Raw genomic sequence first — 57,671 nt, 5'->3', positions numbered from 1 at the left:
TTCTGGTGTACCCACTAGAGCAGTAGTGTTACCTGCCGCACCAGTAGCTGCGGCGATCGGTGTCCATAGACGCTTATCATAAATCTCATTTTTGGCGGCAAAATCTAGCAGACGTTGCGATCCTACCGCCTGTGGTCTAGCTGGGGTAGCTAATTTTGCGCCTCCTCGTAACTCTTGAATTCGCGCTAAAATACTATGTGCTTTTTCCCAAGCCTGTTGTTCTGTAGCACCAAGAATCGGTCGCAGAGAGACACTGAAGCGAATGGAGCGATCGAGTGGTAAGGCAGCACGCACCTCTGCAATTCGTTCTTTAACTGCGGCAATTGGCTCACCCCACAAGGCATAAACGTTACTGTGTTTGGCTCCTACCTGTACAGCTGGGCCAGATGCACCACCAAAGTAAAGCGGGATGTAGGGCTTTTGCAGCGGCTTGATCGCAGAGAAAGCATCCTTGATGCGGTAGAATTCACCTTCGTAATCAAAGGGAGTGTCGCTTGTCCAGACACGACGAACAATTTCTAAATATTCATCGGTGCGACGGTAACGGCTGTCATGATCTAGCCAATCGCCATCTCTTTGCTGGTCAGCATCACTGCCACCGGTAATAATATGTATTGCGATCCGACCGTTGGTAAAATGGTCAAGGGTAGCTGCTTTGCGAGCTGCCAGAGTTGGTGCCACAAAACCCGGACGATGAGCAATTAAAAAGCCCAATCGCTCGGTTGCTGAAGCAGCAAAACTAGCAACAGTCAAACCATCAGGGCTACTAGAACTATAGCCAATCAATACTTTGTCAAAGCCTCCTTCTTCATGGGCTTTGGCAAATTCACGAACATAAGCTGGATCGATGATGTCATCGCCCAGACCACCTGATGCACTATTTAATTCCGAAGTCCGTTTTGTCCGAATCAATCCAATAAATTCAATTGGCATAATTAATTCTCCTAAAAATGTTGGGGAGCAGGGGAGAAATCAATTCAAAATTCAAAATTCAAAATTCAAAATTCAAACATTGTAGAACTTCTGCCTCCTGCCTTGTCTTTCCCAATGCCCAATCCCTATTCCCTAATACCTAATCCAATAAATCTGGTTGGTCGTGGGTAATTTCATCCCATAAATACTGGAATCCACCCCAGCCTGCTTGGTGAGTACCACCGCGTTGTTGGATCTTTAAGGCGATGTCGTGGTCAATCAGGATGGGTTTTCCTACAGCTTCTGCTAGCAATTGCGCCTTAGCAGTATCCTCTAACCTGATATACCACCAAGCGGCTTCATCCACACTGTGTCCCACGGTCAATATTCCGTGGTTGCGTAAAATCGCCGCTTTGCTCGTTCCTAGTGCCTGGGCAATGCGTTTTCCTTCGCTTGTTTCTAAGACAATGCCTGTAAAATCATCAAATAGAGCATGATCTTGGTAAAAAGCACAGGAATCTTGGGTAATCGGATCGAGCAACCGACCCAAAGATGACCAAGTTTTGCCATAGAAAGAATGAGCATGAGCCGCTGCGATGACATCGGGGCGGGCTTCGTGGATTTGAGAGTGAATGGCAAATGCTGCTTGACTAACTTTGCCTTCACCTTGGACTACCTGACCTTCACTATTCACCAATATCAGGTCTGATACGCGAATGCGACTGAAGTGTATCCCAAAGGGATTTACCCAAAAATGATCGGTAAGTTCGGGATCTCGGGCAGTGATATGTCCTGCCAATCCTTGAGCAAAACCCAAACGCGCAAATACCCGAAAAGCTGCTGCCAAGCGTTCTTGGCGATGGCGGCGCTCTGATTCAATGGAAACGAAAGTCGGTGGCTGAAAGGGATTGCTGGGGCGGACGAGAGAAGTTTGCACCATAATTTTCAACTCCTACGTATGGATTGGGTAGACCTACAGCGTTGCCTCACTGCTGCTGAAAGCCTCAAGGTTTGTCGATAGAGATCGCTTCACCATTAAACTAGCGATAACAATAAAGAATTATGGCTCGGTGGGCGATGCCTACGGCGGTAAACTACGCAGTTTTTATCGCTGCAAAGACGTATTGTTTAATCATGTCCAGTGGACAATGCTACAAATAACTTTTGGCTAATAACCGTAAATACGTTACTAATTTACTGATACCAGCTTTTCAACTACCTATTGACAACAAATTTATTAACTAGAGTAGTGTAGCAAACTCCTGTAAACCAATCGAATTACAGTAGTTTAAGCTACAACGAAATTACCACAGTTCATTTAAATAAGCAAGCTAAATATAGAGTTCTACTAGAAAATATACTTGAGGAGACTGTTGTGATTTGTTAAGCTATGGAGCGATCGCTTGGTTTTTTCGGTTCTCACATATCTCCTTTATATTCTTCTAACAATTGCGGAATGTGATCGTAACCATCTACACCGATAACCGCAATAATTTTCGGGCGATGTTGTTGTAAGAACTTTTGGAAAGCTTCTGCCCCGATTTGTCCTTGTAAAATTGTCAGTAACCCTGCTGCTTGACGCCACTCATTAGAAGCAATTTGCTCTAAAAGATACATTCCCAAGCAACCTGTATAAACAGTTTTTTCAGAATTTTGCAGGTGATAATAAGCTTCTGCTAAATAAGCTAAATTCCGCCCTTGGAGATACAAATCACCAGAAACTTGCGCTGTTTTAAAGCCATCTTCCAGATATTTAATTGCAGTTTGGTGTTCTCCGATTACTAAATAGGCAATTCCTAAGCTGCTGACACATAAGGCTTTACTTTGCAGATCGCCTAATTTTTCTGATAATTTTAAACCTTGTTCCAAATAATTAATTGCGGCTTCATAGGTTTCGGGTTCTAAGTTTTCCAATTCCTGAGCTTGCATGACTTCGCTGTAACCCAAATTTACCAGCGCGTTTGCTTCTCCTGTGCGATCGCCTGCTTGCCGACTCAGTATTAATGCTCGTTGACTGTAATTAATTGCTTCAGCATAATTTTGCTGTTGCACGTAGGTACGGCTGAGATGGTTGAGATTGGCAATTTCACAGGTGCGATCGCCTGCATTTCTGGCTATCTCTAGCGCTTGCTGATGAAAATCAATGGAGCGCTGGTATTGTCCCAAAGCACGCTGAGAATAACCTAAAAGTGTCAAAATCCGCGCTTTTTCTTGGGTTCCCTCGCCTCGTCGCAGTGGTTCATCTAAATAATCTAGGGCATCTCGTAAATAAGTGCCAGTAAAAGAGGCAAAAATCCCGCCGTAAAAAGGAAAATACGGACGCTGGGCAAAGGTTCGTAAAATCTGGAGCATGATTTGAGAACAGGCATCGCTGTATATTGTCCCAATGCTCCTAAAACCACTTGCTAATTGACTCCAAATCACCGCAAAGGTCAAAAAAGTGGAAATGGACAACTTTGGCCCAGCCTTAATATCGTAAGCTTGTTGGTCAAACCAGCTAATTAGTCCCCGTTGCAAGAACTGTAAAATTAATGCCATTTCCACCCAATCTCTGAGGGTAATACCACGCTGTCGTTCGGCAAACTCAATTGCGGATTCTTCTCTAGCTAAAGTGCGAAGCAGTGCTTGGGGTAACTCACTATTGAGTTGTTTGGCCCAACTTGCCCAAGGGCCGCGTTCTCCCGGTACACCGCCAAACCCCAGAGATTCTTTTTGCTCGTACATCCAACTGAGCAAGTTGTCTTGCAATCGCTGCCAAGAAGCTAAACCACGGGTAATCCCTTCGGAAAATTGTTGTAAATCAGCATCTGCCTGGGCAAATTGCAGCAATGCCTTGGACAACTGCTGTAACTGTTGTAAATTTAGCGGATACTTCTGATTGGGGTCAGTAACTCGGATAAATGTTGCTAGACGCTCGGCAGCAGGGGTTGTGGTGATTTCTGTAACTGCGGAGGCGATCGCTTCTGTTGCTTTGTTTTGCTCTTGCCAGTGTTGCCATTGACTTTGAATGGTCTTAATGGCTCTCAAAGAGCGAGTCGCTTTGGCTTTCTTGAGTTCGTCTTTTTCGTTATCTACTTGGCTTTGGAGGGAATTCAGGCGATCGCTCAAAGCTAGCTCAAAGACTTCCCCTGTACCGGAAGAGATTCCTTTAAGCAGCATTTGATACACCTGTTCTACAGAGCTAATTTTGCCCTTGAGGGTGGTTTCGACAATTTCATCGATTAAGGCAAGATAGCGATCGCTTAATGGCAGAGAGTCTGGCACTTTGGCTACTAGGAGAATGTCACGTCAATTCTAATTCTAGTCTTGGCTGCACAGGTAGGGGAAAGAATTAGCCACTTTTGGGCAGTCATGGTTATAACAAATGCAAAATTTAGAAAAATTTATTTAGCGATTTGTTATCATTCCTTGAGTGATTCGCTTTTTAACTACGCGATAAAAAAATAATGGAATGCCTACAATATAACGGTCTGCTAGACGAGTAGGTTCAGTAATTAAGCGTGTTAACCACTCCAGACCATTATCAGTCAGCCAACGCGGGCCGCGATATATAGAGTCAGTATAAAAATCTAGACAAGCACCTAAAGGTAAAAATACAGTAGTTTCAATTTTATTGAAGTTATCTAAAATCCAGCGTTCCTGTAATGGCATACCAAAACCAATATATAAAATATCTGGTTGGAATTTATTAATTTTTTCTATTACCAAATCATTCTCTTTTCCTGATTTATCAAAATAACCATGATGTCCTTGTACGCGTAAATTAGGCGCAATCAATCCTAACTTAGTAATTGCCTTATCTACTACGCCAGGTTTTCCAGCTAACAAAAATAAAGAAAGGTTTTCTTGCTCGCACTTGAATGCTAAATCTTCTATGTAATCTGGTGCTGTCATTCGATGTGCAGATTGCATTGAATAACCATTGAATCTAGCTCCTACCATTACACCAAATCCGTCACAAAATACTAAATCAGCTTTATTCAAAAAATCTCGATACCAAGACTTTTCATAAGCGAAATTCATTGCTCTGATATTCACATGTCCTACAACTGTCTTTTTTTTATTTTTTGCTGCTTCTATTAAATAATCAACTAATTCTTGTACTTGAACTTTATGAAATCTTGTATCAAGCAATTTAACTTCCGGAAAAGTTTTCATTTCTGCATTCCCTCACTTATTAGCCAGTATACCAAGTTTAGAAGAATCAGAACAATAAAATAATAATACCTTTATCGCTACCTTAAATTTTCATAATTTTAAATTAAATTCCTTCCTTGATAACATCTATTATCCTTGCATACAGAATAAATTACGTCGTTTTTGAATTTGGTGTTTAATACATAGGGTAAGTAACTTAAACCTACTTTCATCAAGATGGTTATCAATTGATAACTGCTGTATAAATACCTCTTAAAGATGTAAGATATTTGTTGATGTCCAAGTCTTTAACTCTGACTCGTGCATTATTTCCCAAAGATATTCTCAGATTTTCGTCTGCAATTAAAGATTGCATTGCCTCTGACAATTGTTGAATATCCCCCGGATCAATTAATAAACCATTCTGATTTTGAGTAACTATTTCGGGTATTCCTCCCACTCCAGTAGTGATAACTGCCAAACCCCAACTCATTGCTTCTAATAGTGCCATAGGCAAACCTTCGTTGTAGGAAGGTAACACAAAGACATCAGCTTTAGTGAAAAGATCGTCGCGTTTTTCTCGATCTACCCAATCAAGAATAGTGATGTAGTCAGTAAGATTTAGAGTTGGGAGCAAACTACGAGCTTGTTCTACATCTCCATCCCCGGCTATAACTAACTTAGCTTGGCTTTGTTGAGCAACAGGCATAGAAGCAAATGCTTTAATTAAATCAAAAGTGCCTTTGCGCTCACCAATGCGCCCTAAAAATAAGAAAAATATTTGTTTGGAATCTATTCGCTGTGGTATTTGTGCGGGAATTTTTACCGGGTTAGGCAGAACAATAACTTGTTCTGATTTCAAGCCAAGATTCTCAATGTAGAATTTTTTCCAGCTATCTGATAAAACGATGAAACGCGTACATTTACAAAACGACCAACTTAGCCACTGCTTAAGCCATTGGGGTAGTTTTGAGTAAAACAAATGAAAATCAGCACTATGAGTATGAATAATTACTGGCTTTTGAAATAGCCAACCAATCAGAGTAGTGATTGAATGACGAAAAGCGCTACCTCTATCTGAAACATGGATGTGAATTAGGTCAGCTCTTTGGTTTAATAAGTTCCAAAATAACTCACCTATTGCCTGCAAAAAAACTAATATTTTATAGACAGTAGAACCATTTGGTAAAGTTGTAATGTGTTTAATTTGAATATCGGAAGTAGTTTCTTCAAGAATGAGCTTTTCCACAGAAACTATTCCACCTTGGCGCTCCAAGCTTTCGCCCAACATAGTAATTTTTATGGGACTCATAATTGCTATTAATATATTTTGAAAATTGAGTACACAGCTATTTATATAAACTATTGAATGAATTTATTCTAGTTTATATCCAAGGGCGTACTCCCAAAGCATTTTGAGAATTAATCCTAATAACTCTATCTGTTTGAGCGCAGAGCCACAAATTTATTCAATGTATACTTTTATGATTTTACAGGATGATCTCCATAACAAAAATCTGTCAGAGAAATTGTTATGAGGATGTTTAAAACATTGTTGTTAATAACAGCATTCTAGCACTCTCTCATAACTCAAAGCTAAGTAACAATTTTTTGTTTAAGCTAAATCATATATTTACAGGTCAGAAAAACCAATGAATTTATTTGAGCTTTTAGTAGGAGAAGACAATCATCCAGCCCTAGTTACACCTGATGGGCGATCGCTAACCTATAAGCAATTGCGCGAGAATGTTATTGCACTGGTATCTCAACTCAACAGCTTTGGATTGAAACGGGGAGAACGCATTGCCATAGCCATGACTAACGGTTCACCAATGGCAATTACCTTTTTGGCTGCTGCCTTATGTGGCACTGCTGCACCCTTAAATCCCAAATACAAACAAGAAGAATTTGCCTTTTACTACCAAGATACCCAAGCAAAAGCACTGATTACGTTGTCTGAGGGGTCAGAAGCAGCCATTGCTAGTGTCACACCTGATATGATGGTGATTAATGCCAAGATAAATACTGACGGCACATTAAGCTTTGAATCAGTCAAAACAGGTTCAGAACCAGCAGAATCCGCGAATCCCACAGCCCCCAACGCTGATGATATAGCGATGATTCTCCACACTAGCGGCACTACCAGTCGTCCCAAGCGTGTGCCGATTCGTCATCGCAACTTAATTGCTTCAGCCGGCAATCTGATTAGTGCTTACTCACTCACAGCAGCTGATACTACAATATGCCTAATGCCCTTGTTCCATGTTCACGGATTGGTGGGCTGTTTGCTGGCAACTCTGGCTTCGGGTGGTACATTAGTTTGTCCCAATGGTTTCAATGCCTTGGAGTTTTGGAAACTGGTAGATACCTACAAACCCACCTGGTACTCCGCAGCGCCAACTATGCACCAGACAATTTTGGCGCGCGCTAGCCGTAATACAGAAATTGTCAAAGCTAACCGTTTTCGTTTCATTCGCTCTAGTAGCGCTTCTTTGCCGCCGATTATCATTGAACAGTTAGAGGCAACTCTGAATGCTCCTGTGGTGGAATCTTACAGCATGACTGAAGCATCTCACTTAATGACCACCAATCCCCTACCGCCAAAAGTCAGAAAACCAGGTACTGTAGGTTATGGCTTTGGCGTAGAAGTCGGCATTATGGACTCTGAAGGCAACCTGTTATCTAAGGGAAGCTTGGGCGAGGTAGTGGTAAAAGCACCCAACGTTATAGATGGCTACGAAAACAATCCAGAAGCTAACGCCACTGCTTTTGTAAACGGTTGGTTCCGCACAGGCGATCAAGGTACAGTTGATGCAGATGGCTACCTCTGCTTGACTGGACGGATTAAAGAATTGATTAACCGGGGTGGGGAAAAAATTTCTCCTTTAGAAGTGGATGATGTCTTGCTACGCCATCCCGCCGTCGCCGAAGCCTTAGCCTTTGCCGTCCCCCACAAATCTTTAGGAGAAGATATCCACGCAGCTGTTGTTCTAAAAGCAGAAGCTAGCGAAAAAGAACTTTTAGCTCACTGTGCAACTATGCTGGCAGACTTCAAAGTTCCCAGGCAAATTCACATTTTAGAGCAACTACCTCGTGGTGCTACCGGTAAACTGCAACGGTTAGCGATGGCGAAATTGCTGAATATAGAGGAATAGGGAGATAACGGTAGTTTACTAAACGATCTGGCACACCCACAGCGAACACGCTCTCAATAGACCGATCGTCAAAATCACAAACGTCTATGCAATCTACAAAAACAGAGATTGAACAGTCAGATCCTTCTGAGTGATACTGAAGTTACGCTGTTCTGGTGTGGCAACGAATGAAACGATCGCCTTTACAGCAAATGATGTAAATTGAAATGTCAACTTTTTATTTACACTGCAAAACTACAGTGTACAGCGATTTTACTTACAAAAAACTTTGGTATTATACGTATTTATTACATAATCTCAAGTTTTGCAACAGGCGATACTTACGGTGAGCTACGCTAACGCACTTCATACAGCGATCGCAATTTGAGGATATCTTCCCATTCGAGATCGGTAAATGGTTGGGTAACTAGTTCTATACCAAAGTATTGTCTTGCCGTCTCTGTCAATGTCTCCACAATCTTTGCAATCCAGTTATCCTCGTCCTGTGTATTGCAAAGTGAGGTATTCCACGGAGCCGGTTGTTCAAAGATTTGCTGAAATAAACCTTTGTCTGTAGACAAAATCATCGAGCCGTGTTGAAGAATGGTATTTTTCCCCTTGCGTTGGGCACTACCAATAAATTTACTTCCATCGGCAGTAACTAAGTCAGCTGCTGTTGCTGTGTTGAAACAACTGGGATTATGAATGTAACCCCGTCCAGCAGAACCATAACTTAACTCAATACCCAAGGTTTGCCAGCCTTGGATTAAAAAGTTACAGATTTTTTCATAAGTACCCCAGCTTTTTCCAGTACTAGCTGAGGTAGTCACAGAGTAGGTCAAGTTTCCTTGGTGGAGAACAGCTCTACCTCCTGTTGGACGACGAACTAGATCGAGTGGCTGTCCCTGATAAATCAGATTATGCCATTGGGCAGGCCATTGTTTTTGCAGATGTCCCAAAGAAAGAGCATAAGGACACCAGGTATAAAAACGCAAGGTAGCCGGGTGCTGTCCCTTTTCACATTGGTTGAACAACCAAGCATCGATCGCCATTTGTACTCCTCCTGATGTCTGAAGCATTGGGATAAAACGCCAGGTAGATGGTGGCTCGGTTGCTAATTCTCTCATAGGTTTCGGACTTTGGTAAAGATATTGACATCTTAATACCAGTATTTAATAATACTTTTGTTTCAGATTATCAGGAAAAATCTGTTTATGAATTTCATCAAAATGTTTATTAAAGGCAAAACTGTATTCAATTTTAGATTTTTAATCTTCCAGGATTTATGCAAACAATAGCCATCTCTACTTGAGTTTTATCCCCATTAACCTCGACAAATTTTTCAAATTTTTCCCAGTCAGTAATTTTGTGACCATTACAAGAGTGGTTGATTTGGTAAGGCTTTATAATCTCCCGTGCTGACTTTTCGTTGAAGCCAAAGGTTGAAAGCGGGGGTAAAGCAGTGCGACGCCGATAGCGAGTCTGCGAGCGTCATAGCCCGTCGTAGACATCGCTAACCCGCATTGACAGTTAGATTACAATCTTAGGTATAGTTTCTCTGACTGGAGTTGTTCATCGGGTGATTCAATCCGATTCAATGACAAAGCATACCAGACAAGTATTACTTAGTGCGCTCAAGGTGATTGTCTTATGCCTGACACTGTTCCTACTATGCACAAGCAATAGTTGGGCGCAAATCACTGCTGACAGCAAAATTTCTCCTCTGATTGAGAAGCTGATAGATAACGATGCCCACATCAGAAGCCTTGCAGCAGATGCATTAGTTAATATCGGTTCCCCAGCAGTGCCGTCTCTGATTGAGGCTTTGAAAAATCAGGATATTAATCTTCGCTGGCACGCCGCTTCGGTTTTAGGAGATTTGGGTGCAGAAGCAGCACCAGCAGTCCCAGCCTTAAGTGCGGCATTACAGGATGAAGATGGACAAGTCCGCCTGTACGCCACCTTAGCTTTAGGAAATATTGGTACAGCAGCCAAAGCAGCAGTTCCATCGTTGATGGCGGCATTACAAGACAAGGAGCAATTCGTTCGTATTTATGTTCCTTCTGCACTCAGAAAAATTGGTGTAGAAGCAAAAGTAGCTGTCCCAGTATTAACTGCTGCCTTAAAAGATAAGAACCCCACTGTACGTTACAATTCTGCCTACGCTCTGGGTGCAATGGGTACAGATGCAGTATCTTCTGTCCCGAATTTAATTGCCCTGTTGAATGATAACCAGTTTTACGTGCGTTTAGGTGCTATCAAAGGTTTAGGAGGAATCGCGGCAGGCTTTCAGGACAAAGCCAATGCTTTACCTACCTCGAAGTTGCAGAAAGTCATCTCAGACTTTGAGCAGGTATTGGCAACTATACAAAAATACAAAGATAAATTCACAGAAACGGACATTAGGCTGATACGTCGCCCTCTCAATGCCCTGAAAGCAGAAAAAGAAACTCGCCTCTTTGATAGAGTTCTGGAATCGCTATTTAAGCATAAATTACTTTTGGGAATTGCCGCTTACCTTATCTTATTGCCTTGTATTTGGTTAATTCTCTTGCGGGTAGCCCCTTTATGGTTGTTGAAAATTAACAACGCCCTCAAACCCTACACAGATTTTTCTCTCCCATTTATCAGCGTTAATGTACCTCTGCGATATGTGCTATTTGTTGGCTGGTTTCATTACCATCCCAGAGTATTAGATGCGTGGGTAGCTAAATATATCAAAGCAGCCCGCGAACAATTTCCCAAAAAGGATACAGTTAGCAGTCGCGCCTGTTACATTCCTATTCCCGTTGTTCTGGATGGTACAACAGTTCCCCAACTGATGAATGAGAATTTGCGCTCAACTTTCGAGAAACAACGTACCTGTCTAGTAATTGGTGGGGAAGGAGGTGTAGGTAAAACCAGTTTAGCGTGTCGAATCGCTGGATGGGCAATGGCTGAAGATGAAGACCAACAACTCTGCAAACATTTGATGTTACCTGTGCTTTTGGAAGAAGAATTTCGGGTAACTGAAGGTAAGTCACCGCTTTTAGAAGCCATCAGAGGACAGTTGCAAGCTTTAATTGATGAGCCAGAGCCGATTTGTCAAGAATTACTGTTACGTTTGTTAAGAAAGAAACGCATTTTAGTAATTGTAGACCGATTCTCAGAAATGAATGCGACTACACGAGAAGCAATTGAGCCAGAGTCGCCAGAGTTTCCGGTGAATGCATTAGCGATTACTTCCCGAATTGAGGAAAAGCTGGGGCGGGTTAATAAGACGATAATTAAACCTTTGCGGATTGAGGCGAATAAACTATCGTCCTTTATGGAAGCTTATCTCATGCAGCGAGGTAAACGCGATCGCTTTACTGACCAGGAATTTTTTGACGCTTGTAACCGTCTTTCTCTGATGGTCGGTCAAAATAATATCACTGTCTTGCTGGCTAAACTTTATGCTGAACAGTTAATCGCCAGCAAAGATGTTACATCTAATATTTCTGCGTTGCCAGAGAATATTCCTAATTTGATGCTGGGTTATATCAATGAACTCAATCGTGATGTTACAGACAATCAATTTGATGACCGCACTGTTCATCAAATTGCCAAAACCATCGCCTGGGAATGCTTGCAGAAAAGTTATCAACCAGGAACCGCCAAGCGTGCCGATGCCATTGCTGCATTAGCAGCTTTGGGTATTGATGACCCCGAAGCACACCTCAATTATCTGGAAAAACGTTTGCACCTGATTCAAACTATCGGTTCTGCCAAAGACAGAATCCGTTTCTGTCTCGATCCTTTAGCTGAGTATCTTGCAGGTTGGTATTTAATAGAATTGTATGGCAATAACGATGGGAAATGGCGATCGCATTTTTTCAAAAAGGCAGACGATTTAGTTAAAACAGGCGCACCAGATGCAATCAAAGGCTTGTTGTTGGCAGTGCGAGATTGCTACTTATCTGAGGTTCAAGGTAGCAAAGAAACAGACTTTGTACCCCAAAAGTCGGGTAAACTGGCTGGGTTTACACCTTCAGTAAATGCGCCAGCTACTACTGTACAAACACTAATACCATGAATGATATAGCGGTTGTCAATTGCACGAAATACAGACCTAACCCCCAGCCCTTTCCCTACTAGCGTTGGGGAGTAAGATTCAAAGCCTCTCTCCTTTTAGGAGAGAGGAATGGAAGTGAGGTCAAAGTGTATTGCATCCATTCGATAAACGCTATATGCATTGCATATTTTCAATGATTATACTCACTCGATCGGCGCTCTTAGGAAACAGCAGCGAACGCCGTTCGAGCGTGCTATTCAATGAATACGACTAAATGAAAATTAGTGATTGTTCTGATTTTAAGAATGGAAGGGACAACCACCACTGGTTAATTTCTGAAGAAAGACATTATTATCAAAATAATGCTCTAAAGACTCAATCTTCAAATCATCAGTGACGCGAGCAATACTAACTCCGACGATTTCTATTGTTTCACCTGTGGGTACATAGTCCTTATAGGAACCATTAAATGTTCCCCAATGTCGCCACTTAAAGGTAACATTAGGCGGCCCCGAAAGAACTTCTGTTAATTCCCAAAGGAAGCCATTGGGAAAGGCTGTATGAAAAACTTGAAATGAAGATTCAAAGGTTTCTGTTTCAGAGTCATATTGCTCAGTTTTACCCAAAAAGAGGTTATAAGTACCTTCATCTGCAACATCCTGAGCAGTGAATTGTTGTCCGCCATTGGTACTCATTTTAAACTTATCGGTAACAATCGAAAGCCACTGTTGAGGATTAGATTTATTAGAAGCTTCCATCTCAAAAGTGCGGACTAAGTTTTGAGCGATCGCTTCTAGTGAACCTTCTGGATGCTGAAATTTACTCTCTTGATGAAGAAATTCATTGGTGTATGAATAATCCGGGCGTTTTCCTTCTCGCCACTGTACTTCTTCATCACGAGCAATGACTATATCTCTATCTTGTACCCAGAGTGGCAATTCTGTTGTCTTTTCGCTACTCATACAAGCTGACTGATTATAAACATCGTTTCTCAGAATAAAGTTTTATGCTTATCAAGTAAATCTAAAAATCGAAAAAAGTAAACAATATTCATAATCAACTCAATAAACTTGACTTATAGTACAAATCAGAATAATAGTAACTACATACATCTGAACACTTAAGCTATCCTATTTAACGTAAGTTTGACAAATATCTTTTTACATCAATTTAAGTTGCTCGATCATCACTACAAGGCAACAAATTGCTGTCCTTAAATCAAATCTAATTGCATTAAATTTCCTTCAGAAAAACCGAGGCTGGAGTAAACTGGTTTACCCAATGGCGAGGCGTTAAGAACCACCCGCGTGCAAGCGATCGCTTTTAAATATTCAATTGCTCTATTAGTTAAAGATTTGGCAATTCCTTGTCTGCGGTAAGATTGTTCGACATAAACGCCCCAAATATATCCAAATTTGCGGTATTCATCTTTGAAAACATTCGGATATAAACCTGCAAAAAGTTGACAACTTACAGAACCCACAACTGTATTATCAACCTCTGCAATAAAAACCTTGTAAAACAAATCTCGACGCGCATCTTCTAGAAATTGGAGGGTAATATTCTGCCACTCCACAAGTAGATTACTCTCATCAACACCAATATCTAGCCACATTTGATAAAAGTGTTGTGCAATCACTGAATCTTCTTTGCTGGTGGCTTCTCTGATAGTTATATGTTTTTCTGTCAGCATAATTTCCAACAATTTTTTAGAAATCACAAATAACTCCTCCCCAAAGTTGGCTACCGTGTACACAGAAGTCGAATTACCCCCCTTAATCCCCCCTTGGCAAGGGGGGAAACAAGAAAATCTATCTAGTTCCCTCCCCTTTGCAAGGGCAGGGTTAGGGTGGGGTAAAACCCTGATTAATAAGCTATTTCAGACTTGTGTGTACACCGTAGCTAAAGTTGGAGAAGAGTTTGTTAGCATCAGCCAAAAACTGGCAGTTTCACAGATTCCGATCTTAGACTTTCTGTGCAGTTACTTCCTCTGGCTTTTCTTGAGTTTGCAAAGATGCATACAACCTATTCAACGCATTTACATAAGCTTGCGCGGATGCCACGATGATATCTGTATTGGCTGCATGACCAGAAAACACTTTAGACTCATAACGTAAACGAATCGTCACTTCGCCAATGGCATCAATACCGGCTGTTACTGACTGCACAGAAAACTCAATCAACTGGTTGGGTACATTCACCACACGGTTGATAGCTTTGTAAACTGCATCCACTGGCCCAGTACCGATCGCAGCATCGGTTAATTCTTCACCGTCTGGGGTGCGCAGAGTAACTGTAGCAGTAGGACGGGCGTTGCTACCGCAGGAAACTTGCACCAACTCTACCCGGAACAAATCGGGTGCTTGTTGGATTTCATCGTTAACGATCGCTTCCAAATCCCAATCGGAAATTTCTTTCTTTTTATCTGCTACTTCTTTGAATCTGACGAAGGCTTTGTTTAATTCAGTATCTGACAGTTCAAAGCCCAATTCTTTCAACCGAGTCCGAAAAGCATTTCTCCCTGAATGTTTGCCCAAAACGATTTGATTGTCTGTTAAGCCAATCAATTGGGCATCCATAATTTCGTAAGTTAGCTTGTTCTTTAATACACCATCTTGGTGAATTCCAGACTCATGGGCAAAGGCATTCGCCCCCACGATCGCTTTATTTGGTTGTACCAACATTCCCGTCAAATTGGAAACTAAGCGTGAGGTTTTGTAAATTTGTCGGGTGTCGATATTTGTCAGCGATTCTTGAGAATCTTCTGGTCTGCCGAGATAAGGGTTAAAATATTGCCGCCGCACGTGCAACGCCATGACTAATTCTTCGAGTGATGCATTGCCGGCGCGTTCGCCAATGCCATTGATCGTACATTCTAGTTGCCGTGCGCCATTTTTCACGGCTTCTAAAAAGTTAGCAACTGCCAAGCCTAAATCATTATGACCGTGAACGGAAATAATCGCTTGGTCGATGTTGGGGACATTTTCGATAATGCCTTTAATTATGGCTCCAAATTCGCTAGGGGTTGTGTAACCTACGGTATCGGGAATGTTAACTGTTGTTGCACCAGCTGCGATCGCTCGCTCTAACACTTGGTACAAAAATTCTGGATCGGAACGAGCCGCATCCATTGGCGAAAATTCCACATCTGTCATGAAAGATTTGGCATAAGCGACCATTTCTTCGGCGATCGCTAACACTTCTGCCCGTGACTTTCGCAATTGATACTCTAAATGAATATCAGAAGTCGAAATGAATGTGTGAATTCTGGCATTAACTGCTGGTTTTAATGCTTCCGCAGCCGCTTCAATATCAGCTTTAATCGCTCTTGCCAAACTACAAATGACCGGGCCATTTTCTGTCCCGACAATTTGAGCAATTTTCTTGACTGCTTCAAAATCTCCCGGACTAGCAAAGGCAAAGCCTGCTTCAATTACATCTACACCTAGACGCGCTAATTGCTTGGCAATAACTAGCTTTTCGTCTATATTCAAAGTCGCTCCCGGACACTGCTCTCCATCTCGCAATGTTGTATCAAAAATGATGATTCGATCTGTTTTGTTTCTCATTTGCCGTTTGTTGTTTAGTGTTTAGTGTTTACTTGTGGCTTAATATATCTTCAACCCTAGTTTTTCTTTTACTCTTATTTTTGTAAATAATTGTTAAAGCTACTAACCTTCAGTTTTTTCTATTTGATCTCTGATATCATTTAAATCTATATATCTATCTGTAGCATTGCGTAGTTCTCTAGCAATCATTCCTTCTGTTGATACTACCGTAATATGTGTATTTTTTGAGCGTAATAGTTCGATTGCTCTTTCAAAATCTCCATCACCACTGAATAATACTACTCGGTCATACTGGTCTACTGTATTAAACATATCTACAACAATTTCAATATCTAAATTCGCTTTTTGCGAGTAACGACCTGACGTATCATCATAATATTCTTTCAGAATTTTAGTTCGTACTGTATATCCTAGACTAATTAGAGCGTCTCTGAAACCTCGCTGGTCTTGTGGATCTTTTAAGCCAGTGTACCAGAAGGCATTAATTAATGTTGTTTCTGATTGCTCATGTTTGAAGTATTCTAAGACTCGTCGCGGGTCAAAAAACCAGCCATTTTTTTGTTGAGCATAGAACATATTGTTTCCATCTACAAAAATAGATAGACGATTCATTGGAGAACCCATACAAATTTACACCTAATAATATATATGAATTTAGATGGAACAATAGATTATAGCAATTTTCAAATGCCTTGTTTGCTAATATCTATAACGTAGTTCTTTATCTATAGCTTTTATCCTACCTCTTTCAAGACATAAAAACGCTTGCAATATTGGAGTTGAGATCCAGGATGTTAACCTGATTCACCCAGCACAGCAAGAGCCACGCGGCGATCAAAATCCACCCAGAAAATTGACCCAATAACAGCATTCATCGCTGCATAACCCTAAAGTTTACTCCTAAAGAGGTATCACATCGGCTTAAGGTAAGATATAAATTAAACCCTATATTTCGCTAAAGCTGTCAGTATCAGGACACGCTTTGTGGAGATTACTAACATTGCGCCAGAGACAGAAGACAGCCTTGGACTGCTTATGGTAAGGCACCCAGTTAGTAACGTACTTGTTGGTTAGGTTAGGGTAAAATCTTGCCAGAACCAAATGCACTGGTAGAGTATATCCGACTCCGATCTATGAGACAATCACTACTTGTAACTCATTCACCAGAAAAAGAATAAATTAAGTAGTGGTTGAGTAAGAATTTTTTGGGGGCTGGCTCTGCCAATAAAATTTTGTTGATGAATAGAAGATACTTTACAAATGTATAAGATTATCATTTAAGTCTTATTTCAATGTGCTTACACTAAAACGCGGTCTGAATAAATAAAAGTGTTGGACTAAAATCAATCAGTAACACGATATGGCAGAAGAACCTACATCTACCTTAACTAAAAACTATGTCTCTACTGCCAATAGACTGTCAAGTAAACCAACAAAAGTGACTTCAACAGCATCTGCTCGCCACTCTCGCTGGATGGTTCGCTTAGGTCATTTACTGGCAGGTACTTGGGCAATTGGGGGCGCACTATTGAGCGCTTCTGGTGGGGAATCGGTTCAATTGATGGAAAATCAGGTGCTTTCTGGCTTTTTTCAACTGCGCGGGTCGATCGCGCCTCCAGAAGACATCGTAATTTTAGCAATAGACGACCAGTCAATATCGGTTCCCGAACAGTACTATAAAACAGATCCGAAACAGTATGCCTACTTAGAAACACTGAAATCTTATCCTTATAAACGGGCTGCATACTCCCAGGTAATTACAAAATTAATCGAAGCAGGTGCCCGCGCTGTAGCATTAGACGTAGTTTTTGATACGGCAAGCAGCTATGGAGTTGCAGACGATCGCCAATTTCAGGCAGTACTGCAAAAATATGGCAATAAAGTTACCTTAGCAGCCGTTTACGAAAACTCCCAGACGCACCAAGGGTCTTTTACGCAACTGACAGACCCACAACAAATGTTTCGTACAAAGTCAGTATCCATTGGTTCAGTTAATTTTCCTTTAGAAGTAGATGGAAAAGTTCATCGATTAGCGAGTGAGTATCCCAAATTATTAGGTGAAGATAATTTATTTACCAAAAAGCGACTCTCTTTTGATGAAGCCGCGCTGAAGGCAGCGCAAGTAAATTATCCCCGACCAAAAGGCGATCGCATTTATTTTTGGGGGCCTGCGGGTACATTTGAGCAAAAACCTTTTTGGCACGTACTCGATCCGCAAAACTGGAACAGCTATTTGCAGCAAGGAAAGGTGTTCAAAGACAAAATCGTGCTGATTGGTGCAACAGATCGGTTACATAATGATTATTATCCAGTTGCTGGTAGTAATAGTACTGAACCGATGTCAGGCGTGGAAATTCACGCCAATGCGATCGCAACTTTGATGACAGGAAAAGCGATCGCCCCAGGAATTAAGAGTCCACCATTGCAGGGTTTGTTTGTGCTAATGCTAGTTGGCAGTTCAGCCTTGATGATTAGCAGACGCAAACGTAGCATCCATAGATTTTTCTATAGCCTCGCCCTGTCTGGCGCTTGGGGAGGAATTAGCTATGGGTTATTTGTCTATGGTCAGTTAATTTTTCCCACTAGCGTACCAGCGATCGCGATCGCCATGACCGGAATTTCCTATTTGGCAACCTCAGTCATCAGAGAAAGCATCAGAAAACGCCAATTAGTAGACATTTTTCAGAAGTATAAAACTTCACCCGTTGTCCAAGAGATTATCAGCCAACAAGATGACTTCCAACACCTAATCCAGCAACGAGATTTAGCCTTATCAGGGAAAGTCTTGGCTAGACGCTACAAAATTGTCAAAGTTCTCGGTTCCGGTGGATTTAGTGAAACCTACATTGCCGAAGATACCCAACGTCCTGGTAATCCGCGATGTGTTGTCAAACAACTAAAACCAGCCAATACCAAACCAGAAGGATTGCAACTTGCCAGACGTTTATTTCACTCAGAAGCACAAACGCTAGAAAAATTGGGAAGGCACGCTCAAATTCCTCAACTTTTGGCCTATTTTGAAGAAGATGAAGAATTTTATTTAGTCCAAGAACAGATAATTGGTCATCCTTTAAATCAAGAACTTCCAGCAGGTAGAGCAATTGATGAAATTGCCGCGATCAAAATTATCAGGGACTTATTGCAAACATTAACATTTGTCCATGAAAACCACGTGATTCATCGGGATATTAAACCCAGCAATATCATCCGGCGACACTCAGACGGAAAACTGGTGTTGATTGACTTTGGAGCCGTTAAAGAAGTCGGCATCAAACAGCTCGATCCTCAAGAGTCCACCCCTTTCACCATTGGTATTGGTACTCAGGGTTACGCACCAAGCGAACAATGTTTTGGGCGTCCACAGTACAGTAGTGATATCTATGCAGTTGGCATGGTTGGGATTAAAGCCTTGACTGGTGTAGCACCCCGTGAGCTAGATAGAGACGCTAAGGGGGAAATCAAATGGAGAGATGCCTACGGCGGTAAACTACGCACTCAGGTCAGCCACTCCCTAGCTCAGATTCTCAGTAAAATGGTGGTGGCTGACTTCAAAGAGCGATATCAGTCTGCATCAGAGGCTCTTAAGGATCTTGAAGCTATTAAAGCTCTTGACAATTTGGTAAATTTCCAACAGAGAGACTATATTCCAGAAGATGACTTATTAATGAATACTTTAGACGATTTAGACATACCCACAAAATCTTACTCAGAAGGACAAGAAACTTCCAAATAAAAAAATCTCCAATCACTCTGGAAACTGTTCTTAAGTAGGCAAAGCCAAATCTGATAGTTGTATTGGATACAAAAATTTGAATATTTTATACCAGTTTGAAAAAATAATGCGACAAATAGACTATTTGTAGAGACGCGATTCATCGCGTCTTTACTCAAAGATGTGTTGCAATAATTAATTGAACTGGTATTAATTTTTGGAGTTGTCAAAGTATAATCGGGCAGGAAAATAGGGAGATGAGAAGAAGGATTTCCCCCTTCTCATTTGTGGCTTTTTCACTCAGTCCTGCACATGATTTAATTTAACGACAGAAATTCTTCTCCTGTCGTGGGATGAATGCCTATTGTTTCATCCAAATCTTCCTTGGTAATGCCTTTGCGAATTGCCACACCTAAACTTTGAATGATATCTGCTGCATGTTCGCCCACCATGTGAGCGCCCAAAACTTGCCCAGAATCACTATTTAGCACTAACTTTATAGTGGTTGGCTCATCCTGTTCGATCATCTGATACAACAGTGGTTGGAACTCGGTGCAGTAGCATTCTACAGATTCACCAAATTTTTCTCGTGCTTTCGCCTCCGTCATCCCCACACTAGCCGCTTCTGGACGGCAAAAAACAGCAGTGGGCACATAATCATAATTTAGTTTTTGCGCCTTGTTCCCAAAAACTGTATCGGCAAAGACAATACCTTCTGCCTTAGCCACTGGAGTCAATTGCACGCGGCTGGTGCAGTCACCCACAGCAAAAATGTTTTCTTGGCTGGTGCGGCTGTATTCATCTACTTTGATTGCACCATGTTCACCAAGTTCAACATGGGCATTTTCCAAACCAAGATTCTTGGTATTTGGAGCATAACCTGTGGCAACTAAGATGGTATCTGCTGTAATTATTTCTTGGCTCTCGCCAGTAATAGTTAACAACAAACCCTCTTCTGAGTATTTGATTTCTTGAACAGTGCTATTGGTGAAAAACTTAATTCCGCGTTTAATCAACCCCTGTTGTACAGCAGAGCAAATGCGATCGTCAAACCCTGATAAAATCATCTCGTCTTTTTCAATCACCGTCACCTCACAACCGAAAGCGTGCATCATACTGCAAAATTCTACGCCAATGTAGCCACCGCCAATAATTGCTAAACGTTTTGGCAGATAGGGTAGCTGAAACATCTCGCGGGATGTGATGGCGTATTCTATACCTGGGATTTTGGGCTTAAGGGGTTGTCCTCCCACAGCAATTAAAATTTTGTCGGCTGTAACTTTGCGTCCATCAATATTGATAGTATGGGCATCGATGAAAGTGACACGTTGAGAAATTAATTCAATTCCAGCTTTTTGCAATTGCTGAAAATAGGATTGGTTAACGCTGTCAATATGCTGATGTACTGACTTAATAAATAATGTCCAGTCAAAGTATGTTTGACAGTCACTCCACCCATAACTTTGTGCGATTTGATTTTTGAGGGCGAAGTCAGCAGCGTAGACAATCAGCTTTTTTGGAACGCAGCCGCGATTTACACAGGTGCCACCAATAGCTTCTTGTTCGGCAATGGCGACACGTACACCATAACTAGCGGCTTTTTTAGCTGCTGCCAATCCCCCAGGCCCAGCACCAATGACAAACAAATCGTAATCAAATGTCATAAAAATCTGTTCCTTTTTCACTTTTTGGAATGCAGAGCTATTTCATACCTTATAGTTATTCACACAAAACTTCATCTACTGTCTTTGGGTGGACAATTTGGGATGAAACCAGGCTAATATTTAGCAGATTGCCGCATTAATAGTATTAGATCGAAAAGAATAGCGATCGCCCAATGATTACTAAGTTATATTACACTTTATTGACAAACAAAGCATATTGTTATCTAAAAAATTAGAAGTGCGATCGCTGGCGACAAGGTGTAACCCATTGCCTAATTTGGGCAGCGGCCATGCTAGAAAACAAGTGGAAATGCGATATTTGCAGATAATTATGGAGAATCTAGTAAAGTTTGCATCTCTTCTGCATCCCTTGTCATTCCCAATTGCTCAAAACCATTAATAGCCTGAGTTGACAATTGGCACGCTTTCTGGACACTTCCCCACTTTCTCTCGTGCTTGTAAAAAATTGCGATCGCCTATACTCAGCTGGAAGCGATCGCACTTCTGGGCAGCAACTGCACTGAAGAAAAAATTCAGCCGATTAAGCCATTGATGCCAGACATGAATTAGCCTTGCACGGTCAAATTCAAAAATCTCTGCTTCTTCACCTGGCAAGGCTACAACGATAAGAGCATGGTTAATTTTGCAGTTAAAGAGGCGATCGCTATAATACCGATTTATTGCACCACCATAAGCAGCTAGTTGTAAAGGTTTGTCATAAAGCTTATCAAATCTCAGTTTTGGTTCCTCGGCTGTAGTCCATTCAATTAAATGGGGAACACCTTGGTAACGAGCAACTAAATCAACTTTCCCGGCGTAAAGTTCTTGATAGTTAGGCACAACTTGCTCAACTAGTTGAACATCGCTAAGTTGGTTTAGCACAGATTGAATGCTATCCCAGTAAGGCTGAATCAGGCTGCTGTCAGGTTTGGACGAGTAAACTTGCAGGTGTTCTTTAATCAACTGGTGCAAGGCATTTCCTCGGCGACGGCTGTTAGCAGCGATTCGATTTGCTTCTGCATCGCCAACTTTATTACGCCAATAGGAAAGGGCGGCTAGAGACTTTGGGGGCTGTGTTGCTTTTAAAACTGTGGTAACAGCAGGAAGAAGAACGCCACCATTGCCTTGATAGTAGCATCGTCCGCTGATGTAAGTAGATTTCATAAGTTGTGAGTGGTGAATTACTACATCAACTTTTGCGTTAGCCTAGTACACAAGTAATACACATGCTGTGAGTCTTTGCGAGTATATCGAGTACACAGATGTGTACCGTGGTTGTGATGGGCTGATAGTTATGAATCAACAACATTTCAATGCAGTGTTTAATCGCTTAACCGAAAGGCGGCGAGAGGTACTGCTGAAACTTCTGGCTAATGAAACAGATGAAGCGATCGCCGAATCTTTGCATATTCAAAAATCAACTGTCAGAAAACATCGTGAGGAAATTTGTAAGTTATTTGGTTTAAATAATGAATTTCCAGACGAACGCCGTTCAAAGCTTCCAGAATTAATCGCTCTATTTGCTAAGTACAAGCCTGAGTTATTAAATCAAAATACTTCCGAGTTACCACAAACTGAAAATTTCAGTGAAGATAAAACGATATCTGAAAATCCTGATTTTGTTGGGCGTGAGGAAGCGATCGCACACCTCAATATGCTGATTGACTGTAATGCAAAAGCCATTGGTATTTATGGTAAAGGTGGTATAGGCAAAACAAAACTGGCTTATCATTACTTCGAGACTCAGAAGCTAGAGTATTTGGAACTTCAAGTAGGAATGCAACCTCAGTACATCACTTCTGTAAAAAGTTGGGTCAATGATCAGCTACGTCATCACTTTAAAGAAGAACCACAACAGGATTTCATAGGAACACTGGAGCAACTAAAGCGTAAGCTTCAGAACAAACCAGTGGGTATAGTGATTGATAATCTTGAAACTGCATTAGATGAGAATGGTAAGTTTAAACAAGGCCACATTGACTATTTAGAGCTATTCATTAGAGTTTTAAATGCTCCTAATATCAAATCAATCACATTAATTACCAGTCGTCAGAGGCTCAATGAAGCTAAGTTGAGCTTTGTTGAAGCTTACCAATTACCAGAACTAGATGAGAGTGCATGGCAAAAATTTTTTAGCATATTTGATATTAATGTTAATACTCCAGCTATGAGCGCAATCCACAAATCTTATGGTGGTAATGCATTATGTATGAAAGTTCTCCGAGAACCTATACAAACAAAATATAATGGTGACTTAGAGACTTATTGGCAAGACAATAAAAAATCTTTATTAAAGGGCAGCATAAAAGATTTAGTTGCAAGTCAATTTGACCGTATACAAGATAATAATATTGATGCTTATAATCTTCTTTGCCGTTTAGGATTATTTAGCTATCAGAAAATACCTCATATTCCCATTCTTGGTATATTATGTCTACTTTGGGATGTAGGAGAAGAAGAAAAGCTATCTAGTATTGATTCTTTGGAACAAAGCCATCTAGTAGAGTTCCGAAAGGGAAGGATAGATAATATACCTGAGTATTGGCAAGATAATCATGATTTACATGTTCTTGTTGCACAAGGATGGATGTTTGATTTACAAAAGCTGCAAAACGAAGTTAAATTATTAGTGTTTCGACCAGCAGGATACTCTCTACATAAAGTTATATGGGAAGAAGCTAAATCAAGGCTTAATTTAAGTAAACAATCAATAGATTATTTACTCTTTTCCTTGAAAGAGCAAGTTGATAGATTCCTCAAATCATCTAAAAAACTACAAGATTTTTTAAATTTTATATATCAAAAACAGCAAGCGCTTTTTTGCAATTTTAATTATAAAAAAGCTTGTATTCGTTCTGCTTATATTGAATTAGTTGTAGACATATTTGGGCATTTATCTAATGAAATTGATCCCAGGTTTGAGCTAGAAAATGGAGGAGTGTGTCATTTTTTGGATATGCATTTATCTATCGAGCTAGATATTACTTTTGAAATTGCTCAGGACATCAATGGTATTCTTACATTCTTATATTGTTTTGATCCAAGTTCTGTATTTTGGGAAATAAGCAATACTAGTGATTTAAGTGATATAGACTTTTTTTTAGAAATTTTACCTGGGATTAAGCGTGTTCTCAATCATAAACTACAAATAAATCCAGAGTTATATCAAGCATTACAGCAAATTCAATCTCTTGTACCTGAAAACGTTGGAAAGATAAGTATTTGCCGTAGCTTATTGCATATAGTTCAACCTGAGTTAATACCAATTAATCGAAAAATTCCAATCGTATTACTGAAAGAAATCAAAGATATTTGTGGATATCAGTTGTGTAAAATTATAGAAAAATTTGAGAAATGGTTTGAAATTAATGGCCAAGAATGGCTTGAAAAAATTGCAGAGTTAATGTCAAATATTCCCCGGATCAATATTAGCGCTGATTGGCAATTCAGCCTTCAAGAAAAGCAACAACTCAAGGAATACTATAATGCTAATAGATTATTAGTTGACTGCCTCAACAGTGCTTCTGAGAAAATGCGATCGCACATCGAAGACACCCTACTCTTACCCATCGCTGAAATAGAAAAACGACCATTCAAAAATTAAATCGCCTTCTTCTTTGCGTGAGGTAAAAATCAAAAATAAAGGCGGGTGCGGGGTTTGAACCCGCTAATCCCCACAATGGTGGAGACGTAACCGATAACCCTAAATTCTTCGGCCCCGAAAGGCAAGTTGCGAACAAGGATAACCCGCCATGAAATATGAAGGATAAAGTATTTCATCCTTTACCCTTCAGCAATCTCTACAATTCACCCGTAGCTAGCATCTGAACGATCCGAGGCGTACCTGGGTCGAACCCTGCCAAATCCCAAGACAGCGAATCTTCAGGATCTACCAAAGTGATTTGGTAAGGTGTCAAGGTGACATACACCGCCTTGACGTTGGGATTTACCTTTTTGCGGTACTCCTTCAGCGCTTGACTTGGATGCTTATACCCAGCCCAGCTTTCCGAGTCAGTCCAAAAGCAGACTACATCTGCTTTAAACTTATTCTTAATCATCCAGTCATAAGCTACAGATGCATCCGTTCCACCGAAGTTTTGATTGCTAGCTTTGCGAACCGCAGAACTAAAACTATCTTTGGCAGTAATATCTAATTCCCGGAATTCGGTAGCAAAACCGCGAATCATGTAGTTTTTCTCTGCTTTTGCTGTCACCAGTGCCATTGTGGTGGCAATTTCACAGCAAGTTAGCCCCATATCTGCAACCATGCTACCCATAGAACCAGAAACGTCTACGGCGTGCATGAATACTTTACCTGTGGGTTGCACAACATCAAAAGACAGTTCAACCGCCTTTTCTAATATGTCTACAATCCGAGGAACTGGATTCCAAGTTTTCTTACTGCGTCCTAATGTCCCAGCAGATTGATATGTTTTGAGTGCTTTCAAAACATCAATTGGATGGATGCGACCTTTACGCAGATGTTCTTTGTTGTTAAGAACTGCTTCCACTCGCAGTAAGTTGGTAGTTTCGTCAGTTCGCAATACACCTAGTTCAGTTAAAGAACCCAGGTTACGCAGCATTGCACCTATTGGCATTTCCTGAAATAGCAGTTGCCAAGCAAGCTTATCCATTTTGCCCACAGGTGCAGCCATTTCGTGGGTTAAGCGTCCTTGGGAAATAGCTTCATGAGTTTGGGTAGGATTCCGCTTCAGCCACTCATACCACCAAATCTGCGCTAACGCTTCTGAGGGGATATCTGCTGGCAATTCTTCCCAGCCTCTAACTACCCACTCAAATAGTTGACGGTGATTTTCTGTAGGCGGTTTGACATGGAACAGCCGCAATACATCCCGGTGGGAGAAGCCTTGACGTTGTTGATATTTCAACAGTTGATAAGCTAAACCCTTAACATCTTCCCTTGAGAGCCAAGTTTTACCAGCTTCCCGCACTACTTTGCCAAATCCCCGCAGAGATTTGGTGTAGTTCAACCATTCGTAGAAGTGGCTACCAGTGCGGACAACTTGCGGGAAAATTTCACCAAACGCCTGTTTTGCTGCTGGTGCTTCACCCATCGATAGCAACACTAAAGCCAAGATAGGCGCGCTGTTATTGATGGCGCGTCCATCGCTAGCATACAAAATTTCTTCTGCTACACGACCAGGATTTTCGGCAACAGCAAGTCTTACAACTGTTACAAAATCTTCAGTTAATTCCTGTTTGCCAGCGTAGTAAGTGCTTTTTGCTGTGCCAACTAAAAGACAACGGCGCAACATCTTCCAAATACCAGCATCAAACATCCAGCCGCCGGAACGTCCCTGAACCATTTCTGCTTCTCGTCCGGGGATAGGTTGATTTTGGGGTGTAGTTGTCTTCTTTTTAGTGAAAAAATTGTAATTCATCGCTTCATCTCCCGGCCCTTGCGGGCAAAAATGAAAAGTGGCAGAGCAGGATTTGAACCTGCGACATCCGGCTTATCAGGCGATAACCCTAAATTCGTCGGCCTTTTCAGGCAAGGTGTGAACAAGGATGTTTTTCGGCGCTCTACCAACTGAGCTATCTGCCACATGAAAATTTTGGATTTTGGATTTTAAATTTATCAAAATTATTTGGTGTAGCGGAGCAGGATTTGAACCTGCGACCTCTCGAACCCTAATCGATAACCCTAATTCGTCGGCCTTTGCAGGCAAGGGGTGAACAAGGATGTTTAGCGCTCTACCTCTGAGCTACCCGCCACATGAAAATTCAAAATTCAAAATTCAGGACTAGATTTGGTGTAGTGGAGCGGGAATTGAACCCGCGACCTCCCGCTTGGCAGGCGATAACCCTCAATTCGTCGGCCTTTTCAGGCAAGGTGTGAATAAGGATATTTAGGCGCTCTATCCACTGAGCTACCCACCACATGAAAATTCAAAATTCAAAATTCAAAATTCAGCATTAAATTTGCTGTAACGAAGTAGGATTTTTACCTACACCTCCAGAAGTTTGATCGGGGGTGTTTTAGTTATATGCGATAACCCTCGATACGTCGGCCCTTCCGGGCAAGGTGGGCGCTCTGCCATTTGAGCTATTCGCTACTGGTGAAAGCTAACTCCCTCATGAAAGTTGACTTGTATTATTAATGTAGTATATGTATTATCTGTTGTCAAGGGTCTGACAAGCTAATTTAGAATTATTGCTTTGGAAAGAAAAGCTGATATGTATTACGATCGCCATACATCTCAACCCCCTTCTTTTTTCTGGTAAAAACTTTTGCGCGTAGTTTACCGCCGTAGGCATCGCAGACCAATCTTATATGAGCAAAAAGTTAATAAGCCTATAACACTTACTGAATAAAGCTTTTGCCGAAAATTTTGCCGCGACTTTGCCAAACGATACAAAAAAGTGTCTCAATTTTTGCCAATATAATAATATTATTTCCCAAAATTCACTTGGCAAAAATCGGCATGAGTGAGAAACCCATAGAAGGTAACGGCAAGGCTTTTCTCGTTCTACTTTTGCCCATCTCGTTTTTGATTATTTTCCTAGTTACTACCTGGAGAATTTTACTGGCGGTAATTGTGCTAGTAATTGCCTTCAAGCTTTGGCAGGAATATCAATGGCAACAGTGGACTTATCGAGTTAACCCAATTTTTCATCAATTGGTTCGTGAAAATCAGGGCAGACTGACGCCAATGGACTTGGCAATCAGGGGCAATTTTCCTGGAACAACGGCAAAACGCTACTTGGATAGTAAAGCCTCGGAATTTGGAGCTAGTATAGTCAACTCTGAAGATGCAGGGGAGTCTTATTACTTTATAACTGCCAGCATTCTCGGCAATATTCTTGACAATAGTGAGCCTGTTAAAGAATTTCCAGCTCAACCAGTTACTAAAACAGCGCGATCGCTATTAGCACCACCAACCCCGCAGGAGGAAGAACCAGAAACCGAATCACTTCCACAGCCAACAGATGAGGAAGTTAAACGATCGCTGGAAAAACAGTTAATTTTTGGCTCTCTAATTCAATCTGAACTTGCGAAACGGCTCAATGTCTATTCCAGCACGGTTTATAAACGGCGAAACGATCCAGAGTTTCCTGAGTGGAGCCGCAGCAAAGACCCTGATGGTATTGCCTGGTCATTTTCGGAAAAAACTAAAGAGTTTTTCCCAGTGGAGGAAGAAGGGTAAAACAATTCGTAATTCGTAATTCGTAATTCGTAATTAGAATTTTGGAATTTTTGTTTGTAAACCCACAGCATCATTGATGGAATTTAATCCGCTTTGTTCTAGCTTGGAAAGTAAACCAGCTAGAATTCGGCGTACCATCATTGGCCCTTCGTAAATCCAGCCTGTATAAACCTGAATCAAGCTAGCACCAGCAGTAATTTTTTCCCAAGCATCTTCAGCAGAAAAAATACCACCAACACCAATAATTGGGATTTGTCCTTGAGTTTGCTGCCAAATAAAACGAATTACCTCAGTGGAGCGATCGCGCAATGGTTCACCGCTAATTCCGCCTGCTTCATCCTGGGGTGATTTGCCCGTTTGGTCGATCGCCTGGGTTTTGAGTCCATCACGGCGGATGGTGGTGTTAGTGGCGATAATTCCCGCCAGTTGGTAGGTTTTAGCAAGAGTTATGATGTCAGCGATCGCAACCCAATCTAAATCTGGCGCAATCTTGACAAAAATTGGTTTATGTGTGGTATTTTCTTGTTGTAATAAATCTAAGATGGCACTGAGCATAGAAGCATCTTGGAGCGATCGTAACCCTGGTGTATTGGGAGAAGAGACATTAACAACAAAATAGTCTCCCAAATTCTTGAGTAAACGAAAACTATCGAGATAATCCTGTGCGGCTGCTTCTAAGGGAGTTATCTTAGATTTACCCAAATTTATCCCTATGGGTATCGATCGGGTAAGCTCATGCTTTTCTTGTGCCAAACGTGCCGCCATTGCTACTGCACCACTGTTATTAAAGCCCATTCGATTGAGAGCAGCTTTATCCAACGGTAGGCGAAACAAACGAGGGTGCGGATTTCCTGGTTGTGCGTGAAAAGTTACAGTTCCTAGTTCTGCAAAGCCAAAACCCAGGTTAGGCCAAATGCCCGCAGCGACTCCATCCTTATCGAAGCCAGCCGCTAACCCTACGGGATTTGGGAAGTTTAGCCCAAACAAATTTTGTTCTAGACGCGAATCGTACAAACAAAAAGATTTTTGTAAGCGTTGGTTTGCCCAACTAGCAGGGGTTTTTGATAGCCAGCTAAAACTGCGAATTGTCTGCTGGTGTAACCACTCCGAATCGGTTTTTACCACATTGAACAAAAGCGGACGAATAGCAAGTTGATAAATATCCATTTCAATCTTTACACTACGCGAATTCGATAGATTGCTGCGCTTCCTCTCTAGCTTGTCGGAGTTCCTCTCTAGCTTGCTGGAGTTCTTCTCTAGCTTGTCGGAGTTCCTCTTTATACTGCCGCGCTTCCTCTTTACTTTGTCGGAGTTCTTCTTTAGATCGCCGCATTTTTTCAGCAGTTTTCCTGACTTCTTCAGCAAGGGATCGGGTTTCTTCAGCAGAATTTCTCATTTCTTCAGCAAGCTGTCGCTGCTCCTCTTGTGATAACCTGACATCTTCAGCAGACTCTCGCTCCTTCTCTTGCAAGAGCCTGCTATCTTCAGCAGACTCTCGTTTTTCCTCTGAGACTTGTCGCTGCTCTTCTTGAGCATCGGACGCAGATTCACCCATTTCCTTCGCACTCCATAATGTAACTTTCAGCTACCTGTTAGCTATAACTTTCAGCAAACACCTGTGGCGATATTAGTCAAGGTGCTTTTCTGGGCATCTTATATATTACAAGTTATGTTAACCAAGAAATCAGATGGGGCAGCCACAAAAACCTATAGCCGCCGAACAGCAAATCCTCTCTTTGGGGCGCGTCCTCCAGAGCCTTAGAGAAGAAGATGATGTTGACGTTCTGATTGAAACTACTATTTCTTATCTCAAAGAAGAGTTTGACTACAAACTGATTTGGATTGCTCTTTACGATCGCCTAAATCACATATTATTCGGAAAAGGGGGCATCACACCCGATCGCGACATGAGCTTTTTACGCCAAAGAGTTGTTCTCAGTCCTGGGGATTTATTAGAGCAAGTAGTAATTGAACAGCATCCTTTAGGCGTAGCTGATTTACAAACTGAAATCCGCGCCGCCGAATGGCGAAAAGTTGCCGAAAAATTCCACATCCAAGGAACGATTATTTTACCGGTTCGCTACAAAGACCGTTGCTTGGGCTTGGTATTACTGGGTTCAGAACGCTGGGGCTACCTACTGACAGGAGAAACAAAAGCACGTTTGATGATGGTTTTAGGTGAACTGGGGGCAGTGCTTTATCAAAATGAGATGCATAAGCACCAAAAGCAAACCAGGCGAACTGACGAGCCATTATTAGAATTGCTAGAAAATTTACGCAGCCTCAGTAACCTGAATCAAAGACTTGAAGCAGCGGTGCAAGCAACTCATAAATTTGTCTCCCCCAGCCGGACAAATGTTTACTGGTTTGAGCGCGAAGGGCGCTACTTTTGGTGTCGAATGAGCAATCAGCTGGTCAAAATGGATCGCAATTCTAGCACTCAGCAAGCAGCGGGAATGACTGTACAGGACTTGAGCGATTTTTATTATGCTTTGGCAGTTAACCAAATAGTCTCCATTGGTGATGCCCGCAGTTCTTTAAAAAGCCATTTTACAGCAAAATTGTTGCAACGCTTGCAGGTGCGATCGCTTCTGGCAGCTCCGATTTTCTGGCAAAAGAACTTAGTCGGTTTTCTGGCGGTGGAAAGCAACGAACCTCGCATCTGGACAGACACAGACAAAAATTTTGTCCAGGGTGTTGCTGGTTTAATTTCTCTAGTTGTACCTACCGAAAGCATGGAAGGTACAATTAAACAGATTCAAGAAGATGCTCAACTGACTAGCCAAGTTGCTCAAGGTATCTATAGCGAACATGACCTTCAGGTAACTTTACACAGTTGTGCTAAAAGAGTTTTAGCTCGATTAGGTGCTACCCGCTTTTTGCTGTTGCAGTACGACGCCGAGCAGAAGAATTATCAATTTACTTACCAAAGTCAGCCCCAAAATCGTCGACCGTTGACATTTACTCTTCATACTCTCAAAGAATTAGATGGGCAGCTTTTGCAAGGTTTAACACAGGCGGTGGAAATTGAGAACTTAGATGAAGATTTACGCTTTTTTAACTGGCGACCCTTGTTATTAGAGAATAATGTGCGATCGCTGCTTGTTTGTAAATGTACTCACGAGCATATACCAGCAGCACTTTTGGTAATTACTCATGAAAGCCATCGTTCTTGGACAACTCTAGAAAAAGAATTGCTGTGGGCTGTCAGTCAACAGATTGGTGTAATTGTTCGTCAGTGGCAATTACATAACCGCACTACCCAGCAGCAAAAAACTTCCCAGGCTTTTGAGCAATGCTTACGCATCCTGACACAATCCCAGAACAGCATTGAGGTCGAAAAAAAGCATTTAGAACCTACAGCACTCGAACAAATAGCCTCAATTTTGGGCTGTCCCCTAGCGCTAATGCTATCTTGGGCACCTGGTGAAAGTCGCGCAGAAATTATTCCTGGAGTGATTGACAATAGCCAATTTGGGATTTTTTCTGATGTATCTATTTCTATCCAGGCTGAAGCCTTAATTCAGTGGGCGCTTGCTACAGAAAATTATCTGACTTTGAAGGTGGATAATTTACCTCCAGAAACCCGGAAATGGTTGAATGTTCCAGAAAAAAGTCAAATTTTGGTAATGGCATTACGTACAACTGCTGATTATGAAACTACAGGTGTAGTATTGCTAGTAGACTATCAAGAGCGTCGCTGGTCAGAACAAAACCTTAGTGCAACAGCAACTCTGATTTCTCAATTAGCTTGGTGGCGTCGCGAAAAGCAAATTACCCGGCTTTTAGAATCCACAACCGAAGAATTACGACAACTCAACTGGTATAAACATCGTCGTCTAGAGGAAATTCAAAGAATAACGGCCCATTCCCTGAAACAAATACACGATTTGGGCATTCCTGCTAATGAACTGACTCAGATGCGCTACCAGCTATTGCTGCGGCAGTTAGACCATACAGCCACCTCCATGAGTGGAATGCTAAAACTTGAGAACTGGCAGCTACATATTAGTTGGGAAACTATGCCCATAGCCAGTTTACTAAAGCGATCGCTCGAACGGATTGAAAATTTACTTAAACAACAAAAGCTGTGGATTGGCGTACATGGTTTGGGACAACCAATTGACGAGCAAGAAGCACCCAAGAATTCTTCATTAGTTAGAGGCGTTCCTCCCTCCAGCGCTCAATCTGCAATGGCGATCGCTGGTGATATTGTCAAAATTGAATTAGTGATCCATGAATTATTGGTTACTGCCTGTAACCGTTCTCAAACCGGTAGCAGAATTGATATTTGGTGTCGCCGTTTAGATGCGTCAAAACCCTTAGATATAAAATATTCTTCTTCTACAACTGGAGGGGCTGAACATCAGACATCTTTAGAATTATCAATCACATATAACGGTGCGATCGAACCACAGCTACTCACCGAACTAGATGATAATACACCGAAAGATGTGCTTGTTCCTTCCAACCTCGACCAACCACCAGCTTTACATCTGGCGATCTGCCAAAACCTCATGCAAGAACTAGGAGGAGAGTTGAATTTCTATCAGTTACCAGATAATCGGGTAGTCAGTCGCTTGTTGTTGCCGTTAGCTATTCATGATTCTTAGTGCAGCTTTACCTAAAATCGCGGCGAATTGAGTGTTGAAATTTAAACGCAGATGCGCTTCTCTACGAGACGCTACGCGAACGCATTCCCGCAGGGGAGTTTAATAAAACCTCATTTGTACGAGAACTGCCATAACTCTTTGGTGCAGTCTCATAGCTATGGCGCTCTTTAGACTATGCACCTTAACCGAACCTTATTGCTACCAATCCGACTTCGATAATTGGTACAGGCGATCGTTGCTTGATTTTACAGTGAATTGCTTGCTCATCAAAGGATGCTCTGGCACTAACATCATTTATGTGAACTTATGTGAACTCCTCCCTACTGAATTTGTGAACTTCTCCCTACGGAATCCTTACGTAAATTCCAATTAAAAAACGCTCTTTTTTACTCTACCTTTACAAGAAACTAGTGGATGCACGATTAGTATAAATATGTAACCAATTGAACGCACATCAAGTCTAATAACTAAATTACTTATACGGTTATTACTTATATAAAAGTGTGCAAATGGTAAATAAAAATTAGTCCTTAAATAGAAGATTTCTTCTACATAAGACAAACATGGCTTGAAAAGTTCTCAAGCTGAACATCCTGCTTGCCTATAATTTGTTCTTACTCATTAGTAAGGCAGTAGACAAGCATGACAAATTTGCAATCTTAACATCGGAAAATAAAAACATAAATTGTATGAAAAAATACACCAAAGTTGTAAAGCATTTTTTGGCATTGGCTACTCCAGCGATCGCTACTTCGATATTGGCAACCTTACCGAGCCAAGCTGCTACCCTTGCATATTCTGAGTCAAAATTCAACATCAATAACTTTAGTACTAGCCCTTCAGATGTTAGGACTTTGACTGATAATGTAACCACAGCAATTAGCACAGGTGGTCAAGTAACTGCTGATGCTAACGCTGAGGCTAAGTTTAATATCGATGCAAACAACTCTGCCTCCAATTTGTCCTTCAGCCAAGCTCAAGGTCAGGGTGATGGCTATACAGGATCGGCGGAAAGCTTTGCTGGGATTATCGGTTATGATTTCATAGTTGACAAAGAGTTTTCTTTTGATTTCAGTGGCTTATTTAACCTGAAAACATCCATTGATGATGCCGTGACTGAACGTGCAAATGCTAGTGGAGAGTTTTTATATCAGTTATACGACAGCGATACTGGTAATCTTTTAGACTCTTTCAAGATTTCTGGAAATTTATCAACTATAGGTAACAATGATGCTTTTGTATTTGAACCGAGTAGTAACATAACTCTTGATTCAAATCAGACTACTATTGATAAATCTTTTGGCGGAACACAGGAATATGCTTTGACTAGCTTTAAGGGTAAATATTCCCGTACTTTCGATAAGTTAACTCGTTTAACCTTAATAGAATCTAAAAGTAATCAGGTGAGCGTCTATACTGTCCCAGAACCCTCAACAATTCTAGGTTCGCTGTTTACTTGCACTATGTTTGGTGCTATTTCGATACGCAAGCGTAAAAGAGCTTCTTCGGTTGCGTTGTTAATTAATAAGGATTGATTTAAGGTCTGTAAAACTTTCTTTTGTCACTGCTCAAACAATACGGTTCAGTTAAGCCCAAAAACCTAATGTGAGACGCGATAATCGCGTCTTCAAAAACCAATAATTCTTAACTGAATCAATCGTATTGGACTATATCCGAAAGCGCCCAGAATGCGATCGCTCTTAGTATTTGTTGAATTATATTTCTAGCTTAGAGCATGTTGGTCAACTCTAGTATCCTTCCCGGAAATTACCTCAACTGTGCGGAATCCCAGCACTGCCAAAAGATTATTTTCGGGGAGCTTGACGGGAGCAGGTTGATCGCCGTGACCTGGAGCCGGGAGGGGATAGGCAGTCGCCGCAGCAGTGTGGAAGCGAATATTGCCCTCGCTATGCTCAATCACTTGATGGATGTGCCCCGTTAACACTGTTACCGATGCAAAGCGAGATAGCTGTGAAAGCAACTTAGCCGAATCAGCAGTTGCCCATCCCCATTTGGGATAAAGGTCATATAGAGGAATATGACTGAAAACAACTAGAGGTGTATCCTGTTTCTGGTTTGCCAAATCTTTGGAGAGCAAGTCCAATTGCGCCTCACCTAGTTTGCCCGTACCGGTTATCCCAAAGTCCAGCACATTGGTCAAGGAGACAAAGTGTATTCCCCCCCGATCCCAAACCTGTAAGCCTTCTTTGACATCTTTGCGGTTAAAAGCTTCCTCGTAGGCTTTGCCGCGATCGCCAATCGTATCGTGTTCCCCTGGTAAGGTAAATAGTGGGACTTTCAATTGGGAAAGCAGTTGTTTCGCCAGATCGAATTCTTCTGGTTTAGACAAATGGGAGATATCTCCGGTGTGAATGACAAAGGCTGGTGGAGTAGGTAAGGCATTAATCGCATCGATCGCTTTCTGAAGTGTATCGGTCACGTGTTCATTTGCAGGTTTTTTGAAACCGATGTGCGTATCGCTAATTTGAACGAAGGAAAACGGTGAAGCCGTGGATGATTTTTGAGCATTTGGTTCTCCCACCTGACAGGCAGTTAATAAGCCATTTCCACCAACAGCCCAGACAATACCGAGTCCTGTCCAGCCTACGTGTTCAATAAATTTTCTGCGTTGCATTGGTATTCCTCTGGTTAATTTTTCTTATTTGTTACCGTCAGCGTCCCTTTCATAAAGGGATGAACTGAGCAAATATAGGGATAGGTTCCGGGTTTAGTGGCGGTGTAGTTCCAGGTTTGATTGGTATCCAGTGCTTTAGAGTTGAAAGTACCATCCGTAGCCGTAGCCGTGTGGGGTTCTTCATCGACATTGATAAATTGAACCGTTTTACCAACAGCTAGAGCCAAATTCGCTGGCTCAAATTTGAAATTACGAATTTTGACCGTAGTATCGGCAGTTTGTTGGCTAGTTTGGGGTTGCTCCTTGGGTTGAGCTTTCATCGCCATTGGTTGGTTAGTCATTGCCTTATGGTTTGGACTACAGGATGACAACGACAACAGAATGACCAAGAAGGCACTGGCGATCGCTATGAAAAAATAAGAAATGTATTTCATGAGCGTTCTTTTATCCGCTTTGGTTGATGGTGTTTAGCAAATAGTCCGGTCAGCGAGAGTCCGGTAGCCACTAAGCCAATCAGGCCTAGCCCATTCAAAACTGGCAGAATGGCATCGAGTTTGAAGATTTGGAAGGTGTGAACAGTAATTAAAAATGCAGCAAGCTCTTCTTGATGCAACCATGTGTCGGCGATGGCAATGCTAATACCAGTCAGAGCAGTAAAGAGTAATGGCAAACAAAAGAGTGTAGCAATTAGCCGATGGTACTTGCGAAATGTGTTTTTCATCATAATTAATTGAGTAACGCCAGTTTTTTAGTCTGCTGTAAATCCTTGCAATTGATTTTCAAGGTTATGGCGATAGCCTCGATCGCTTAACGCTTGCTCAGGTAGTCGATTCGCTTTGACAGCAGCTTGAATAATGTCTTGAGCCGCGATCGTTCCAGAAGCGATCGCTGACATCAATGCACCATTGCTGGGAATGCCTTGGTCTTTTAAGTAGCCTTGATACGCAAGAGTTGCCAGATTAAACGAATTAAGCTGGTTTGTAGAAGGTTGCTTTGCCATGTAGGGATTGAAGCTGGTTGGTGCGGTTTGGGTCTGCGCGGCAGCAGGCAAAATGGCGGCAAACAGCAGCAGTGTTGTTAACAGCACAGAAATAGAGCGTCGCATAGAATTACCTCTAAGATTGGTTGTTTGGCTACAGCGGTTTTACTGACCTTCAATGCTGGGATGCAGCACAATCTTTCAGGCAAATTGGTCGAATCCAAACTGCCAAAGAAGGGCGTTGCAAATTGACGATATAAATTTCGTCGGGACATTGCAGTGCAACGGCCAGTGTTAAAAGCTGTAGGAGTGGGTAGGTAAGCAATTAGCGCGATCTCAGGAATTTAGTTGCAACTTCTGCCTGAAAAGAATGCTAACTGGGTTACTTACTTGTCTCTACCTTTAAGACGACTGGCAACTAATTTTGGATTTAAACTTTTTAAATGTCCTTGCTAGACTGCTGTTTGCGGTTCGTTCGGTTTGGGGTGCAAGTTAATCAGAACGAAATAACCGACTTCTAAAAAATTTCGACGCTAGACTCATCCAATTAGCTTCATCAATCGTTTTAGAGATCAGAGTAGGTTTGCTCTATGCTCAAAAGAAGTTATGAAATCAGGATTGGCACTCACGCTGCAAGATACATTAGGCATTTTTGCAGAGAAATTAGCCTCGGTCTATTCACCTGAATCTATGGATCTAAGTTCTCGCGATCGCCATTCATCAGAACCGTCATCGAAGAGCGATGCCGCACTTTTGGATGACCTGAAGGCACATCTGCCAACGGCGTTAAGGTGTCTCTACCAGCGCTACGGCAGCGTGGTGTATGGAGTGGCGCTGAAAGTTTTGCAAAGCCAGCCGGAAGCCGAAGACCTAACCCAGGAAATTTTTCTGTCATTATGGCAGCGTCCGGTTGACCCAGTTCACCACGGTCATTTGATGCGCTACCTGATTGTCATGACTCGATCGCGGGCGATCGACAAACTGCGATCGCGCAGTCGCACCCTTAATTTAGTACAACGTTGGGGGCAGAACGTTACTGCTGCACCCCCCGCGCCTACTCCGGTTGAGCAGGCTGTTTTCAATGAGCGATCGCAGCAAGTGCGGCAGGCATTGACCCAGCTTTCAGACCGGCAACGACAGGTGATTGAACTGGCGTATGATGCCGGACTGAGCCAATCAGAAATTGCCCAACAACTGCATAAACCCCTGGGAAGCGTGAAAAGCTGGACTCGCCAGGGACTCCTGAAACTGAAGCAAATTTTACAACACTCCATTGACTAAGGTTATGACTGAACCCCTTACTCCTCAAGCAATCGAAACCTTGGCAGCAGGCTATGTTGTGGGCGACCTCGATCGCGCCGAACTAGAAGTTTTCGAGCAACTGCTGGCAGAAAATCCAGCATTAGTGGCAGAAGTGAAGCGGCTTCAGGCAACCTTAGACCAGGTTGTTTACAGCTTAAACAGCGTTGAACCGCCTCCTCATCTCCAATCTGCCATTCTGGCTGCCGCTACCACGACTTTCCAATCCTCCCAGCCCAAACCATCTCGGCTTTTCTGGTACAACGTCATGGGTAGTGTCGCGGTACTCCTAATTCTGTATTTAGGAATGGATAACTATCGCTTGCGACAGGATTTCCGTATGGCTAGTGACATCAATACCCTACTGCAACAGTCCCAGACACAACTTTTCTCTCTTAAGGCTGTGAATGCGTCGGATACCGCTACGGGTAGCTTTGTGGTGAATCTAGGACAAAGACAGGGGATTCTAGCCGTGCAAAATCTGCCAGCTCCCCCCACAGGAAAAGTATATCGACTTTGGGCGATCGCTGATGGCGAAAAAATTCCCTGTGGCACTCTGAAAATTAATCCCCAGGGAAAGGTGCTAGATAAATTCTGGATGCCTGCCGACTTTTATGACACAGGTATCTCTGGATTATTCGTGACTTTGGAATTGTCTGAAACTAGTCGTTATCCAACCGGAACTATAGTGATGCAGAGTAACTCATTGACCAATATCTAACCTCAGTAACTCATGCTCTATCCCTCAAAATCAAAAATCTGCGTTAAGGTCAAGCCATTCGCACCTATTGGTCTGGAGTGGTAATTAATCCCATAGGATTACCTAATCCAGCACTGATAATTGCAGAGGTAGGAGCAAGAGTTGGTTATTTACCAGAGCAATAGCTATTAATTTCATTGACTATTGAACTTTCTTCGCTACTACTCTTTTGCAGAGATACCAAAAAGCCCTTTGCTGCTGGTAGATTCTTTTTATCTATGGCTGTTGCTGCATTATTCAATTGCTTGCTGATGTTCTGATAAAGTGTGATAAAGCGTCCTTGAAAACCTTGCAATTTTTCATCTTTAATTTCCAGTGCTTTCATCTCTTTGGCAAGTGGATCTATCTTACCAGAAAGTTCAGTTAGAGCTTTGGAACCTTTTGCGGGATTGGGATTTTTAGCGAATTCTTGACCTAGAGTAGATCCCTGATTAGCAACTTTTATGATTTTGTTACATTGAGCAACTTTACTTTCGCCACAACCTGCAAATAATAAAGCGATCGCAGTAGTGGCTGAAAGTATAAAACTTTGCTTAAATACATGCTGCATAGATTCTATGATCTCCAACTATGTTTCGTGAAAGTTGGGCAGTAGAAATCGAGGATGGCGAAAATACTTTTTCTAAAAAGAATCTTTATTTTTGTTTTTAACTCTCTTTCTGCCCTGTTACTTTATACTTCATTTTTTCGATAATGCGTATGTAATTACACGTAAATCAGCATAAATATGGGGAATTCCCCATTTAAGTAAGTCGGTGCAATAAAACCAAACTGTGTCAACAAAAGTAAATCTGTCCATTTAAAATACGTCTGAGTACACACCTAAAATTTTGTTTAGCTCCCAGTAGAACAATAGTATCGCTCTCCTATTTTCCAAAGCTGGAGCGCAACTATTAGAAAGATAATGCCTGCGATTGGCGATACATAACAAAACCATAAAGGCACTAAAAAAGCATCTTCTTTTTCAAGTACTGCAAGCAAAGGAAAATAACTGACGCAAGCAAGCGGTATCAAGAAAGTAAAGAATCGCTGAAACCACTTGCTATAAATTGCAAGAGGATACTGAGCCGTTTCGACTCCTCCATAAGTGAGGATATTCATAATTTCGAGAGATTCAATAGTCCAGAAGGTGATGGTTGCTTGCATAATAACAATGCCAACAAAAAGCGCAACCCCACCAATAAATGAAGTGCCTAAAAGCCATAAACTTTTAAAAGTTAAAGGGATGTGGAGAGATGAAAGTGACCACCACATAACAACAATCCCTTGAAAAAGTCTTCCGATTCGTTTTAAAGTAAACTCTTTACCTAACAGTTGAAGTGCTGTGGTGCGTGGACGAACAAGTAAACGGTCAAAGTCTCCACTTTTAATTATTGTTGTAAATGAGTCAAATCCTTTTCCAAGGGCATCAGCACAAGCGAAAGAAATATTAACTACTCCATAAAAGAGAGCAACTTCATTTAAAGTCCACGTACCAATACTATTGAAACGACTAAAAAGTGCCCAGATTCCAAAAAATTCAACAGCAGTGCCTAAAAACTGTCCTATAACTTGCAGCCAGAAAGAAACTTTGTACTGCATTTGCGACTTGAAAGATACAGAAATATATCGGAGGTAAAGCAAAAAATCATTCATAGTCGCGTTGCAATTCTTATCTAAAATAAACTATTTAACCTATTTTAATGCTTAAAAAATTACTAATTACTAATTACGAATTACGAATTATTGACTTATCCTCCCTGAATTACAAGCTTTCTGATGCCATATCTCACAAGAACACGCCCAAGGAGAATAATGACAAGTATCCAAAAAGCTTGATGCAGTAATATATAAAACAGGGAATTTGGTTGAAGATTTCCAGTAAAAAGACGAAAAGGTTTGTCTATTAGTCCTGAAAAAGGAAGTGCATTTAAAAAAGGCTTGCTCCACTCAGGAAAAAGTGGCAACGGAACAATCATGCCAGAGAAGATAGTAACAAGAGTAGGTAGAATACTATTAATTCCTTCGCCCGAAATTGTCCACATCATTGATACAGTCAGAAGCATAGTTAATGCAGATGAAAGTAAAATTGCGCCAATAAAAGAGAGAAAAAAGGCAACAAAAGAAGCAAAGGAGGGTGGAAAAGAAAGCGACCATTCATCAAGCCCAAAAATGCGAAAAATAAAAATTGTGACTCCAAGAAGCGGAATGCTACGAAGTATCAGGGGCGTTGTGCGAAGTGCCAAAGCGCGAGTAAACCAAAAATTATAAAGGTCTGTGGGTCGGAGAAGATCGTATCCTACAGCACCAGTTCGGATGAGTTCTTGAATATCTCTATCACCTCCCCAAGGGACAATTGCCATCAAAAACGCCTGTCCCAGCCACACATATCCTACAGCTTGTTGAAAAGTCATAGGTTGAGCAGAGGTTGTATGAGTAAAGAATGCCTGTAAAACCATTACTTTTACCAACCCCCAGAAAAGCTGAGTTCCAATGCCAGCCAAAGCAGCAGCACGGTATTGCAACAGCAGTGTAAATCTAGCAACAAACAGTGACCAATATGCTTTCATGGGACAATTCCTGCTGAAATTGCATAAAGTTCCGCAATTATCTCTTCAATAGGTGGATTTTCTACAAAAAGATCCTCTACTTCATGTTGTGAGGTAACTTGGCTAATCAAAGATGCAGCAGAAAGCTTTGTGGGATCGAAGGCGAGAGTTACAGTGCGACCTTCTTTAGAGATAATACTGACTCCTTCTTCTTCAAAAAAGAAATCATCCTTTGCTAAGTCGATTCTTAAGTACCGACGCGAGGAAACTTGAGAACGCAATGCTGCTAAAGTTCCATTACAAAGGATTTCACCTCCACCAATAATAATTATGCGATCGCACAATGCCTCGATATCATCCATATCATGAGTAGTCAGGATGGTGGTTACTTGATGAGTTTTATTTAGCGCTTTGATAAATTTTCTGACTGCAAGCTTGGAAACTGCATCAAGCCCAATAGTAGGTTCATCAAGAAAAAGAATTTCCGGTCTGTGAAGCATTGCGGCTGCAAAGTCACATCGCATCCTTTGACCAAGGCTTAACTGCCTCACCGGAGTCGAGAGAAAGTTTCCAAGACCAAGCAAATCAATCATTTCTTCGCGTGTCTGACGATATTCTGATTGGGGAACGCGATAAATATCCCGCAGCAAATCGAAAGACTCAATTACTGGCAAATCCCACCAGAGTTGTGTTCTTTGACCAAACACTACACCGATACGATTAACGTGCTTGATTCGATCTTTCCAAGGAGTTCGTCCGCCAATTAGGCATTTTCCACTAGAAGGTACGAGAATACCGCTTAAAATTTTAATCGTGGTCGATTTACCAGCTCCATTTGGGCCAATATATCCTACAAGTTCTCCCCGTTCCAGGGAAAACGAAACTCCTTTGAGGGCATAAACTTCTTTAGTTTTTCGCTGCACAAGTCCTCGTATTGAACCGAAAAGCCCAGAGGAACGTTCAGACACAAAGAAAGTCTTCCTGAGATTTTCGACCAGAATGTGAGACATATTTTGTTAGTCTGTTATTGCCAAGAAAGGCAGGGTACAGGGGGCAGGAGGCAGAAGGCAATAAAATGTAAAATGGGCTTGGCTGGATTAGGAATTGTCTTGGTAGTAGCTGGGGTGAGTAATGTCGGAGCGATCGCCAGAGTAATGAAAGATTTCGAGATATATCATTTAATAATAGTAAATTGCCAATGCAATCCCCATGCCAAGAATCATTCTAGAAGTATCAGAGGAATTATCTCAACAATTAGCACAAGTAGGCGATCGCTTACCGGAACTACTTGCATTGAGTCTCCAACAACCAGCTGTACCAGCACAAGTTTACCGATATATCTTAGATTTTTTGGCTAGCAACCCCACTCCCGAACAAATTGCTGAATTTAAACCTACTCCCGAAATGCAAGAACGATTGCGTACCTTGCTAACACGCAGTAACGCAGGTGAACTCACACCCACGGAGTTGAAAGAACTAGATGAATACGAACGTATTGAACACTTAGTTGTGATGATTAAAGCAGGTAACTTATCTTATTTGACCAGCTGACTGTGAGTGCAATCTATATTCCGATTGTTCTTCGCCGACTCGTAGAAGAACGCGCAAACTACAGATGCGAATATTGCCAGTTACCCGCAGGAGTTGCTTTTTTTTCCCATGAAATAGATCATGTTATTGCCCAAAAGCACGGCGGTGTAACAAATGCTGATAACTTAGCTTTCACCTGCTGGAGATGTAATCGTCATAAAGGTACTGACTTAGGATCTTTTGATCCAGAAACAGGGGCTTTTAGTTTTTTGTTTAACCCACGCACTCAGAAATGGGCTGAACACTTCACCTTTTCAGAACTGGATCTGGTGGGATTAACGCCTACAGGACGTACAACGATTAGATTGCTACAAATAAATAGCAACGAACGACTAGCTGAACGGCAAAGATTGCGCTGAACTGTTCAGACCTGACGCAGGCATTCACTTACACAGCTAAAATGATTTCAAGGAAACTCTTCAGCAGAACCACAACGCTGAAAATTAGTCTGTAAGTATTATCTGGTGCGATCGCAGGAGGCAAAAAATGGGCTTGGCTGGATTAAGAATTGTGTTGGTAGAACCAGCTGGGCCGATTAATATCGGCGCGATCGCCAGAGTCATGAAAAATTTCGGGCTATATAATTTAGTATTAGTGAACCCCCAATGCGATCCCCTATCGACGGAAGCTTTGATGATGGCTGTTCACGCCCAGGAAATTATAGAATCTGCGGTAATAGTGGCGACCTTACCAGAAGCATTGCATGGATGTGTACGGGCGATCGCTACTACTGGTCGCGTTCGCAGTTTAGAAACACCTTTAGAAAATCCCCGCACTGCACTACCCTGGTTACTGGAGGAGCCAGAAAAACCCACAGCCCTGATTTTTGGCAGAGAAGACCGGGGATTAAGCAATCAAGAATTAAATTATGCACAGAGGTTTGTTGGCATTCCCACAAGTCAAGATTATGTCGCCCTAAATTTGGCTACTGCTGTCGCAATTTGTTGTTATGAATTGTCACAATCTGCCCAAAAACTTGACACTCAAACCTTACCTCAAACTGAACTCGCACCCTTGGATGTTGTGGAAGGATACTACCAGCAATTAGAATCAGTATTACTGAAAATTGGTTATGTATATCCCCATACGGCAGCTAGTCGGATGGGAAAATTTCGCCAATTATATAATCGCGCTCACTTGAAAACTGGGGAGGTGGCCATGCTGCGAGGAATTTTGCAGCAGGTAGAATGGGCCCTGAAAAACCAGAAGAATAGTGAAAACTTGTAATTATTCGTTTAATATATACGCAATCATCTCCCCAAAATAATTAATATGGCTTAAACTAAACACAAAAATGCTACTTAGTGGCAAAGTGGAATTTGAGTATTAATATTGCTTAAAAATTAAGTTTGGGGTCAAGAGTCTGCAAGAAAACAGTCAAGTGGGTCACAAGGAGTAACGGTGTCAGAATCAAGTGGCGAACTAACAGCTTTCTCGCGGCGTCAACCCTTAAATCGCCGCCCGCAGCCACAAAAAGTTCAAAAAGTGGTAAAGAAAAGAGTTAAAGCTAACAGTCAGCAGCAAACTACAAATGGACAAGAAGGGGCACTAACACGCCCAAAAAATCAAATCAGTCCTCCCCCAATTGGCGCTACACGTAGGGTAAAATCGGGGTTAGTTATGCCAACGGCAGTAAAACCAATACCTAGTGTTAAGGGAAAAATTCCTCCCTTTCGACCGGGTGCTGTGATGGTTAAAACAGTGCGGATGGAAAAGCCAAAAACAGGCAGACGCTCATCGCGAAAAACCCAGTTAAAGCCAATGGCCAAAACCGTATTGTATGTTTTGCGGTTATTGATTGTGGGTGTTGGGATGGGTGCAATTGTGGGCACTGTATTGTCAGTATTAGACCCAGCCAATCGCATCAGCACAAATTCGGCGTCGCAATCTAATAATAATGTTAGTAATGTGGCGCGATCGCAACCACAACCTACCCACACTCCCCCAGCCGCAGCTTCGAGTCTATACCTATCTCAAGAAATTACCTCTTTGAAAAATGCCGTGCAAAATTTGGCGGGCACCAACCCAAATCTTACACCGGGAATTTTCTTAGTAGATTTAGATACTGGTAATTATGTAGATATCAATGCCTCTACGAGTTTTCCGGCGGCTAGCACGATTAAAGTGCCGATTTTGATTGCCTTTTTCCAGGATGTGGACGCGGGGAAGATTCGCCTAGATGAAATGCTGACCATGCAACAAGATATGGTCGCTGGCGGTTCAGGAAATCTGCAATACAAACCACCAGGAACTCAGTACGCCGCTTTGGAAGTAGTCACTAAAATGATTACAATCAGCGACAACACGGCGACAAATATGCTGATTGCCCGACTGGGAGGAATAGACGCTTTAAACCAGCGTTTCCGTAGCTGGGGATTGACAACCACAACAATTCGTAATCAACTCCCAGATTTGCAAGGGACAAACACTACTAGCCCCAAAGAACTAGGGAATTTGATGGCAATTGTGAGTCAAGGAAATTTAGTCAGTATGCCATCACGCGATCTCATGCTTGATATCTTGCGTCGCACCCAAAAAGACACTCTGCTGCCAGCAGGTTTGGGAACAGGTGCCAGAGCATACCACAAAACGGGTGATATCGGTACAATGTTGGCAGATACAGGTTTAATTGTGGTTCCAACTGGCAAGCGCTACATAGCCTCTGTAATGGTACAACGTCCTGCAAACGATCCTCGCGCCGAAAAATTGATTAGCTCAATTTCTCGTGCAGCCTACCAAGAGTTTAGCCAGAATGCTGTCACGCCAAACACCACTACAAACATACCCACAAATGGTTATCAGCCCCAGGTTGCGAATCCTGCTTTACCTAACGCTACAACAGGCACTGCGCCCATGAGCATTTATCAGCCTCCTGTTGCCACTCCTGTACCTAACGGCATGGGAAGTACAATACCCACAAACGGTTATCAGCCCCAAGTTGCGAATCCTCAATATTATCCTCAAAGATAATTTGTAATTCGTAATACTTTTCAAACAAATGAAACTATTAAGATTTGATGATATTATGATTAGGGTCTAAATTACCATTCAAATCTTAAGAGTTCCAATTCCTAATAGCTAGTTTTCAACATTAAACGCAATTTATTTTGAATATTTATAGTCAATTAAATTGTTCTAACAATGTCTCAACACTAGCATTACGATCCAAAAAAGAAAATAAATGCCAGTAGCGCAGTTTTCCTTCTTTATCTAATACAAACTGTGCTGGTAAAGGCGCTCCCAGTGCCTGCCCTGCTTGATATGTACGAAATACTCGACAACTAGGATCGCTCAAAAGTGGCATTTTTAAGCCTAAATCTTTGACAACTATTTGACTTTGCCTTTCATCGGTACTAGTAATCATTAAAACTTCTATACCGCGATTTTTGAATTGCTCGTAGTTTTTATTCAAGGCTTTGATGTGAGGAAAACAAAGAGGGCAATATTGCTTTTCGGTAAAAATGCGAGTAAAAGCAAGTAAAACTGGTTGTTTGCCTTTATAATCAGACAACTTTACTAAAGTTCCGTTGGTAATATCTGGCAATTGAAAATCAGGTGTTCCTACTCCCAATCTGAGTTGATTACTAGCTGGAACTGGTAAAAAATTACGGAAGAATCGCTCATTTAATAAGCCACTAAAGTCAGTTGAAGTCAACATATTTTTAACCTTGGTTATTTAAATACTATTTTAGAAAAAACCACAGATATTTACGGAGGTTGACATTGTTTAATGTGTATCTCTGTTGATCTGTGGTTTTCATTGATTTTGCTTTCAACTCCAAAAAGCTGGATTAGAGTTTTTTAGCTAGCGAAATTTAGACAGCAGAGAAGTAGACTTTAGACTTCACTGGGTCAGGATTCATGGTCTTGTCACCAGGTTGCCAACCAGCTGGGCAAACTTCGTCAGGGTGAGACTGAACATACTGAATTGCTTGTAATGTCCGCAGGGTTTCATCAACGCTACGACCAAAAGCTAGATTGTTAATCGTGGCGTGCTGTATAATACCATCTTTATCGATGATGAACAGACCACGCAAGGCAATGCCTGCTGCTGGGTCAAGAACGTTGTAAGCGGCGCTGATCTCTTTCTTGATGTCGGAGACTAGAGGATAATTCAGGTCGCCAACGCCACCAGACTTACGATCTGTTTGAATCCAAGCGAGGTGAGAAAATTCACTGTCAACCGAAGCCCCAAGGACTTCAGTATTGATTTTCTTGAATTCTTCGTAGCGATCGCTAAATGCTGTAATTTCAGTAGGACAAACAAAGGTAAAGTCTAGTGGGTAGAAAAACAGGATGACATACTTACCGCGATAATCGGAAAGTTTGATTGTCTTAAATTCCTGATCTACCACAGCCGTTGCTGTGAAATCGGGAGCTTGTTGACCAACGCGGAGGCTTCCTTCGGTTCCATAAGTAAGGGACATTAACCTAATTCTCCTTTATCGGTTTAGTAGCGTTGGAATTTGGGTCAAGTAAAATTTACCCATCCACGCTCTCACAGTTTAATTACGATCTGTTACGACTATATCATACTCATAACGATTTTGAGTAGCAAATGTCTGATTTAGATACAAGAGAATGGTTGCTTACCAACGGCTTAGGAAGTTTTGCCAGCGGTACAGTTTCTGATGTCCGCACGCGTACTTATCATGGTTGGCTGTTTGCCGCCACAAACCCACCTTCTGGAAGGACTCTGCTGTTTTCGCACCTAGAAGCTAGCTTGGAAATATTAGGGCGCGTTGTGGCACTGGGGACAAATGTTTGGGGTAACGGTCAGATTGAGCGAACAGGCTATGAACAGCTACGCTGTTTTGATATTAACCCAGTTCCTAAATGGACTTGGGGTCAAGATAACTGGCAATTAACCAGACAATTGGTGATGCCCTATGGTTTGGTGGGGACTGAAGGCTGGGGATTGGGGATTGGGGACGAAGGGACACAGGGGCAGGGGAGCAGGGGAGCAGGGGAGCAGGGGCAGGGAAGAATAATTTATAACCAATGCCCAATGCCCACTCCCCAGTCCCCAGTCCCCAGTCCCCAGTCCCCAGTCCCCAATCCCCAATTTTGCCATCGAATTTTAATCCAGTATCGCTATGAGGGAACTGAAACAGCGATTTTACGGTTGCGACTGTTGATAGCAGAACGTGACTTTCATCACCAGCAGACTGCTAGTCAAGAATTACAGTTTTCACAATTGCTAGGGGAACAGCAAGTCTGTTTACAAGCAATCAATTCTGGGCGTTTCGGCATACCTTGGCACTTGCGCTGGACACAAGGAAATTATCAACCAGATGCAGTTTGGTATTGGGATTATAGATTGTCTGAGGAGACAAAACGGGGATTAGGCGATAAGGAAGACCTCCACAGTCCTGGTTACTTGATAGTCACACTTCAACCAGGAGATACGGTAACTTTAGAAGCACGAGTAGGTTTTCCCGACTCAGTACCAGATGTTCTCACCGTCAAAACCTTCGCAGAAGCTGTGGAGGCAGAGCAAGAAAGGCTCTCACAGATTTTTGGATGGAGAGAGGGAGGTAGAGGGGCAGCACTTCGGCTACGCTCAGTGACCGAGGGGCAGGGGAGCAGGGGAGACAAGGAGGACAAGGAGGAATTATTGAAAATCTCTCCCTTGTCTCCCCCTTCTTTTTTGTCTCCTTTGTCTCTTCTCCATGCCCAATGCCCAATGACGCCAGTTGCTTCAAGTCGGCAAAGCCGCCCAACGCACTGGCTCCCCAATGCCCAATTCCCAATCTGGCAACAACTACTCAAAGCAAGCGATCGCTTTATCGTCTATCGAGCCTCAATTGCCGGCCCTACGGTTATTGCTGGTTATCACTGGTTTAATGACTGGGGACGCGATACATTAATCGCTTTACCGGGGTTGGCATTAGTTCCACAGCGTTTTGACCTCGCAAAAGGAGTGTTGCGAACTTTGGGGCATTATTGTCGCCACGGTTTGATTGCGAATGCATTTCCCGATCTCAATGGCGAACCAATTTATAACAGTATTGATGCGGCATTGTGGTGGATTGAAACTTTAGGACTTTATTTAGAAGCTACCCAAGACTGGGATTTTTTGGCAGAGCAATTCCCTGTAGTACAGCAAATCTATAAAGCGTTTGTCGGTGGTACACATTTCAATATCCAGGTCGATGCTACCGACGGACTAGTTAGTTGGGATGCTCGTGGTGTAGCTCTCACTTGGATGGATGTGGTAATTGGGACACACCCCGTCACACCCCGTTATGGGAAGCCAGTGGAAATCAATGCACTGTGGTATTCTGCTTTATGTTGGCTGAGTCAATGGGCAGAGCGCTTGAGCCAAATGGAATATGGCTCACCAGTGCGTCTCACTAAGCAAGCACAGCGTTATGCTAACCAAGCACAACATATGAAAACCTCACTGCAAAAATTCTGGAATCCTCAGCTAGGTTATCTGTACGATACTATTGAACCAGACGATCGCCGGAATTTTCAAATTCGTCCCAATGCCGTTTTGGCACTGTCGTTACACCATTGTGGGTTTTCCGAACAGCAAGGGTGTCAGATATTAGATTTGGCAACTACCAGCTTGCTCACTCCTTATGGTCTTCGCAGTCTCGATCCAGGAGATCCAGAATATAAAGGAAAATATGAGGGCAATCAACAGCAACGCGATCGCGCTTATCATCAAGGCACTGTTTGGACTTGGCTAATTGGGCCGTATATTCGGGCTTGGCAACGTTTTTATCCACAACAATCGTTGCCTTTTGATTGGCAACCCTTGCTCGATCACTTTTTCTTTGATGCTTGTCTTGGTTCTATTTCTGAGATTTTTGATGGCGATTCACCTCACACACCCAGAGGAGCGATCGCTCAAGCTTGGTCAGTTGCCGAAGTAATCCGCTACATAAAATAGTTGTAGGATAGAGATGGTCTTGGATAATTATTCTTGATTAATATACATTCACAAATTAATATTGCTAGTTGGAACCTACAAAACCCTTAATATACAAGCTTTTTAGTAATTTATTTAATTATTTAAAAGTGACTAGAGATTTTCGTTTATTTCACCAATTTAGGCTGCAAAACCAAAGATATTTATTTTCTCTTGTGAGAAAATATCCTACAAGAAAACTTCGTGGATGAGATGTAGTATTATTGAGAGTAGGAATGTAGTTAAGGCTTAATATACATACTCTAGAGGATGTATGATTAATAGCACAATTCCTATTGATAACAGCTAAATTTACATTTCCTGATTATGAAAAACATCATATATTAAGGCTAAATAAGCCTAAAGAAGTATAGATATAAATCGAGAAATCAATTAATAAAATAAAGTACGAAAAATGAAGTTTACGTAGGGATTTTTGTAAATAAAGTGACTCAACCTAATAACAACACTAACCTCCAAGAGGCAACAGATTTAGGGGCTTCCATTGCTCTAGCTACTACTACAGATAAATGGCAAGTATTGTCGTACAAGGCTCCAATCCTACCTATACATGCGGCTCTACTTCGTACTGGTAAAATATTCTTTTTCTGTGGCTCAGGTAACGATCCCAATCGGTTAAATACTCCCTATGACAGTGTGGTCTGGGATATAAACAAGGGAAGCTTTTCCCGTCAAGCGCCTCCATTGGATAGTAACAATCAACCTATGGATCTTTTTTGCGCTGGTCACTCCTTCCGGCCTGATGGTCAGTTATTAGTTGCAGGTGGAACTTTGCGCTATGACCCATTTTATGGTTCACCTTATGCTCTGATGTTCGATCCCATTGCTGAGAAATGGGTCAAGATATTATCAATGAATAATGGTCGCTGGTATCCTACTGTGTTAACACTAGGCAGCGGTCGAGTCTTAGCAGTGTCTGGGCCGGATAAAGATGGCAAGCTCAATAGACAACCAGAAATTTATTCTGCTTTCTTTCCAAATGGTTGGAACGCTTTTCCAACAACTAGTGCCTTACCGGCATACGCACATCTGTTTCTACTAAGTAGTGGTAAAATTTTTTATTCAGGTGCTCAGATGGGTGTTACTGGAGTGACACCAAGGATATTAACCCTGCCAGAGACATTTACACAATCCATTACAGAAAAAGTGGTGACAGGGCTGCAAGACATAGCTTTTGGCGATCAAGCTGCCAGTGTGCTTTTACCACCTGCACAAGATCAAAAGGTGATGATTCTTGGTGGAGGTAGTGGTAAGACAGCAACCAAGAGGGTAAATATTGTCGATTTAAAAGCTAGTAATCCAACTTACGTAGCAGCAAAGCCTTTAAACTATGCCAGGATGCATCACAGTGCAGTTTTGTTGCCCGATCGCACAGTGTTTGTTTGCAATGGTAGCAAAATGAATGAGGACACAACACAAGCAATGCTGCCAGCAGAAATCTACAATCCAGCGACAAATACCTGGACAGTAGTAGCTAAACAAACTGTTCCCCGCGTATATCACTCGGTAGCCTTGCTGCTACCAGATGGTAGGGTCGCAGCAGCTGGAGGGAACCCTCAACGGACGGTCAATGAACTGCGATTAGAAATCTACAGTCCTGCGTATATGTCGCGATCGCGTCCAGTTATTCGGAGCGCTCCTCAAACAGTGACCTACGGGCAGCAATTTACGATTCAGACACCCCAAGCTGCGAATATTAAGTGGGTTAGTTTTATTAGACCAATGGCAACTACCCATTCTTGCGATACAGAACAAAGGTTAGTCGATGCACCCATTATTTCTAGAAACGCTACTTCTGTTAAGGTCACGGTCATAAACAATCGAAATATCGCACCACCGGGCTGGTACATGCTTTTTATTAGTGACAACAATGGAACACCCTCAGTAGCAACCTGGACGCAAATATATTAGCCTTATCTGTTTATGTTCGCACTGCTACCTAATAAAAATCATTAATTCTAGGAAGGAAAATATGAATTACAAGCTATCACGTCGACGGTTTGGACAATTGGCACTTGCTGGAACTGTAGTATCTGGACTGAGTTATCTAACCAAGAAAGCCTTGGCAGAAACACCAAGTGTAAATATTGTCGGTATAGGTTCTAGCCCGATCGTTACTATTGACCAAACGGCTATTACAGAGGTAAACACTACTGAATTAGTAGAGAACACTGCCCTAAACAGTGTAAGCACAGATATTAAGCCTGTAGGACTAGTTTTGCAATCCTTAATGACAGGAAAGGCTCAGGTACTTACGGATAAAAGTACACCTCTATTAGAGCCTAATGAGATATTGAGTGGTTTTACCTCTTTAAGCGATGGCACACTTGTTGTAGCCATTACTCCGGTTGCGATTAGTCGGAGACAGGCGACATTTACTCGTATTACATTTTTGGGTACGCCTGTAAGAACTTTGATACTCTCAGGACTTAAACCAAATCAACAGCTTGGGAGCTTGCTAGGTACTAATGATGGGCGGCTCATTGGTCTAGTAGGTAAGAAGAACGGTACACCACCAATCAGATTGGTAGATATTAACCTTCAAACAGGAGAGATAAGTTCTATTAGTAAGGTTAAATTCCTGGACGATGAGCGGATCAGCAATCTAGCTGAGTGCCCAGATGGAATACTTTATAGCTCTGTAGTTGGTGAGTATGGTGAGACAACTTTGGTACAGGTAGATCCAAATCAAAAAAAGCCTATCAGACTAGGACAATTGAAACTTAATGGTCAAGCATGGAATAATGGCTTACAAAGCTTAGTTTGCTCTGCAACAGGTCAACTCCTCGCCTTTGGAGCTATGAGATATGAGACTCCTAATGCTGTGTTTATTGTTGATAAGAACAGTGGAACTATGACTCGGCTACAAGACTTTGATAGTGCTCAGATTACACGTGCTCGTGCTTAGAAGAAATTGATGTCTGGTTTTGGGGGAAAGGGAAAGGGTTAAAAGGGAAAAAACCTTATATATCTAGCCTTCCACTCCTTTTCCCTTTAACCGAGCAGTATTGGGTACAGCTTATTATTAAGAATATTTTTGACTGATTTTCTAATTAGTTAACCCTGGAAATTCTGATTAATATAAAACAGCAGTAACTCAAACAAATATATAATGATTTTGATAGATAGCTGATATCAGGAAAGGTTGCCGAAGTTCAAAACTTGCTCATTAGATTCTCCTTTGGAGTACAGCGATCGCCTTTTCGACAGCTAAGAATCTAATGAGAGAGTGGGTTAGCTACGCTAACCGGAGGTATCGCTAATTATTAATTACGACGGAAATTTCTCTTGCGTTGTTTGTGTCTTGCGACTTCTTTGCGTTTGTGTTTTTCCAAAGGTGTTTCAAAGTGGCGATTCTTTCTCATGTCTGGAAAAATACCTGCTTTGGAGACTTCCCTCTTAAATCGACGTAAGGCTGACTCAATTCCTTCATTTTCGCCCACAAATACTTGGGTCATTTATCATCTCCTACTTAATTGGTACTGGGCAATAAAAGCCATCCAGTAGACCGGAGCGCAAAAAGGGCAGATAATGATTCTGCCCTTTAGACGTTAAAACTTAATTTTTGATCTTAAAGCTTAGTAGCGCGATCTATTGTATCCACCGCCACCGCCACCGCGACGATCGCCACCACCAAAAGAACCACCTCTATCTTCCTTTGGTTTCGCTTTATTCACTTTGAGATCGCGTCCCATCCATTCAGCTCCATCAAGAGCATCAATGGCAGCTGTTTCTTCTGCTTCTGTGCCCATCTCTACAAAGGCAAAGCCGCGTGGCCGTCCTGTTTCACGGTCAGTAGGTAACTGAACCCGCTTTACAGTACCGTGTTCGGCAAAAACAGAATTGAGGTCTTCTTGTGTGACCTCGTAGGATAGATTACCTACATAAATTGACATGCATTATCTCCAAAATCATAGGTGTGTAGAGATTTAGATTTCGGAGGCAAGTTTGTTAAGACCAAAAGGAAAAAGCCTGTCAATACTAAAAACAAAGAATGTAACCGAATTTTATTCTCACTTGATTATCTTAGCACATCATTGAGTTCTTACCCACCGTAACTCAAGATTGGGGATTGGGCAAAACAGTGCTGAGTGCTGAGTTAGGAGTTAGGAGTTAGGAGTTTTGTTTATCTCCTTGTCCCCTTGTCTTCTCATCTCCCCTGCTCTCCTGCTCCTCTGCTTCCCTAGTACCCAGTCTCCTCATAATAATTGATTAGCAGAAATTCCCCAAATAATTGCAAAATAAATGCAGTTCGTCATTGTTACTAATTGGAAATGCCGACTACACTTGCTGACGCACAAAATTTACTTTCTGACCTGATCGCCCGCTACTCTAAGCGTGTAGATTATCTAATGATTCGCCTTGAAGAAGCAGAAGGGACTGATATCTTGTTGCGTGGCGACAAGGTAGAAACTCTCAGTGAAGGCATCTCCATTGGTGGACATATTCGCGCTTGTTATAAAGGCGGATGGGGGTTGAGCTGCTTTAACCAACTGGCAACAATCGAAGATCGCATAGAAGAAGCGATCGCAGCTGCGCGGATGGTTGGTAATGAAGAAACTTTACTTGCACCCATTGACCCAGTGCAAGCAGTATGCATTCTACCCCTAAAAGGTACCGATCCCCGAAATATCCCACTCTCGCAGAAAAAACAATTGTGCGATCGCTATGCCCAATTGCTTAAAAGCGTCGATCGCCGAATTACCACTACCTCGGTGCGTTACGGTGATAGTGCCCAAAAAGTAATCATTGCTACTTCTGAAGGTACTTCGATCGAGCAATCTTGGGTGGATATGGAAATGCGCTTTGCCGCCACCGCCAGAAATGGCGAAACCGTACAAACTGGACGGGAAACTACTGGCTCTCGCAAAGCTTACGAAGATTTAACTAGTTTGGATGAACAGGTAAAAGATGCTGCTCAAAGAGCGATCGCCGCTTTATCTCTACCACCGGTCAAAGGCAATACTTACACTGTAGTCATTGACCCAATTCTCACGGGTTTATTTGTCCACGAAGCCTTCGGACATCTTTCTGAGGCTGATATGGCTTACGAAAACCCCGATCTGCTGGAAGTTATGACCATCGGACGGCGGTTTGGCCCAGAAGAACTGCAAATTTTTGATGGTGCGGCTCCAGAGGGACATCGCGGTAGCTATTTTTACGACGATGAAGGCACACCAGCTACTACTACCCAACTAATTAAAGATGGAGTTTTAGTGGGACGTTTACATTCTCGTGAAACTGCTGGCAAATTGGAGGAAACGCCTACGGGTAACGCTCGCTGTCTCAACTATCACTTTACTCCCATTGTGCGAATGACAAATACCTGGATTGAACGGGGTAAAACACCAGTTGCAGATTTATTCACCGATATCAAAGAAGGAGTTTATGCCCGTAATTGGTTGGGTGGGATGACGAATGGGGAAATGTTCACCTTTAGTGCTGGGGAAGCGTGGATGATTAGGAACGGCAAAATTGCTGAACCTGTGCGAGATGTGACGCTTTCGGGAAATGTATTCCAAACTTTAGCGGATATTGAGGGACTTGGTGATGATTTTTACTGGGATGAATCTGGCGGTTGTGGTAAGGGAGGACAAAATGGCTTATCAGTGGGTTGTGGTGGCCCTAGCCTCCGAATTCGAGATGTAGTGGTTGGTGGGGAAACATGAACTATCTGCTTCAGTCGTAAGAATCATAATCAGCAAAATAATAGGAATTAGTTTTGCCATAACCTTTAGCAGACGAACACCACAATTGAGTATAGCGATCGCTTTGCACTAATGCTTAACGTGAGTCTGCAACGGAGGCTCACGTTAATGCTTAAACTTTTAAGGTGAGCAACATCCCTCCCAAGTATGAAATTAACTCACAACTCTAGGTAGTAGCGGTAGTAGTTAAAAATAGCTAGTCTAGACAAAGTTGATTGAATATCCACTCTAGTTTGATTCATCACACTAATCCTCCGTAGCGCGTGCTGGGGATTTAGTGTTAGTCTGGATAGTCCAAAATTATTCATAATCGATTTCTTGCAGACTAGCTACTACTGCGCTAACGTAATTCGTAATTAAAGACTATTTCAGACACTTATTTAAACACCCAAACTGAAATAAAGCCACGTATATATAAAAGCTAATTACATTCAAAAATTACGAATTACGAATTACGAATTACGAATTAGTTAAACGTTCCTTAGCACAGCGACAGATATGAAAGCAGATCAACTCCTGAAAAACTATGCCGCAGGTGTCAGAGACTTTACTGGCGTCAACTTGAGCGAGGCCAATTTAAGAGAAGCCAATCTCAGTGGCGTAATTTTAGATCGAGCAATTTTAGATGGAGCTAATCTGAGTCACGCTAATTTAACCAACGCCAGTTTGATTGAAGCAGATTTAAATGGAGCAGATTTGAGCAATGCGGATCTCAGTAATAGCAACTTAAGCAAAGCTATTTTGGATGGAGCTATTTTGGATGGAGCTATTTTGGATGGAGCTAATTTGAGTCACGCTGATTTGACGGTTGCTAAATTGATTGAAACTAAATTGAGTGAGGCGGATTTGCAAGAAGCAAACTTGATAGCAGCAAATCTAGATGGAGCGGATTTAAGTGGTGCAGATTTAACTGTAGCTGACTTATCCCAGGCAAATCTCACTCAAGCAGATTTGAGCCAGACAAATTTGAGTGGAGCAAATTTGTCTGGAGCCAATATAGAAGGAACTATTCTGGATGATAATGTCATCCCTTAATCTTCTCTGCACAGGCGCTACAGTTTACACACCAGTCTTTTTGAGTTGCAAAGGCATTGTTTTAACTGACAATGCCTTTGTTGCAGCTGACAATACCATCGAGATGAGAACTTGGAATATTGCATAAAAGTCTATAAGGGACTTCCAAGAAATAAATTATCCAATCTTGTGGGGCGGGCATCTTGCACGCCTTTGGTTACTGGGCGGGCGAGACGCCCACCCCACAATAAATAGTTGGATATTTTTTTATTTGGAAGTCTATAACTTGTGTGTACACACGATCTGCTTGCCAGAAAAAGTCAGATGGATATATTTTTTATACACAAGGATATTACTGTGAAAAAGTTTGCTACAAGTAGTGTTATTTACGATTGTCATAATTAAAACAATTGACTCTCAACTATCAATGGTGAACTCTACCCTCGTCGTCACACTCTATGTCAACCCTATGACAGGGAATGATAGCAATACTGGTTCACGGTTGAGTCCATTTAAAAGCCTCACCCGTGCTTTAAAAGTAACCAAAATCCCGACGATAATTTATCTGGAGTCGGGGACTTACAACGCCGCTAGTGGTGAGGTGTTTCCACTAATCATACCTGGAGGAGTGACAGTGGTAGGTAATGAAGCTAACAAAGGTGTAGGGATTGTAATTTCCGGGAGTGGTGAGTATCAAAGTCCCAGTTTTGGTATACAAAATATTACGCTGCTCTTGGTAGATAATGCCAGTCTTTTAGGTGTAACTGTCACCAATCCCTCAGTTAAAGGTACTGGTATCTGGATTGAATCGGCTGCACCTACTTTAAGTAACAATACTTTGAGCAACTGTGGGCGGGAAGGTGTGTTTACTACTGGTACTGCCAAACCCGCAATTTTAGATAACATATTTGTACAAAATACTGCTAGCGGGTTAGTAATGGCAGGTCATAGCCAGGGAGAAGTACAACAGAATGTATTTCAAAGAAACCCTTTAGGTATAGCAATTAGTGACTTTGCCGTTCCAACGATCGCCAATAACAAGTTATCAGAAAATCGCACAGCGATCGCACTTTCTCGTAATGCCCAACCTGTGCTGCGTCAAAATCTGATTACTAAAAATACCCAAGGTGGTTTATTAGTCAATGGCAATGCAGTCCCAGATTTAGGTAATAACGAAGATCCAGGTGATAATATTTTTCGCGATCATAATGAATTTGATTTATAGAACCCATTTGACATCTAAGAAGGTGCAGCAAGCCTCTTAACCATTAACCG

The 57,671-nt window shown here is 42.0% G+C and carries 45 protein-coding genes, 3 tRNA genes and 1 pseudogene (1 of these 49 running past the window's edge); 19 read left to right on the top strand and 30 right to left on the bottom strand.

The window, feature by feature from the left end:
* From RM049_RS19590 to RM049_RS19570, 5 genes are all read right to left on the bottom strand, one after another.
* On the bottom strand, nucleotides 1-933 hold the 5' portion of the coding sequence (locus RM049_RS19590; RefSeq protein ID WP_322705333.1) for an LLM class flavin-dependent oxidoreductase. 168 nt of this gene lie to the left of the window's left edge; 933 of the gene's 1,101 nt are visible here — the first part of the coding sequence; its start codon is at nucleotides 931-933; the stop codon falls past the left edge of the window.
* A 139-nt stretch (nucleotides 934-1,072) separates the two neighbouring features.
* A complete protein-coding gene (locus RM049_RS19585; protein ID WP_322672528.1) occupies nucleotides 1,073-1,852 on the bottom strand; it encodes a class II aldolase/adducin family protein in 780 nt (259 codons plus the stop codon).
* A 479-nt stretch (nucleotides 1,853-2,331) separates the two neighbouring features.
* Complete coding sequence (locus tag RM049_RS19580) at nucleotides 2,332-4,176, bottom strand: tetratricopeptide repeat protein (RefSeq protein WP_322705332.1); 1,845 nt, start codon at nucleotides 4,174-4,176, stop codon at nucleotides 2,332-2,334.
* 123 nt (nucleotides 4,177-4,299) lie between these two features.
* Nucleotides 4,300-5,070: a WecB/TagA/CpsF family glycosyltransferase gene (locus RM049_RS19575; RefSeq protein ID WP_322689745.1), complete on the bottom strand. Its 771-nt coding sequence runs from the start codon at nucleotides 5,068-5,070 to the stop codon at nucleotides 4,300-4,302.
* A gap of 223 nt (nucleotides 5,071-5,293) precedes the next feature.
* Nucleotides 5,294-6,361, bottom strand: a complete 1,068-nt coding sequence (locus tag RM049_RS19570; protein ID WP_322705331.1) for a glycosyltransferase family 4 protein — start codon at nucleotides 6,359-6,361, stop codon at nucleotides 5,294-5,296.
* A gap of 340 nt (nucleotides 6,362-6,701) precedes the next feature.
* Between RM049_RS19570 and RM049_RS19565 the strand changes: the two genes are divergently transcribed.
* Entirely contained in the window at nucleotides 6,702-8,204 is a 1,503-nt protein-coding gene (locus RM049_RS19565) for an acyl--CoA ligase (RefSeq protein WP_322705330.1), read from the top strand.
* Between the two features lie 335 nt (nucleotides 8,205-8,539).
* Here the strand turns inward: RM049_RS19565 and RM049_RS19560 are convergent, their stop codons facing one another.
* Nucleotides 8,540-9,310, bottom strand: a complete 771-nt coding sequence (locus RM049_RS19560) for a biotin/lipoate A/B protein ligase family protein (RefSeq protein WP_322705329.1) — start codon at nucleotides 9,308-9,310, stop codon at nucleotides 8,540-8,542.
* A gap of 470 nt (nucleotides 9,311-9,780) precedes the next feature.
* Between RM049_RS19560 and RM049_RS19555 the strand changes: the two genes are divergently transcribed.
* Nucleotides 9,781-12,237 (top strand): HEAT repeat domain-containing protein, encoded by a 2,457-nt coding sequence (locus RM049_RS19555; protein WP_322705328.1) that lies wholly within the window; start codon nucleotides 9,781-9,783, stop codon nucleotides 12,235-12,237.
* A 278-nt stretch (nucleotides 12,238-12,515) separates the two neighbouring features.
* Here the strand turns inward: RM049_RS19555 and RM049_RS19550 are convergent, their stop codons facing one another.
* From RM049_RS19550 to RM049_RS19535, 4 genes are all read right to left on the bottom strand, one after another.
* The gene (locus RM049_RS19550; protein WP_322705327.1) at nucleotides 12,516-13,178 is read right to left on the bottom strand and encodes a SnoaL-like polyketide cyclase; all 663 of its coding nucleotides are present in this window, start codon (nucleotides 13,176-13,178) and stop codon (nucleotides 12,516-12,518) included.
* 251 nt (nucleotides 13,179-13,429) lie between these two features.
* On the bottom strand, nucleotides 13,430-13,936 hold the full coding sequence (locus RM049_RS19545) for a GNAT family N-acetyltransferase (RefSeq protein ID WP_322705326.1): 507 nt from the start codon (nucleotides 13,934-13,936) through the stop codon (nucleotides 13,430-13,432).
* Between the two features lie 244 nt (nucleotides 13,937-14,180).
* Complete coding sequence (locus RM049_RS19540; protein ID WP_322705325.1) at nucleotides 14,181-15,785, bottom strand: 2-isopropylmalate synthase; 1,605 nt, start codon at nucleotides 15,783-15,785, stop codon at nucleotides 14,181-14,183.
* Nucleotides 15,786-15,887: 102 nt separating this feature from the next.
* Nucleotides 15,888-16,409 carry an NYN domain-containing protein gene (locus RM049_RS19535; protein ID WP_041565194.1) on the bottom strand — a complete coding sequence of 174 codons (522 nt, stop codon included), beginning with the start codon at nucleotides 16,407-16,409 and terminating at the stop codon, nucleotides 15,888-15,890.
* A 736-nt stretch (nucleotides 16,410-17,145) separates the two neighbouring features.
* Here RM049_RS19535 and RM049_RS19530 point away from each other — a divergent pair.
* Nucleotides 17,146-19,518, top strand: coding sequence for a CHASE2 domain-containing serine/threonine-protein kinase (locus RM049_RS19530; RefSeq protein WP_322705324.1), 2,373 nt, complete (start codon nucleotides 17,146-17,148; stop codon nucleotides 19,516-19,518).
* 296 nt (nucleotides 19,519-19,814) lie between these two features.
* On the opposite strand, the gene gorA is transcribed toward RM049_RS19530, so the two are convergent.
* Together gorA and RM049_RS19520 are read right to left on the bottom strand one after the other, a co-directional pair.
* On the bottom strand, nucleotides 19,815-21,161 hold the full coding sequence (gene gorA / locus RM049_RS19525; RefSeq protein WP_322705323.1) for a glutathione-disulfide reductase: 1,347 nt from the start codon (nucleotides 21,159-21,161) through the stop codon (nucleotides 19,815-19,817).
* A 396-nt stretch (nucleotides 21,162-21,557) separates the two neighbouring features.
* Nucleotides 21,558-22,325 carry an exonuclease gene (locus tag RM049_RS19520; protein WP_322705322.1) on the bottom strand — a complete coding sequence of 256 codons (768 nt, stop codon included), beginning with the start codon at nucleotides 22,323-22,325 and terminating at the stop codon, nucleotides 21,558-21,560.
* A gap of 130 nt (nucleotides 22,326-22,455) precedes the next feature.
* Here RM049_RS19520 and RM049_RS19515 point away from each other — a divergent pair, with 130 nt between their 5' ends.
* The gene (locus RM049_RS19515; protein WP_322705321.1) at nucleotides 22,456-24,765 is read left to right on the top strand and encodes a helix-turn-helix transcriptional regulator; all 2,310 of its coding nucleotides are present in this window, start codon (nucleotides 22,456-22,458) and stop codon (nucleotides 24,763-24,765) included.
* 196 nt (nucleotides 24,766-24,961) lie between these two features.
* Here the strand turns inward: RM049_RS19515 and RM049_RS19510 are convergent, their stop codons facing one another.
* The 4 genes from RM049_RS19510 to RM049_RS19495 all read right to left on the bottom strand — a co-directional run bounded on the left by RM049_RS19510 (nucleotide 24,962) and on the right by RM049_RS19495 (nucleotide 27,063).
* Nucleotides 24,962-26,563 (bottom strand): TROVE domain-containing protein, encoded by a 1,602-nt coding sequence (locus RM049_RS19510; RefSeq protein ID WP_322705320.1) that lies wholly within the window; start codon nucleotides 26,561-26,563, stop codon nucleotides 24,962-24,964.
* A gap of 37 nt (nucleotides 26,564-26,600) precedes the next feature.
* A tRNA-OTHER gene (locus RM049_RS19505) sits at nucleotides 26,601-26,727 on the bottom strand.
* A gap of 44 nt (nucleotides 26,728-26,771) precedes the next feature.
* Nucleotides 26,772-26,898, bottom strand: a tRNA-OTHER gene (locus tag RM049_RS19500).
* A gap of 35 nt (nucleotides 26,899-26,933) precedes the next feature.
* Nucleotides 26,934-27,063, bottom strand: a tRNA-OTHER gene (locus RM049_RS19495).
* 544 nt (nucleotides 27,064-27,607) lie between these two features.
* Between RM049_RS19495 and RM049_RS19490 the strand changes: the two genes are divergently transcribed.
* Nucleotides 27,608-28,330, top strand: a complete 723-nt coding sequence (locus tag RM049_RS19490) for a hypothetical protein (RefSeq protein ID WP_322705319.1) — start codon at nucleotides 27,608-27,610, stop codon at nucleotides 28,328-28,330.
* Nucleotides 28,331-28,363: 33 nt separating this feature from the next.
* On the opposite strand, the gene RM049_RS19485 is transcribed toward RM049_RS19490, so the two are convergent.
* The gene (locus RM049_RS19485; RefSeq protein WP_322705318.1) at nucleotides 28,364-29,497 is read right to left on the bottom strand and encodes a quinone-dependent dihydroorotate dehydrogenase; all 1,134 of its coding nucleotides are present in this window, start codon (nucleotides 29,495-29,497) and stop codon (nucleotides 28,364-28,366) included.
* Nucleotides 29,498-29,510: 13 nt separating this feature from the next.
* On the bottom strand, nucleotides 29,511-29,885 hold the full coding sequence (locus RM049_RS19480; RefSeq protein ID WP_322683159.1) for a hypothetical protein: 375 nt from the start codon (nucleotides 29,883-29,885) through the stop codon (nucleotides 29,511-29,513).
* Nucleotides 29,886-30,018: 133 nt separating this feature from the next.
* Here RM049_RS19480 and RM049_RS19475 point away from each other — a divergent pair, with 133 nt between their 5' ends.
* Both RM049_RS19475 and RM049_RS19470 read left to right on the top strand, forming a co-directional pair.
* A complete protein-coding gene (locus RM049_RS19475) occupies nucleotides 30,019-32,943 on the top strand; it encodes a GAF domain-containing protein (protein WP_322705317.1) in 2,925 nt (974 codons plus the stop codon).
* Nucleotides 32,944-33,632: 689 nt separating this feature from the next.
* On the top strand, nucleotides 33,633-34,478 hold the full coding sequence (locus RM049_RS19470) for a PEP-CTERM sorting domain-containing protein (protein ID WP_322705316.1): 846 nt from the start codon (nucleotides 33,633-33,635) through the stop codon (nucleotides 34,476-34,478).
* Between the two features lie 188 nt (nucleotides 34,479-34,666).
* On the opposite strand, the gene RM049_RS19465 is transcribed toward RM049_RS19470, so the two are convergent.
* Genes RM049_RS19465 through RM049_RS19450 form a run of 4 tightly spaced genes read right to left on the bottom strand, consistent with a single transcriptional unit; the run spans nucleotide 34,667 to nucleotide 36,683 of the window.
* A complete protein-coding gene (locus RM049_RS19465) occupies nucleotides 34,667-35,578 on the bottom strand; it encodes a metallophosphoesterase family protein (RefSeq protein ID WP_322683154.1) in 912 nt (303 codons plus the stop codon).
* Between the two features lie 14 nt (nucleotides 35,579-35,592).
* Nucleotides 35,593-36,012: a cupredoxin family copper-binding protein gene (locus tag RM049_RS19460; RefSeq protein ID WP_322705315.1), complete on the bottom strand. Its 420-nt coding sequence runs from the start codon at nucleotides 36,010-36,012 to the stop codon at nucleotides 35,593-35,595.
* Nucleotides 36,009-36,299, bottom strand: coding sequence for a peptidase (locus RM049_RS19455; protein WP_416212651.1), 291 nt, complete (start codon nucleotides 36,297-36,299; stop codon nucleotides 36,009-36,011). Before RM049_RS19455 ends, RM049_RS19460 begins: the two co-directional genes overlap by 4 nt.
* A 27-nt stretch (nucleotides 36,300-36,326) precedes the next feature.
* Nucleotides 36,327-36,683 (bottom strand): hypothetical protein, encoded by a 357-nt coding sequence (locus RM049_RS19450; RefSeq protein WP_322705313.1) that lies wholly within the window; start codon nucleotides 36,681-36,683, stop codon nucleotides 36,327-36,329.
* A 480-nt stretch (nucleotides 36,684-37,163) separates the two neighbouring features.
* On the opposite strand from RM049_RS19450, the gene RM049_RS19445 reads away from it, so the two are divergent.
* The gene (locus tag RM049_RS19445; RefSeq protein WP_322705312.1) at nucleotides 37,164-37,838 is read left to right on the top strand and encodes a sigma-70 family RNA polymerase sigma factor; all 675 of its coding nucleotides are present in this window, start codon (nucleotides 37,164-37,166) and stop codon (nucleotides 37,836-37,838) included.
* A gap of 4 nt (nucleotides 37,839-37,842) precedes the next feature.
* Nucleotides 37,843-38,577 carry an anti-sigma factor gene (locus tag RM049_RS19440; RefSeq protein WP_322705311.1) on the top strand — a complete coding sequence of 245 codons (735 nt, stop codon included), beginning with the start codon at nucleotides 37,843-37,845 and terminating at the stop codon, nucleotides 38,575-38,577.
* A 145-nt stretch (nucleotides 38,578-38,722) separates the two neighbouring features.
* Here the strand turns inward: RM049_RS19440 and RM049_RS19435 are convergent, their stop codons facing one another.
* From RM049_RS19435 to RM049_RS19420, 4 genes are all read right to left on the bottom strand, one after another.
* Nucleotides 38,723-39,166 carry a hypothetical protein gene (locus RM049_RS19435; RefSeq protein WP_322705310.1) on the bottom strand — a complete coding sequence of 148 codons (444 nt, stop codon included), beginning with the start codon at nucleotides 39,164-39,166 and terminating at the stop codon, nucleotides 38,723-38,725.
* A gap of 284 nt (nucleotides 39,167-39,450) precedes the next feature.
* Nucleotides 39,451-40,197 carry an ABC transporter permease gene (locus RM049_RS19430; protein WP_322705309.1) on the bottom strand — a complete coding sequence of 249 codons (747 nt, stop codon included), beginning with the start codon at nucleotides 40,195-40,197 and terminating at the stop codon, nucleotides 39,451-39,453.
* 149 nt (nucleotides 40,198-40,346) lie between these two features.
* A complete protein-coding gene (locus tag RM049_RS19425) occupies nucleotides 40,347-41,165 on the bottom strand; it encodes an ABC transporter permease (protein ID WP_322705308.1) in 819 nt (272 codons plus the stop codon).
* Nucleotides 41,162-42,154 (bottom strand): ABC transporter ATP-binding protein, encoded by a 993-nt coding sequence (locus RM049_RS19420; RefSeq protein ID WP_322705307.1) that lies wholly within the window; start codon nucleotides 42,152-42,154, stop codon nucleotides 41,162-41,164. The genes RM049_RS19425 and RM049_RS19420 overlap by 4 nt, the downstream gene beginning before the upstream one ends.
* A 199-nt stretch (nucleotides 42,155-42,353) precedes the next feature.
* Between RM049_RS19420 and RM049_RS19410 the strand changes: the two genes are divergently transcribed.
* The 4 genes from RM049_RS19410 (at nucleotide 42,354) to RM049_RS19395 (ending at nucleotide 45,704) form a co-directional block, all read left to right on the top strand.
* Nucleotides 42,354-42,695: a hypothetical protein gene (locus RM049_RS19410; RefSeq protein ID WP_094350173.1), complete on the top strand. Its 342-nt coding sequence runs from the start codon at nucleotides 42,354-42,356 to the stop codon at nucleotides 42,693-42,695.
* Nucleotides 42,696-42,697: 2 nt separating this feature from the next.
* A complete protein-coding gene (locus RM049_RS19405; protein ID WP_322705306.1) occupies nucleotides 42,698-43,093 on the top strand; it encodes an HNH endonuclease signature motif containing protein in 396 nt (131 codons plus the stop codon).
* 127 nt (nucleotides 43,094-43,220) lie between these two features.
* Complete coding sequence (locus RM049_RS19400) at nucleotides 43,221-43,961, top strand: RNA methyltransferase (protein WP_322705305.1); 741 nt, start codon at nucleotides 43,221-43,223, stop codon at nucleotides 43,959-43,961.
* A 174-nt stretch (nucleotides 43,962-44,135) separates the two neighbouring features.
* Nucleotides 44,136-45,704 carry a serine hydrolase gene (locus tag RM049_RS19395; RefSeq protein ID WP_322705304.1) on the top strand — a complete coding sequence of 523 codons (1,569 nt, stop codon included), beginning with the start codon at nucleotides 44,136-44,138 and terminating at the stop codon, nucleotides 45,702-45,704.
* Between the two features lie 151 nt (nucleotides 45,705-45,855).
* Here RM049_RS19395 and RM049_RS19390 read toward each other — a convergent pair whose 3' ends face one another.
* On the bottom strand, nucleotides 45,856-46,392 hold the full coding sequence (locus RM049_RS19390; RefSeq protein ID WP_322672569.1) for a peroxiredoxin: 537 nt from the start codon (nucleotides 46,390-46,392) through the stop codon (nucleotides 45,856-45,858).
* A 157-nt stretch (nucleotides 46,393-46,549) separates the two neighbouring features.
* Entirely contained in the window at nucleotides 46,550-47,161 is a 612-nt protein-coding gene (locus RM049_RS19385; protein WP_322651784.1) for a peroxiredoxin, read from the bottom strand.
* A 131-nt stretch (nucleotides 47,162-47,292) separates the two neighbouring features.
* Here RM049_RS19385 and RM049_RS19380 point away from each other — a divergent pair, with 131 nt between their 5' ends.
* The 3 genes from RM049_RS19380 (at nucleotide 47,293) to RM049_RS19370 (ending at nucleotide 52,582) form a co-directional block, all read left to right on the top strand.
* Entirely contained in the window at nucleotides 47,293-49,635 is a 2,343-nt protein-coding gene (locus RM049_RS19380) for an amylo-alpha-1,6-glucosidase (RefSeq protein WP_322705303.1), read from the top strand.
* A gap of 465 nt (nucleotides 49,636-50,100) precedes the next feature.
* Nucleotides 50,101-51,585 carry a galactose oxidase-like domain-containing protein gene (locus RM049_RS19375; RefSeq protein WP_322705302.1) on the top strand — a complete coding sequence of 495 codons (1,485 nt, stop codon included), beginning with the start codon at nucleotides 50,101-50,103 and terminating at the stop codon, nucleotides 51,583-51,585.
* A 61-nt stretch (nucleotides 51,586-51,646) separates the two neighbouring features.
* Nucleotides 51,647-52,582 carry a hypothetical protein gene (locus tag RM049_RS19370; RefSeq protein ID WP_322683141.1) on the top strand — a complete coding sequence of 312 codons (936 nt, stop codon included), beginning with the start codon at nucleotides 51,647-51,649 and terminating at the stop codon, nucleotides 52,580-52,582.
* Nucleotides 52,583-52,940: 358 nt separating this feature from the next.
* Here RM049_RS19370 and rpsU read toward each other — a convergent pair whose 3' ends face one another.
* The gene (rpsU, locus tag RM049_RS19365) at nucleotides 52,941-53,132 is read right to left on the bottom strand and encodes a 30S ribosomal protein S21 (RefSeq protein WP_069073774.1); all 192 of its coding nucleotides are present in this window, start codon (nucleotides 53,130-53,132) and stop codon (nucleotides 52,941-52,943) included.
* A 120-nt stretch (nucleotides 53,133-53,252) separates the two neighbouring features.
* Nucleotides 53,253-53,570 (bottom strand): RNA-binding protein, encoded by a 318-nt coding sequence (locus RM049_RS19360; protein WP_322672574.1) that lies wholly within the window; start codon nucleotides 53,568-53,570, stop codon nucleotides 53,253-53,255.
* Nucleotides 53,571-53,948: 378 nt separating this feature from the next.
* On the opposite strand from RM049_RS19360, the gene RM049_RS19355 reads away from it, so the two are divergent.
* The 3 genes and pseudogenes from RM049_RS19355 to RM049_RS19345 form a co-directional block, all read left to right on the top strand.
* Complete coding sequence (locus tag RM049_RS19355; RefSeq protein WP_322705301.1) at nucleotides 53,949-55,343, top strand: TldD/PmbA family protein; 1,395 nt, start codon at nucleotides 53,949-53,951, stop codon at nucleotides 55,341-55,343.
* A 537-nt stretch (nucleotides 55,344-55,880) separates the two neighbouring features.
* Nucleotides 55,881-56,417 (top strand): pentapeptide repeat-containing protein, encoded by a 537-nt coding sequence (locus RM049_RS19350; protein WP_322705300.1) that lies wholly within the window; start codon nucleotides 55,881-55,883, stop codon nucleotides 56,415-56,417.
* A 406-nt stretch (nucleotides 56,418-56,823) separates the two neighbouring features.
* A pseudogene (locus tag RM049_RS19345) lies at nucleotides 56,824-57,618 on the top strand (DUF1565 domain-containing protein); the annotation flags it as partial.
* Between the last annotated feature and the right edge of the window lie 53 nt (nucleotides 57,619-57,671).

It is taken from the genome of Nostoc sp. DedQUE04, assembly GCF_034530995.1.
GTDB lineage: Bacteria > Cyanobacteriota > Cyanobacteriia > Cyanobacteriales > Nostocaceae > Nostoc.
Note: the sequence above shows the minus strand (reverse complement) of the source record. Positions and strands in the feature narration are given on the sequence as shown.

Coding starts and splice junctions, on each gene's coding strand:
- RM049_RS19400 (WP_322705305.1), top strand. CDS start 43,221: ATGGGCTTGGCTGGATTAAGAATTGTGTTGGTAGAACCAGCTGGGCCG.
- RM049_RS19460 (WP_322705315.1), bottom strand. CDS start 36,012: ATGAAATACATTTCTTATTTTTTCATAGCGATCGCCAGTGCCTTCTTG.
- RM049_RS19575 (WP_322689745.1), bottom strand. CDS start 5,070: ATGAAAACTTTTCCGGAAGTTAAATTGCTTGATACAAGATTTCATAAA.
- RM049_RS19520 (WP_322705322.1), bottom strand. CDS start 22,325: ATGAAATCTACTTACATCAGCGGACGATGCTACTATCAAGGCAATGGT.
- gorA (WP_322705323.1), bottom strand. CDS start 21,161: ATGACATTTGATTACGATTTGTTTGTCATTGGTGCTGGGCCTGGGGGA.
- RM049_RS19455 (WP_416212651.1), bottom strand. CDS start 36,299: ATGAAAAACACATTTCGCAAGTACCATCGGCTAATTGCTACACTCTTT.
- RM049_RS19445 (WP_322705312.1), top strand. CDS start 37,164: ATGAAATCAGGATTGGCACTCACGCTGCAAGATACATTAGGCATTTTT.
- RM049_RS19355 (WP_322705301.1), top strand. CDS start 53,949: ATGCCGACTACACTTGCTGACGCACAAAATTTACTTTCTGACCTGATC.
- RM049_RS19530 (WP_322705324.1), top strand. CDS start 17,146: ATGGCAGAAGAACCTACATCTACCTTAACTAAAAACTATGTCTCTACT.
- RM049_RS19440 (WP_322705311.1), top strand. CDS start 37,843: ATGACTGAACCCCTTACTCCTCAAGCAATCGAAACCTTGGCAGCAGGC.
- RM049_RS19350 (WP_322705300.1), top strand. CDS start 55,881: ATGAAAGCAGATCAACTCCTGAAAAACTATGCCGCAGGTGTCAGAGAC.
- RM049_RS19425 (WP_322705308.1), bottom strand. CDS start 41,165: ATGAAAGCATATTGGTCACTGTTTGTTGCTAGATTTACACTGCTGTTG.
- RM049_RS19515 (WP_322705321.1), top strand. CDS start 22,456: ATGAATCAACAACATTTCAATGCAGTGTTTAATCGCTTAACCGAAAGG.
- RM049_RS19465 (WP_322683154.1), bottom strand. CDS start 35,578: ATGCAACGCAGAAAATTTATTGAACACGTAGGCTGGACAGGACTCGGT.
- RM049_RS19450 (WP_322705313.1), bottom strand. CDS start 36,683: ATGCGACGCTCTATTTCTGTGCTGTTAACAACACTGCTGCTGTTTGCC.
- RM049_RS19390 (WP_322672569.1), bottom strand. CDS start 46,392: ATGTTGACTTCAACTGACTTTAGTGGCTTATTAAATGAGCGATTCTTC.
- RM049_RS19385 (WP_322651784.1), bottom strand. CDS start 47,161: ATGTCCCTTACTTATGGAACCGAAGGAAGCCTCCGCGTTGGTCAACAA.
- RM049_RS19560 (WP_322705329.1), bottom strand. CDS start 9,310: ATGAGAGAATTAGCAACCGAGCCACCATCTACCTGGCGTTTTATCCCA.
- RM049_RS19430 (WP_322705309.1), bottom strand. CDS start 40,197: ATGCAGTACAAAGTTTCTTTCTGGCTGCAAGTTATAGGACAGTTTTTA.
- RM049_RS19435 (WP_322705310.1), bottom strand. CDS start 39,166: ATGCAGCATGTATTTAAGCAAAGTTTTATACTTTCAGCCACTACTGCG.
- RM049_RS19480 (WP_322683159.1), bottom strand. CDS start 29,885: ATGGGTGAATCTGCGTCCGATGCTCAAGAAGAGCAGCGACAAGTCTCA.
- RM049_RS19570 (WP_322705331.1), bottom strand. CDS start 6,361: ATGAGTCCCATAAAAATTACTATGTTGGGCGAAAGCTTGGAGCGCCAA.
- RM049_RS19510 (WP_322705320.1), bottom strand. CDS start 26,563: ATGAATTACAATTTTTTCACTAAAAAGAAGACAACTACACCCCAAAAT.
- rpsU (WP_069073774.1), bottom strand. CDS start 53,132: ATGACCCAAGTATTTGTGGGCGAAAATGAAGGAATTGAGTCAGCCTTA.
- RM049_RS19585 (WP_322672528.1), bottom strand. CDS start 1,852: ATGGTGCAAACTTCTCTCGTCCGCCCCAGCAATCCCTTTCAGCCACCG.
- RM049_RS19370 (WP_322683141.1), top strand. CDS start 51,647: ATGAATTACAAGCTATCACGTCGACGGTTTGGACAATTGGCACTTGCT.
- RM049_RS19360 (WP_322672574.1), bottom strand. CDS start 53,570: ATGTCAATTTATGTAGGTAATCTATCCTACGAGGTCACACAAGAAGAC.
- RM049_RS19490 (WP_322705319.1), top strand. CDS start 27,608: ATGAGTGAGAAACCCATAGAAGGTAACGGCAAGGCTTTTCTCGTTCTA.
- RM049_RS19475 (WP_322705317.1), top strand. CDS start 30,019: ATGGGGCAGCCACAAAAACCTATAGCCGCCGAACAGCAAATCCTCTCT.
- RM049_RS19380 (WP_322705303.1), top strand. CDS start 47,293: ATGTCTGATTTAGATACAAGAGAATGGTTGCTTACCAACGGCTTAGGA.
- RM049_RS19555 (WP_322705328.1), top strand. CDS start 9,781: ATGACAAAGCATACCAGACAAGTATTACTTAGTGCGCTCAAGGTGATT.
- RM049_RS19565 (WP_322705330.1), top strand. CDS start 6,702: ATGAATTTATTTGAGCTTTTAGTAGGAGAAGACAATCATCCAGCCCTA.
- RM049_RS19540 (WP_322705325.1), bottom strand. CDS start 15,785: ATGAGAAACAAAACAGATCGAATCATCATTTTTGATACAACATTGCGA.
- RM049_RS19470 (WP_322705316.1), top strand. CDS start 33,633: ATGAAAAAATACACCAAAGTTGTAAAGCATTTTTTGGCATTGGCTACT.
- RM049_RS19410 (WP_094350173.1), top strand. CDS start 42,354: ATGCCAAGAATCATTCTAGAAGTATCAGAGGAATTATCTCAACAATTA.
- RM049_RS19550 (WP_322705327.1), bottom strand. CDS start 13,178: ATGAGTAGCGAAAAGACAACAGAATTGCCACTCTGGGTACAAGATAGA.
- RM049_RS19485 (WP_322705318.1), bottom strand. CDS start 29,497: ATGGATATTTATCAACTTGCTATTCGTCCGCTTTTGTTCAATGTGGTA.
- RM049_RS19535 (WP_041565194.1), bottom strand. CDS start 16,409: ATGGGTTCTCCAATGAATCGTCTATCTATTTTTGTAGATGGAAACAAT.
- RM049_RS19420 (WP_322705307.1), bottom strand. CDS start 42,154: ATGTCTCACATTCTGGTCGAAAATCTCAGGAAGACTTTCTTTGTGTCT.